The organism is Spirosoma jeollabukense, assembly GCF_054777855.1.
In genome coordinates this window covers 807400-865070 of the sequence record NZ_BAAHAD010000002.1, presented here as the reverse complement: position 1 = coordinate 865070, position 57671 = coordinate 807400, and the positions used below count along the sequence as shown (strand labels likewise).

Genomic DNA, 57671 nt, shown 5'->3' with positions numbered 1-57671 from the left:
GATGAATGGCCTTCTCAACACACGCTGGCCTACATGCATTATCCGTTTGCTGAAGCGACGACTCCGCCCTCCATAGATCCTGGGTACTACGTTCCGCTGAAAGACATCAAGCTACCAGCAGCAACGCGGTTTGTGGCGGGATTTGTGCACGAAAAGCGTAGTGAAGCCGAGAATATAACTATTCTGAACAGTATCGAATCGGCCCGTGGTCAGCTTGTTGATGTGGCCAGTTCATGTGGGCTTGGGCGTCGATCACCCGAGACCGCCAGTTATTTACTGGATCTAACGGCCAGATTAGCCGATCTATAAATCAAAAAGCCCGACTACGTGAGTAGTCGGGCTTTTTGATTTATAATTTCAGACTAAGCTGTTTCCAGCACGTCAGCTGATTTAACAGTTTTGATAATTACAGCCGCTACTTTGTAAGGATCAGCCGCCGAGTTCGGGCGACGATCTTCTAACCAGCCTTTCCAGCCGCGTTCTACGGTAGCAATGGGGATACGGATCGAAGCACCCCGGTCAGAAATACCGTACGAGAACTGGTCGATTGACTGGGTTTCGTGTTTGCCGGTCAACCGCATTTCGTTATCAGCGCCGTACACCGCGATGTGGGCTTTGATAACATCAGCTGGCGAGAAAGACTGACAGATTTTATCATATACTTCTTTGCTGCCCGATGTACGTAGTGCCGTATTCGAGAAGTTAGCGTGCATACCCGAGCCATTCCAGTCGGTGGCGCCCAGCGGTTTGCAATGCCAGTTGATCGAGATACCGTATTTTTCACCGATACGTTCCAGCAGGTAACGAGCGACCCAGATCTGGTCACCAGCGGCTTTGGCCCCTTTAGCGAAAATCTGGAATTCCCATTGACCCGTTGCTACTTCGGCGTTGATCCCCTCTACGTTCAGACCAGCATCGAGGCAAACGTCAAGGTGTTCTTCAATGATATAACGGCCATAGGCGTTTTGCGCGCCAACCGAACAATAATAGGGTCCTTGTGGACGCGTTGGAAAACCTTCGGCGGGGAAACCAAGTGGCTTATCAATTTTCATATCCCACAGGAAGTACTCCTGCTCGAAGCCAAACCAGAAATCATTGTCGTCGTCTTCAATCGTAGCACGGCCGTTCGATGGGTGAGCAGTACCGTCAGCGTTTAATACTTCACACATGACGAGGAACGCATTCTTACGCTGTGGATCAGGACAGATAAAAACCGGCTTTAGCAAGCAGTCCGATGAACCGCCTTCAGCCTGCTCCGTCGAAGAACCATCGAAAGACCACATAGCGCAATCTTCGAGTGCACCCGAAAAATCTTCTTCAATTTTGGTTTTAGAACGCAGGCTTTGCGTGGGCTTATAGCCATCGAGCCAAATGTACTCTAACTTCGACTTTGCCATGATTACAGTGGAATTGAATTGAATAGGGGTTTTGTAACAATACTTTCAGCAAATATAGTACGGGTTTACAATAAAATATAAAGACCAATGGGCATTCGGACCGTATTTCTTATCGTTTTTACGGAATTATTATATTTTAAATTCGTTAGGTACCGCAAAATACAATATTTAGTAGGGTTTTTTACCACTTTATAATCTAAGCCAGGTAGAATAACAAAATTGAATTCGCCCCTTTTATAGCGCCCAAAATCACATCAATATTTTAAAATTCTGTTGTTTTTTCCCTAAAATACCTTTGGGAAGAAGTTGTACTCAAAAACCAATCTACACGTACTGGTTTCTATATTTGACCCAAGTCCAATACCATTAATGTTAAAAATCAGCGATCAGATTGGTCTTGAAAAGCTTAATGGCAATGGCCAGCAGAATGATGCCGAAAATTTTACGAAGCACCTCCAGGCCACCCGAGCCAAGCTTTGTTTCGAGCCAGCCCGACGACTTTAAGACCGCATAGATCAGCCCCAGATTAAGAATAATCCCTACGATAATATTTACGGTCTGGTATTCGGCCCGGAGCGAAATAATCGTCGTTAACGTACCGGCACCGGCAATCAGCGGAAATGCAATGGGAACGATGTGTGTGGCACCGCCCGTGTTGATTTCTGATTTGAAAATTGTCCGACCCAGAATCATTTCCAGACCAATCAGAAAAATAATCAATGCCCCTGCCACGGCAAACGACGCGACATCAACCCCGAATAGTTTTAGAATCCGTTCGCCAACAAATAAAAATGAGATCATCAGGACGCCCGACGCGAACGTAGCACGACCGGACTCAATCTTACCGGATTTCTGCCGTAAATCAATAATGACCGGCAGTGAACCCACTACGTCAATAACCGAGAATAGAATGAGGGTAACGGAAACAATTTCTTTGAGGCTGAACATGCTATTTTTTGTTACGCTGGAACCGCAACGGCGGACCGTGCCAGCCCGGTGACGAAGGAAGCATCTCCGGCTAAGCAGGCACTTTTTTATTACCAAAGATGCTTCCTTCGTCACACGACAAAATGCGACCTACTATGACCGTAAGAACTCCTTTAAGGTTCCAATCTCCTCATCCGTAATAGCCGGGAAGTTAGCGATTCGGAACGTAGTATTTTTCCAGTCGCCATACCCGTTGCCCAGGGTAATACCAGCCTGTTGCGCAGCCGTCTTAATGGCCTTAATGTCTGCTTCTGAGCCTTCTACGGCAATGACTGTATCCGAGCGGATGGCCGCGTCTGCAATGAGTATACGGAAGGGGGAATTCCGCATCTCCTGTTCAAAAAAAGCATACCAGTCGGCGGCCCGTTTTTTAGTGATCGCATCTACTTCGGCAATAGGCGGCACCTGTTGCAGCACACGCATCAGCAGGTAAATCCCTAATCCGTTTGGCGTGTAGGGGGTCTGGAATTTCGAGAAATTTTCGTGGATAAATAGCAGACTATTGTAATGCGCACTCTCCCCGATTTCTTCGGCCCGTTTGAGCGCGGCAGGCGAATAAATCAGGACGGCCAGACCGGCAGGCAGGCCAAAGCATTTCTGCACCGACGCAAACCAGACATCGGCGAGCGTCCAATCGAAAGCAATCCCTGCCATCGACGAAACCGCGTCGACGGCTATCAACGCCGAAAATTCCCGCCGAAACTTCACCAGCGTTTCCATACTGACCTGCGTACCATTCGAGGTTTCGTTCTGAACGATACATAATACATCAGCATCGCTCAGGCTGGTTGGTTGCTTAATTTTATACGCATATTCCGCCCATTTTTTACCGAAAGCGCCATTATGGGGGTGCAGACTCGCTTCGGCGGTCAGCGACTGCGCCACAATTTCCCAACACTCCGTCGCCGATGAAACCAGCGCAACATGATAATCGGCCGGAATGTCGAGTTTTTCGTGAAGCAGCCGAACGGTCTCTTTCACTACGTCCATAAAGCCCGCGCTACGGTGATTCAGGCTCACAATCCCCGAACGCACCGCTTCGGCCGCATAGTCGGCAACTTGTGGATATACTTTGGATGGGCCGGGGTAGAAGGTTATCATGAATGATGAATGATGAATGATGAATGATGAATGATGAATGATGAATGATGAATGATTATATTAAAAAATTAATCGCTCTGACAACCCGGCCATCATTTCTCATTCATCATTAAATACCTCACGGCTAACTCATATCCAGCCAGGCCCAACCCTACAATAACGCCTTTGCATTTGGCCGAGAGGTAGCTGTGATGCCGGAACGACTCGCGGGCGTGTACGTTGGAAATGTGTACCTCCACAGCCGGGGCTGTCACCGCCGACAGGGCGTCGGCAATGGCGATGGATGTGTGCGTATAGGCCCCGGCATTAATGACAATGCCATCCACATCAAAACCCAGCTCGTGAATTTTATCAATCAGTTCGCCTTCGTGATTCGACTGAAAATAGCGTAGTTGCACCTCGGGAAACAGTTCTTCGATGGTTTTCAGGTAATCGACGAACGAACGGTTTCCGTAAATGGTCGGTTCACGCTTGCCTAATAGATTCAGATTCGGGCCGTTAATGATTAGGATTTGTTTCATTTTTTTGTCATGCTGGAACGCCAGCCCGGTGACGAAGGAAGCATCTTCGGGAAAAGCAAATAATTTCATGCTATCTGCTAGCGAAGATGCTTCCTTCGTCAGCATGACAAAAATGATTGCTAAGCCATGTGGCAAAGTTATATAAACGCCTTTAAGAACTACCTCAAACTGGAACGCTCGCTGGCCGAAAATTCGGTGGAGGCTTATTTGCACGATGCCGAAAAACTCTACCAGTTCATCCTCCTGACCGAACCGGACGTAACGCCGATGCAGGTGACGGATCGGAATTTAGTAAATTTTCTGATGTATCTGGGCGAGTTAGGTCTGTCGGCACATAGTCAGGCGCGTATACTCTCGGGGCTGAAATCATTTTTTAAGTACCTGATTCTGGAAAACCTGATCCAGAACGATCCAACCCAATTACTGGAAGCGCCCAAGTTAGGTCGAAAGCTCCCCGATACCCTTAGTTTTCCCGAAATCGAAGACATGCTGGCCATTGTTGACCTCTCCACGCCCGGCGGCACCCGCGATCGGGCCATGCTCGAAGTACTCTACAGCTCGGGACTACGGGTGTCTGAATTACTCAACCTGCGGCTAACCAATTGCTACTTTACTGAGGGATTTGTGCGGGTGCTGGGCAAAGGGGATAAAGTTCGGCTCGTGCCGATTGGCGAAGATGCAATGCACTACACCCGAATATATGTCGATCATGTACGTAGTCAACTAAACGTGCAAAAGGGCGATGAAGACACTATTTTTCTGAATCTGCGCGGCAAGCAACTCTCGCGCATTTCGGTGTTCACGACCATAAAAAAATTGGCTTCCGAAGCAGGTATTCGCAAAACGATCAGTCCACATACGTTTCGGCACTCATTTGCTACGCATCTCATCGAAGGCGGGGCTGATTTGCGGGCGGTGCAACAAATGCTTGGTCATGAGTCCATAACCACTACCGAAATTTACACCCACCTTGACCGCGATTATTTACAGCAAACCTTACGGGAATATCACCCAAGGGCAAATAGCAAATGGCAGAGGGCGCGGGGCCAGGGGTAAAACTCTATCCGCTGATTTCCAGCCTTCCTGCTCTATGCCCCTACTCCTTTGCCCAAACTTCTTACATTATGCTTACGTCTCAACAAGACCAGTTTAGCCTTCCCGAAGGCATCCATTACCTCAATTGTGCCACCCGTGCGCCGTTCAGCAAGGCGGTTGAGCAGGTTGGCCACGAAGTTCTTACCAAACAGGCCAACCCGTTTGGACTTCGACCCGATGATTTTTTTACAGGAGCTATCCGTGTGCGGACCTTATTTTCCGAGCTTATAAACAACCAAAATGCCGGCATTACCGCGCCCGAACGTATTGCGGTCGTTCCATCTGTCTCCTATGGCATGGCCGTTATAGCCCGAAACTTAGCCCGTAAAACGGGTATTCAGCGAGGGCAACGTATCGTACTGATCGGCGATGAGTTTCCGAGTGATGTCTACGCCTGGGATCGCGTTTGTACTGAGCTGGGCCTCACCATTACGACAGTCAGCATGCCGCCCGATTTTCCCAAAGGAGTCAGGTGGAACGAGCGGTTACTCGACGCCATCGGACCCGACACGGCGTTAGTCGTAGTGCCGCCGGTGCACTGGATGTATGGCATTCGGTTTGATCTGGAAGCCATTGGGCAACGAGTTCGCGACGTGGGGGCGTGGTTTGCTATCGACGGGACGCAGGCAATTGGTGCGTTGCCGTTCGATCTGGAGCGAGTACAACCCGACGCTGTCGTTTGTGCAGGATACAAATGGCTGATGGGGCCTTATTCGCTCGGCTTGGCCTACTACGGTCCAGCTTTTGACGAGGGGGTTCCGCTCGAAGAAGGCTGGATGAATCGGTTGGACAGCAATCAATTTCATCGCCTGATGGATTACCAGCCCGAATACCGCCCCGGTGCTTACCGCTACAACGTTGGCGAGCATACCCATTTCCTGCAAATGCCCATGCTCGAAACGTCACTCCAGCAGCTCGTGGACTGGCAACCCACCCGTATTCAGGAATACACAAAAAACCTGATGGCAGATGCCTGGTCGACGCTGGAATCCCTTGGCTGCTACGTTGAACCCGAAAACGGGAGCCTGGGCCGATGCCACCACCTTGTCGGATTGTGGTTACCCGATCATGCCGATCCGATGGTCATTCAACAGGCCCTGCAAGCCGAAAACGTATCGGTATCGGCCAGAGCGCGCGTACTACGTATCGCCCCACATGTGTATAACACACCCGCTGATGTTGATGCGCTGGTTAACGTACTGACGAAGGTGCTTTAAAGGCGTGGAGCCTGGAGCAGGGTGTCTAGCGTAAAACCATGCTCCTTGCGCCGAGCTCCCTGCTCTAAACCTCATACAACTCCAGCGGCAGATCGTCGGGGTCGGCGAAGAAAGTAAAGCGTTTACCAGTTAGATCGTCCACGCGAATAGGCTCGGTCGCGATATTATGCTCAGCCAGATGCGCTACGGCAGCGTCCAGATCAGTAACGGCAAACGCCAGATGACGCAAACCTAGCGCTTCGGGCCGGGATGGACGTTTGGGTGGGTTCGGAAACGAAAACAGTTCGATTATATACTGCCCATTCAGGGCCAGATCCAGTTTGTAAGACTGCCGTTCCGCCCGGTTTACTTCGCTTAAAATCGTTAAGCCCAGTATGTCTGTGTAGAATCGCTTCGACTTTTCGTAATCCTGACAAATAATGGCAATGTGGTGAACAGCCGATAGATTCAGCATAAAAATAAATTTCAGGGGTTTAGTAATGTATCAGTAGCCATTGTATCGACAGCCGTTCCATCTCTTACCGTCGGTAAAGCCCGTTCAACTTCCCGACGTCGGTTCCAGGGAGCGGTCGTCCGTCGGCCCATATCAATGGCCAGTAAGGCTACGATTGTCGTGAAGACAATAAAAACGATGATGAAAATGCGACGGTTGCGGTTCACTTTTTATCTAATGATGAATGATGAATCATAAAAGATGAATTACAGAAATGGCTACTACCACATTCATCATCGCTCCGGCGACCCGGTTATAATTCATCATTTTTGGAAAGTTGTTTCGGTGCAATTTGAAAGGTTATACTACCTGTTCGCCCGGAAATTTCGGCCCAGGTCACGTCTTCGAACGTAATACCTACAACAGCACCTTTGCTCATTGAGTTGATCCGTTGATGCGTTAAAAATTCAGCCAGATACGTTACGTCGGGGTTATGGCCTACAATCATGGCTGTTTGACTGGCTACAGGAACGGCGTTTATGGCTGCCAGATAAGCTTTCGGCCCCCCTTCGAATAGCTTTTCGTCAAACTGAATCTGAGCTACTTCATAGCCAAGTTGTTCAGCCACAATGTTCGCCGTTTCTTTAGCGCGTGGCGCAGGACTGCTGACGATAATGTCAGGCTGAATGCCTTTTTCGTGCAGATAACGACCCATTCGGGCAGCCGCCATGACGCCTTCGGACGTTAGCTTACGGTCAAAGTCAGCCATAAAGATGGCCCGGTCTTCGGCTTTGGCATGGCGAACGATGTAGAGTATTATTGACATACAGGTAGGATTGATACGTAGGTTTAGTCATGCAAAAATAGACGGTCAATCGGTATGTCACTACACTTACGGATGGTATGGATTAAAATTGTCTGTGGGCGATTCAACCGACAATCCGTACTTTTGCGGGCACAACCACTATCTGGTCGCCGTTTCAGTATGAGTTATCAACCTATTAAGCAATTGTTAAAAAACGCTCCCGGCGTGGATTCGCCAGTCGGCACCACCGTGACCGTTAAAGGCTGGGTACGTACCAAGCGCGAAAGCAAAAATGCCGTTTTCATAGCCCTCAACGATGGCTCAACCATCAATAATATTCAGGTCGTCGCCGAAGCCGGTCAACTTCCGGACGAAACGCTGAAGCTCATCACTACCGGAGCGTGTCTGTCCGTTACGGGCCAACTTGTTGAATCACAGGGAGCCGGGCAAGCCGTTGAAGTTAAAATTTCGGACGTCCACATTTACGGCACCGCCGATCCTGAAAAATATCCGCTGCAACCCAAACGGCACTCGCTGGAGTTTCTGCGTGAGATCGCCCACCTGCGTCCTCGCACGAACACGTTCAGCGCGATCTTGCGCATTCGGCACGCGCTGGCGTTCGCCGTCCATAAATACTTTAACGACAACGGTTTCTTTTATCTCAATACGCCCATCATTACCGCTTCCGATGCCGAAGGTGCGGGGGAGATGTTCCGTGTCACAACGCTCGACGCCACCAAACCGCCGTTAACGGAAGAGGGCAAAGTGGACTACAGCCAGGATTTTTTCGGTAAAGAAACCAACCTGACCGTATCCGGCCAGTTGGAGGGCGAACTGGGGGCTATGGCGCTGGGCAAGATTTACACGTTTGGCCCGACGTTCCGGGCTGAAAATTCTAACACGACGCGCCACCTCGCCGAATTCTGGATGATTGAGCCCGAGATGGCTTTCTATGAACTGGAAGACAACATGAATCTGGCCGAAGATTTCGTCAAAACCGTGATCCGCTACGCGCTACAGCATTGCGCCGACGATCTGGCATTCCTGGATGGCCGACTAAAAGAGGAAGAGAAAACCAAAAAGAAAGAGGAACAAAGCGAACTGGGCTTACTTGAAAAACTTCAGTTTGTGATCAGCAATGAATTTGTTCGGCTGACCTACACTGAAGCGGTTGACATTCTGATTAACTCAAAACCTGCCAAGAAAGGCCAGTTTCAGTACGAAGTTAGCTGGGGTGTCGATCTGCAATCAGAACATGAGCGATATCTGGTCGAGAAGCATTTTAAGAAACCCGTTATCCTGACCAACTACCCGCGTGAAATCAAGGCGTTCTACATGAAGCAGGACCCCGATGGCAAAACCGTTCGCGCGATGGACGTACTGTTTCCCGGCATTGGCGAAATCATTGGTGGCTCGCAACGCGAAGATGATCTGGATAAACTCACCGCCCGCATGCACGAAGTGGGTATCGAGCCCGAAGCGCTGTGGTGGTATCTCGATACGCGTCGGTTTGGATCGGCCCCGCACGCTGGCTTCGGCCTCGGTTTCGAGCGGCTGGTTCTGTTCGTAACCGGCATGGGCAACATCCGCGACGTAATTCCATTCCCCCGCGCTCCGAAAACCGCCGAGTTTTAGTAGTGACCGGTGCGGCATATTTGCGTTTCCTGTGCGTCAGCAATTTGCGTCATCAAAAAGCCTTTATTCAGCGTCTAAAGTTGAATAAAGGCTTTTTCTGTTAATACATTTTAATAGTGGCCCGTTAGGGCCTCAACAGCGTAGCGTCGGTAGAAAATATTGGTTGTATTGAGACCAATGTGCCGTTAGGTACCTAACGGCACATTGAATAACCGACAAAACTTTCTCTACCGACGCTACGCTATTGAGGCCCTAGCGGGCCAAATTGAATCGTCTATGACTAATTCTAATCTCTAGTTGACATAACGACATAGATCAAAATTTCCCACTTCACTAGTAAACACACCCTGTTTTGCTGCTTTACCTAATGAAGCTTATTTCCTAAATAGACTCCTCTCCTATTTCTTTGACCTTATTTCACAATGAACAAACGCTTTCTTTTCTCCCGTTCACCTCTTCGAATACTAGTCAGCAGTCTTATTTTACTGCTGATCGCGCCGGTCACTACGTATCCATCAAAACCAACGGCTACTCGCAAGGCCGATGTGATCATTTATGGCGGTACCTGCGCAGCCATTACAGCGGCTGTGCAGGTCAAAAAAATGGGCAAATCCGTTATCATTGTCTCGCCCGATAAACACCTGGGTGGCTTGTCGTCGGGTGGGCTGGGTTTTACGGATACGGGCAACAAAGAAGTGATTGGCGGCCTATCGCGCGAGTTTTACCAACGGCTTTATCAGCATTACCAGCAGGATTCGGCCTGGAAATGGCAGAAGCGCGAGGAATATGGGAACAAAGGTCAGGGGACGCCCGCCATCGACGGCAACTCCCGCACGATGTGGATTTTTGAACCCCACGCGGCCGAAAAGGTATTTGAAGATTTCGCCAGGGAGAATGCGCTTACAATTTATCGCAACGAATGGCTCGACCGTTCTGCGAAGGGCGTAACCAAAAAAGCGGGTGCCATTCAATCGTTTCGCACCCTGAGCGGCCAGGTTTACGAAGGAAAAATGTTTATCGACGTAACGTACGAAGGTGACCTGATGGCGGCTGCGGGCGTTCGCTACCACGTAGGCCGGGAAGCCAACAGCGTGTATGGAGAAACCTGGAACGGCGTACAGCCGAACGTATTTCAGCATGGGCATTATTTCAAAGCCAACATCAGTCCCTATAAAGTGCCAGGCGATCCCAAAAGTGGGTTGCTTCCCGAAATTGCCACCAATGGACCGGGTGAAAAAGGCGTCGGTGATCACAAAATTCAGGCGTATTGCTTTCGGATGTGTTTCAGCAACAATCCCGACAATCGGGTTCCGTTTCCAAAACCGGAAGGGTATAACCCAGCCCGGTATGAATTGCTGGGGCGAGTTTTCGACAGCGGCTGGCGCGAAACCTTCGACAAGTTCGACCCGATCCCGAACCGCAAAACCGACACCAACAACCACGGCCCGTTTAGTTCCGATTACATCGGCAAAAACTACGATTACCCCGACGCTACGTATGAGCGCCGGAAAGCGATTATCCGGGATCACCAGTTGTACCAGCAGGGGCTTCTGTATTTCCTTTCCAACGACCCCCGCGTTCCCGAAGACGTACGGAAAGACATGAGTCAATGGGGACTGGCAAAAGACGAATTCACGGACAACAACAACTGGCCGCATCAAATCTACGTCCGGGAAGCCCGGCGTATGCTCGGCACCTACGTCATGAAAGAAGCCGATGCACTCGGAGAAACCACCGTACCAAATCCGATTGGCATGGGCTCGTACTCACTTGATGCGCACAATGCCCAGCGCTACGTCCGGCCGGATGGCTTCGTACAGAACGAGGGCGATATTGGTGTTCACCCGAAACAACCGTACTCAATTGCCTACGGGTCTATTTTACCAAAAGAGAATGAGTGTAAAAACCTGCTGGTGCCGGTTTGCCTGTCAAGTTCGCACATCGCCTACGGGTCGATCCGGATGGAACCCGTGTTCATGATTCTGGGTCAGTCGGCAGCAACGGCGGCTGTGCTTTCGATCGACAATAACGTATCACCCCAGCAATTACCGTACGCTAAACTGAAGGAAGTCCTGCTGAAAGACCGCCAGCGGCTGACGCTGTAACCTATCCGTTTGTACCTTTACGGGCGTTTGAGGAATTCAGGTCCAGGAATCTGAGTTCGTCAAACGCCTTATTTATATGCTGGCACTCCCCATTTTTCTCGCTCTTGCATCCGGCTTTGTGGTGGTCGGCGTTTATACCGAACGAAAGGTTTCAGCCTTCATGCAGGATCGGCTTGGCCCCATGGAAACGGGCAAATGGGGCCTTCTTCAGCTCTTCGCCGACCTGCTGAAACTGCTTCAAAAAGAAGATATTGTGCCCACCGCAGCCGACAGAAAGCTGTTTCTGCTGGCTCCGGCTGTCATTTTTGCCTCGGTTTTTGCGGGCTTTGCCGTATTGCCACTCACGCCCGATTTGCAGGGATCACGCGCGAATGTCGGCGTATTTTACCTGATGGCGATTGTCTCGTTCGACGTAGTAGGTATCCTGATGGCAGGCTGGGGATCGAACAACAAATATTCGTTATTTGGCGCCATGCGGTCGGTTGCGCAGATTGTCTCCTACGAGATTCCGCTGGGACTAACCATTCTGTGTGTCGTGATGATTGGCCAATCGCTTAATTTGCAGACACTTAGCTTTCAGCAAGGTATCTACACCCACGAAACGAATTATCTGTTCGGACTACAGGCGCTGGGTGTCAACGTAACGGATTGGGGGGGTATCTTCTCCTGGAACATCCTGCGAAATCCATTTCTGCTGATTGCTTACGTCATCTTTTTCATCTGCACACTGGCCGAATCTAACCGTGCCCCGTTCGATCTACCCGAAGGTGAATCTGAAATCGTGGCAGGCTTTCACACGGAATATTCGGGGATGCGTTTCGCGCTGATTTACCTGTCGGAGTACGCAATGATGCTGCTAGTGTCCTTTCTGGGCGCGGTCCTGTTTCTGGGAAGCTGGAACACGCCCCTCCCCAACATCGGTCCGGTTCGCCTGGCCGACTGGACGAGTGGCGCACCAGGAACTATCTGGGGTAACATCACCGGCGGCTTCTGGCTCCTCTCGAAAGTGTTTTTCGCTGTGCTGGTCCAAATGTGGGTCCGCTGGACATTCCCCCGGATTCGCGTTGATCAGATGATGTATCTGTGCTGGAAAGTCCTGACCCCTGTGGGCTTGTTGCTGCTTCTGATTTCCGGAATCTGGCGGCTGCTGATGATATAATTTGAACCGAAATACTCTCTATCTTTACTACTATGAGCATCGAAATAAGGCTGGGAGTAGGGGATGGAGTTGCCTGCATTGCAAAGACGCGCATACCTATTTGGCTGCTGGAAAGTTTTTATTTGCAGGGAGCTAACGATGTCGATTTATTAAACGCTTACCCTTCTCTCCGAGCCGAAGACCTAGCTGATGCCAGAGCCTATGCCCGTGTTCATATGGATGAGATAGCTCAGCAAATTGCAGAGAACTACTAACTTTTTTAATGGAAAAGAAGTACCAAGTATTCGTCAGTTCTACGTATAAAGATTTGTTAGAAGAGCGCCGGGAAGTCATGCAGGCTCTTCTTGAGTTGGATTGCATTCCTGTCGGGATGGAATTATTTCCAGCCGCTGATGATGATCAATGGACGCTTATTAAACGGCTCATTGATGATTGCGACTATTACATATTAATCGTCGGTGGACGTTATGGTTCCTTATCAATCGAAGGCATTAGCTATACTCAGATGGAATATGAGTATGCTCTTTCACAAGAGATTCCAATTATTGCGTTCCTCCCTAAAAACCCTGATAATATTCCCATAGGAAAAAGCGATGGAGAGCCCGAAAAATCAAAAAAACTGTTAATATTTAAAGAATTAGCTCAAAAAAATTATGTAGGTATTGGGAAACACCCTCCGAGTTAGGGTCACAAGTAAGCCGTAGTTTGGTGAGACTTATCAAAGATAAACCGAGACCAGGCTGGGTGAAGGCTAATCAACTAATGAGCGAAGATGCCACAAAAGAAATTTTGGATTTGCGTAAGCAAATAGATTCTTACAAAGCGGAAATAGACAGTATAAAATCTGATGCGCCTGCTGATACTTCTTCTTTAAGTCAAGGGAGTGATATATACGCATTAGAATACACAGTCAGAGCAGAATATGAATATATCAATAGCCCATTTGATCTTGATTTTGACCATCCTGCACGGCATTTTCGCCAAACAGCAGATTTCGCTTGGAATGATATTTTTTACGCCATAAGTCCGTTGCTAATTGACGAAGCCGCGGAAAAAGATATTAGTGATAAGTTAGATTCATTTATCTGGCATTCAAGAAAAGACGATATAGATTCTCTAGTGGAGGGGGTAAATTATTCCATTTCTTCTGTTTCAATCGTTGATACTTATTTTCAAACTATAAAAATTCAGTTAAGGGCTTTAGGGTTGATAATTCAAAGCGTTAAGAAAAGAAGCATCCATTCAAAAGACAGCTATTGGACCCTAACCCCATATGGCGATACTGTTATGACAAGATTGAGAGCTATAAAAAAATAATTACTTCCCAATTACAAATCAAGTGTGCCTATCAACGAATGGCACGCGGATGACGTGGATCAAGCGGATTTACGCCGATAAAATCAGCATAAATCGGCTCAATCCGTGTCATCGGCGTGCCATTCCCTTTATACAATTCCCATTTGAGTAAACAAGACCCTTTCGCGGCTTTACTCTATTATGCGCCCGCAATCTTGCTTTCCCCATACTCTTTATAAAACCTATCCAATTTATGTTGAACCAATTTATACCCCGCCGGGAGGCTTTGCAACGGTTGGCTTTACTGGTCGGCAGTACGCTGTCGCTTCCGGTGCAGGCGGCACTACGTGGCGAAACCAGTAACGATGTGCCTCTCGTTTTTTCCGCCGGACAACAGAAGCTCATCGCGGAATTGGTGGATGTAATCATACCCACCACCGATACACCCGGTGCCAAAGCCGCCGGGGTCGATCAGTTTATTGGACACGTTATTGGGCACTGCACGGCGTCGGCTCAACAGGAAACGTTTCAAAAAGGCTTACAACAAACCGACGTATTTAGCCAGGCCACTTTTGGAAAATCCTTTCCTGAACTCGACAATTCGCAGCAGATAGAGATTGTCAATCAGCTAACCCAACGCGAAAAGCCATTTTTCATGAGCCTGCGTGAGCTAACTATCGTCGGCTACTTTACCTCAGAACTCGGAGCCACCAAAGCGCTGGAGTACCTCCCCGTTCCCGGTCGGTTTCAGGGGGACATTCCCTTAAAAGCAGACCAAAAAGCCTGGGCCATTTAAAAAAGGTATAAGTCGTAAGTTGGTAAGGCGTAAGTAGAGTTTGCCTCAGCCACTTACGCCTTACCAACTTACGACCATACACCATGAACCTCAATATCGATGCAGTAAAAGATATGACCTACGACGCCATTGTCGTTGGGTCGGGTGTTAGCGGAGGGTGGGCCGCTAAAGAATTGACAGAAAAGGGCTTGCGGGTCCTTATGTTGGAACGGGGACGCCCACTGGAACACGTAACGGGCTACGAGACAGAGCAAAAAGCGCCCTGGGAACTGTCGGAAGTGAGCCGCCTAGGAGAACTGTCCGCGAAATATCCCCAGACACCCGAGGACGTAGCGAAAAGTGTCTCGCCTTACTGGATGCCCGGCATGGATACGTCCTACCGGCAGGACAAACCGTTCCGCTGGCTACGACCCAATATCGTAGGCGGAAAATCCATCATGTGGGGGCGGCAGTCGTACCGCTTTAGTGATATTGATTTTGAGGCCAACGCCAAAGAAGGCATCGGCGTTGACTGGCCTATCCGGTATAAAGACATTGCTCCCTGGTATTCGTACGTAGAAAAATTCGCGGGCGTTTCCGGCGAAAAGCTGGGACTTCCTCAACTCCCCGACAGCGAATTCTTGCCCCCAATGGATATGTTTCTGGTCGAAAAAGAAGTACGAAAACGGATTGAGAAATCGTTTCCGGGACGTATCATGACCATCGGCCGAACGGCGAATTTGTCCGAAGCGCAAAAAGTACACGTAGACAATGGTCGGGCACCTTGCCAATATCGGAATCAATGCATTCGGGGCTGTCCATACGGCGCCTATTTCAGCACGCAATCCTGCACGCTCCCACCCGCCGTCAAAACGGGCCGCCTGACACTACGTCCCAATTCGGTGGTGACGGAAGTGATTTATGACGCCAAAAAACAGCGGGCTTCGGGTGTACGGGTGAAAGATTCCATGACCCTGGAAAGTCAGGAGTATTTTGCCAAAGTCATCTTTGTCTGTGCGAGTGCGATGGCTTCCACGGCCCTGCTCATGAACTCGGTATCGGATCGTTTTCCCAACGGTATGGGCAATGATTCGGACCAGTTGGGGCACAATCTAATGGATCATCACTTCCGGCTTGGCGCAAATGGGCAGTGGGAGGGCGGGCAGGACCGGTACTTCTACGGCCGCAGGGCCAATGGTATTTATATCCCCCGGTACCGCAATATCGGAACAGATAAGCGCGACTACCTGCGCGGCTTCGGCTATCAGGGGGGCGGTGGTCGGCAGGGGTGGCAGCATCACGTAGCCGAACTGGATTTCGGTACGTCGCTGAAGGAAAATCTGACCCGGCCGGGATTGTGGACTATGGGTTTAATTGGCTTCGGGGAGCAATTGCCCGAATACAAGAATCGAATGTATCTGGATAAAACCAACCTGGACAAATGGGGACTGCCTACGTTAGCGTTTGACGCGGAAATTGGCGAAAACGAGCGAAAAATGCGGGTCGACATGCTCAATGATGCGCAGGAAATGCTCGAAGCGGCTGGTTTAGTTAACGTGAAAACTTACGATCAGGGGTCGGTGGTTGGGGGAGCCGTTCACGAAATGGGCACCGCCCGCATGGGCCGCGATCCCAAAACGTCGGTACTCAATGGTCACAATCAGATCCATGCCGTCAAAAATGTATTCGTGACTGACGGTGCCTGTATGACCTCGTCGGCCTGCGTCAATCCGTCCCTTACCTACATGGCCCTGTCGGCCCGCGCTGCCGATTTCGCCGTGCAGGAACTGAAAGCGCAACGGATTTGATCCAGGTTTATTGATTCGTTCGAGCTTACCGGATATTACTAGAAGCTGGTTTTTATGACTGCTATAAACTATTTGAAAATTATTTCTTGCTTAGTCTGAAAACCGACCCGTCGGACCGCCCCTAAATCCCCTGAAGGGGACTTTGTTCGAGCGTAAGAAAAGTCCCCTTCAGGGGATTTAGGGGCGGTCCGACGGGTCGGTTTTCAGACAGCTTCTTAGGATTATTTATGATCCAGCTTATTTCCCAAAATCCTACGTAATCTTAATTGTCATAAAAATCAGCGTTTAATGGATTAATGTAGCTTATCAATATCGGGAGATGTTGGACTTTAGTAGATTGGGCGTTTAAACGCTCAACCATATGAACTCCCAATGGCAACGATTTCGGCACCGCCTACACGAAATCGTCTTCGAAGCTGACACCTGGGCCGGGCGCGCCTTCGACGTTACGTTGCTTTTTCTGATTGTCCTGAGCGTGCTGGCCGTCATTCTGGAAAGCATTCCCTCCCTGCAAAAGCCATATGGACTTCTCTTTGATCGAATCGAATGGGTGTTTACCATCCTGTTCACGCTTGAATACGTAGTGCGCATTATCAGTATCCGGCAACCACTACGTTATATAACCAGCTTTTTTGGCCTTGTTGATCTACTGGCCATTTTGCCCAGCTATCTCGGTTTATTCTTGTTTGGGGCGCACGAACTGGCGGCCGTACGAATTCTACGTCTGCTACGTATCTTCCGAATCCTGAAACTAGGCGAATATACGGCGGCAGCTTCCCTCCTCGCCTATTCGTTGCGTGAAAGCCGAGCTAAAATCACCGTCTTTTTCGTGGCAATTTTTACATTAGTCATCACGCTTGGCTCCATGATGTACGTAGTGGAAGGACATTCCAATGGATTTGAAAGCATTCCCTTAAGCATCTACTGGGCAGTCATTACGATTACTACTGTTGGTTACGGCGATATTGTTCCCAGCACACCAATGGGCAAATTCATCGCTACGCTCATTATGTTACTGGGCTATGTAATCATTGCCGTACCAACCGGCATTGTGGCCGTTAGCCTGACAGCCGCCAGCAAAAAGCAGGAAATTTCGACGCAGGCTTGCCCAAATTGTAGCCGTCAGGGACACGATCCCGACGCCGTATATTGTAAGTACTGCGGAGCTAAGCTGTAAATCCAAGGACCTAAAACGAGCGGATTTTACGTCTGTGTTTTAGTCTTTCGTAACTTTGCGGCCTTTTATATTATTTTTATGTCAATTCTTTCTCCGAATCCGGTCAATGATTTAATCTGGAGTGAAGCCTGGCGCTCTTCCGTCTTTCGTACCAAATTTGCGATTGGCGTGGTCGGTGTTATCGCCATATTAACTACGTTCCCCTACTTTTTTCAGACGATCGAGCAGCACACGGGTCCTGTTCTGAACGACTGGCTGCTCAATCAACTCCCGCCCTACGACGTATCATTAGTTATTTTCCTGGTCATATGGGCGGCTGGCTTGCTGATACTCATTCGTTCCCGCCGTAGCCCGACTATTTTTTTGATGTTTATATACAGCTATATCATCATAACCTTGTCACGGATGATCAGTATCAACCTGTTTCCGCTCAATCCACCCGTTGGCCTGATTCCCATGGTTGATCCGCTGACCAATGCCTTCTACGGTAAGGTCTATATCACCAAAGACTTATTTTATTCAGGTCATACGTCCACCATTTTTCTGATATTTCTGTGCCTGCGCCGACGCATGGATCGACTGGTAACGTTTATCGGTACGCTGGTCGTTGCCAGTTTGCTGCTCGTGCAGCATGTGCATTACACCATCGACGTACTCGGGGCTTTTGTCTTCACCTACCCACTCTACTGGATCGGCAAGAAGATCGCCCTCAGTGGCTGGAATACCGCCGAGAAGAAAGTAAATCAGAACGCTTCGCCCAACTGAAAATACAGACCATTCGATACGCTCTGGCCTATTCCCCAGCCATAATCAACCCGAAGATTTAAGCGCTCTTTTCGGTTCAGGGACAGTCGTAGTCCTCCGCCGAAAGAGTATTTGAGTTCATCAAAATTCAGGTCGCTTACGTGGCTACCAACGTTTCCAATACCGGCAAAACCAACGGCACCCAGCCGCCAGAAGAGAGGAATCCGGTATTCGGCCTGCACCACCACCTGATTTTTACTGCGATAGCGCCCGTCATAAAAACCGCGCATGCTATTGGAACCGCCAAAACTGGCAAAACTACGTAGCGGCACTGCGCCGGAGTTAAAATACGTGTACGCCTGGATCGCCAGCACCTGTTCCCGATAGATCCGAATAAACCGGCGAAAATCGGCTACGTAGTTCGTATAGCGAAAATCGGAGCCAAAGGCAGGCGAAAAGTGATTGAAATACACCTGTAAAAAACCACCCCGGTCGGGCGCAAACGCATTATTTCGTGAGTCATAGGTTAAGCTCAGTCCCGCTCCGGAAATATGATAAGGCAGGCGCCCCCGCACATTAAACTGATCGAAAAGACCACCCGGCTTATACGCTACATTCAGTAAGCGCTGGTATTCGTAGAGCAGACCGACAAAGATGTTTTTCTGGAGTTTTCGTTGAAAATGCAGGTATACGTAGTACTGCTGGAAGGTATAGGCTTCTTCATTTTTGTCGGGCGCTTCTTTACCTAATCCCCAGAATTTATCGGGAAAATTGCTGTACGATAATTGATGGCTCAGAATATAACGTTCACCCGGAAAATAAATAGTACCGTTTACGGCCGCAATAAATTGTTGGCGAAGGGAGTATAAAGCCAGCGCTTGTGTGTTAGACGTACGAGTGACGGTATCGGCACGGTTGAATCGGAAGGTGAAAGAGCCAGCTACGCCAAAAGACCAGTCTGTTTCGATAGACCGGGCTATTAATGGTAAGATTAAGGTATTTCGCGCCACATTTACTGTGTTTACCTCTGCCTTACGGGGAAGTGGGATGCTGTCTGGCTGAGCCAGTAAAGTCCTAAAAGAACCCAGTAAACTGCTGATTAACAAGAATATCAGCCGTTGATCATATAAATTGGACACAGGAACTCAAATAACCGTTAATTAAACTAAGATTAATTAAATCAAATTAAAGTAATCCCAAAATTGTAAATTTCGTAGATTTGGGGCATTAAGAAACCATTATGATTGCATCCATCCAATTGAATGCGGTCAACGGTTGGCACTGAACACGGAACCTCCGAACTGTAAACCACCGATATGAGCAAATTAAACTTGCCGCCCTTCTCATTGGGCGAAACCATTACCCCCGAACAACGCCAGTTTTTCAACAAAAATGGCGTCATCGTTTTTCGGAATTTTATTAATCCAGAAACGGTCAAACTTTTCATTAGCGAAGTTGATCGTATTGAAAAAGAATGGCTTGCTGAGGGACGCGACAAAGTTAACGGTATCCCTCTGAAATTCGGTCAGGATGAGGCCGGCAACCCAATGATTCAGCGGATGTGCTTTCTGTCACAATACAGTACAGCACTTCATGAATTCTTGCAGGACCCACGCCTTCAGGCCGTTGTAGATTTACTTCAACCCTACGAAGGGCGTATTGCTGAAATCGAAAAAGACGGGCTTATTCTCAATCACTACGTTCGCACACCTAACAGTAAGTTTTCGCAAATGGGTTGGCATACCGACAGCCCGCGCGACATTTTTCTGGGTCAGCGCATCATGCCGATGCTCAATGTTGGTATTCACCTGAATCCAACTCCCTACGAAAACGGTGGACTCCGCGTCATTCCCGGCACCCATAAGCAGGGTATCTTCAAAATGTTGTTCCGCAAAAAGTATTTCGTTGATAACGAGCCGGATAAACACGAAATTGGCTTCGATATCAACGCAGGTGATCTGTCGGTTCACGATGGTCGGCTTTGGCACCGGGCGCAACAATCGCCCTACGTTGGCGAGGCCAGCCGTCGTCGCGTCATGTACGTACCGGTCGTAACGGGCAAGTACATGCCGAAGCACGAAAACAGCAAGACGCCGTTCTACCACCGGTTCATTTCGAAAGTTAATATTTAAGAGTCATAAAGGTATAAAGTCATAAAGTTGTAAAGTTGTGTGCATCCTCAGAGAGCCAGACTTTACAACTTTATGACTTTATACCTTTACAACTGCATACTTTTTATGGCCTACGCCCTCGTTACAGGTGCCAGCAAAGGAATTGGATTAGCCATTGCCGAGCAATTCGCCCGTCGAAAAATGGATCTGGTGTTGGCTGCCCGCTCAGAAGGACAGCTACAGGAAGCCGCTACCCGAATTGCCAGCCAGTACGGTGTTAAAGCCAGCTACTACGTAGTAGACTTAGCGAAACCAGGTGCCGCGCAGCAATTATTCGATCATTGTCAGGCGAAAAAATACGATGTTAATACGTTAGTGAATAATGCAGGCTATGGCCTCAGTGGACCCTTTGAGAAGCATTCACTCGCCGAGCACACCAGCATGATGGCCGTCAACATGACAGCTCTTGTTGAATTAACGTATCTCTTTCTGCCACAACTACGCCAGCAGCCCAAAGCCTACATCCTAAATATTGGTAGTTCGGCAGCTTATCAGGCTGTGCCGGGTTTAAGTTTGTACGCAGCCTCCAAATCGTTTGTGCTCCAGTTCAGTCGGGGTCTTCATCAGGAGCTACGTCGCTCGTCTGTTTCCGTTACCTGCGTTTGTCCCGGCTCGACTGATACAGATTTCGCAAACCGCGCCCAGATTGGCGAGAAAGGCCGAAAAGCAGCCGAAAAAGTAAACATGACACCCGAAGACGTAGCCCAACAGGCGGTTGATGCAACGCTGGCCGGTCAGACGGAACTCGTCACGGGCCTGCTCAATAAAGCGGGCAAACTGATGGCGTGGCTGCTGCCCAAAGGGCTAGTTGAAAAGACGGCCGGCAGTATTTATGATTAGGCTACCTCAGCCCAATTCTTCTCAATCCCTTGGTTCGGTTCGACTTCCCTGATTCACCGGGTTAAAACCCGGCGCAGGTTCATGGATTGAATTTGTATTGCGCCGGGTTTTAATCCAGTGAATCTCTAAAAACGCTTCCCGAATCAGGCGCCCAAATCGCACTCTTCCCATAAATGGCACTTTATTAGCCATCCTGGAGTTGTATACCTAAATAACTTCAATTTAGACGTTGGCGTTGGAGACCCGACCGTTGGTGTAGAAAGTCTTGCCTACCGTTAAGTATCCGGCATTCGACGTCCAGCCAACACATGCAATTTACCGATTTATCATTAATTGACCCGATCCTGAAGGCCCTCGCCGAAGAAGGATATACCACTCCCACCCCCATTCAGCAACAAGCCATACCCATTTTGTTGGAACGCCGTGATTTGCTGGGCTGCGCCCAGACCGGCACGGGCAAAACAGCGGCTTTCGCCATTCCGATCCTCCAGTTGCTCAACGCCGAACGTAGCAAGAATCCCACGGCTCCCCGACGGATTAAAACACTGGTTATGACGCCAACCCGCGAACTGGCGATCCAGATTGCAGAAAGCTTTGCGGCTTACGGCCGACACCTGAACCTTCGCCATACCGTCATTTTTGGGGGTGTTTCGCAGCATGCGCAGGTAAACTCGCTAAAAGCAGGCGTCGATATTCTGATTGCCACCCCTGGTCGGTTGCTCGACCTGATGAACCAGGGCTGGGTATCACTCCGCGACGTGCAGTTTTTTGTACTCGACGAAGCCGACCGAATGCTCGATATGGGCTTTATTCACGACGTCAAGAAAGTCATCACGAAGTTACCCGAGCGTCGTCAGTCGCTGTTTTTCTCAGCAACCATGCCGCCCGACGTAGCAAAACTCGCCGATACGATTTTACGGAATCCGGCTAAAGTAGAAGTGACGCCCGTTTCGTCAACCGCCGATACGATTCAGCAAGCCATGTATTTTGTGGGGAAAGACGACAAGCGTAAACTGTTGGTTCACATACTGAACGACCAGAAAATCAAGTCGGCACTGGTTTTCGCCCGTACCAAACACGGAGCGGATAAAGTAGTAAAAGACCTACTGAAGGCAGGTATTGGCGCCGAAGCCATTCACGGCAACAAATCGCAGAATGCGCGTCAGCGAGCCCTCTCGAACTTCAAAAGCCGGGAAACACGCGTGCTGGTGGCTACTGATATTGCCGCACGCGGCATTGACGTGGATGAACTCTCGCACGTAATAAACTACGAACTACCCAACATTCCCGAAACCTACGTTCACCGCATCGGTCGGACGGGCCGGGCGGGCCACGATGGTATCGCGCTTTCGTTCTGCGATGCCGAAGAAACCGATTTTCTGAAAGACATTCATAAACTTATCGGCAAACGCGTGCCGGTCATTGAAGATCATCCATACGTTCTCGACGTAGCGACGGCAGTTATGATGCCCGCTCCAGCTCAACAGCGGGGTCGGAACGGCAATGGCCGATCGGGCAACCGAAATGGTAGCCAACAACGTACCGGTAGTGGTCGCTCAAACGAGAGTCGCCCATCGGGTTCATCGAACAACGGTGGGCAAGGCCGCAGCAACAACAGCCGACCCGAAGGGCAAGGCAGTGGGTCGTCATTCCGATCATCGGGAAATACGGGATCAAGTCGGCCGGGTGGTGACACACCCCGCCCGAGTCGAGGCACGGGCAACAGCCGCTTCAGTAACTCAGGCTCTGACCGAAACTACTAACAAAAAATCCCCGGATGACACATCCGGGGATTTTTTGTTTTTCCACTGCTTGAAACCCCAGGCGTATTTTTTCGGCTCTATTTAGGTAGACTGGTATTTAATCCATTAAGGAAGAGACCTTTTTCTTAGGGATTATTTTGTTAAGCCCAACGACAAACTAACCTATTTTGAGTTTACTACTTTAGGTAAGCTTACTCGTTCCGCTCTACTGTTTGCATTAGCACGTATTACTCTATGAATTTTGACTTTAATACCATTTTTGTAAAAGATCTAGACTGGAATTTTGCGGCTGAGATTGTTTTGAGAACCCTGATTATGTTTATAGTCATTCTGGTTTTCTTACGTTTATCTGGCAAAAAGGGAATAAGACAATTATCAATCTTCGAAGTAGCCATTATTATTGGGTTAGGTTCAGCCGCTGGCGACCCTATGTCCAATTCGGAAAATGCGATACTCCCAGCCCTGGTCGTCTTTACGACAATCCTTCTTTTTTACCGGTTCATCACCTGGATGGCGACTAAAAGTGAACGATTTGAGAGTATTCTGGAAGGCGATCCAATTTATGTCATTGAAGATGGCATGTTTGTGATGGTAGAAAGCAGTGAGCAGACCTATGCTAAAGATGAGTTCTTCTCCGAAATGAGACAGCAAAACATCGAACATCTCGGACAAGTGCAAACGGCGTTGCTGGAAACCAATGGCAATCTTAGTTTTTTTTATTTTGAGGATAGCCAGGTAAAATTGGGACTTCCTGTTTTGCCGAAGGTGTATTCGACAAAGAGTACGTCTATCAACGAGCCAGGCCAATATGCCTGTACTACCTGTGGCCATGTAGAGGACATAAGGGCCAGCACCCATGCCTGTAGCCGGTGCCAGGAAACCGAATGGGTTAAAGCCATTAAAACAGTGCGGAGAACATAAGCAGGCTGGACTTTAGTACTTCGTCAGTTCGGAGTCTTCAAACCGCAGTCCCGTGTTTTTCGTTAGGTAGTGACCCATTTCTATTTTTTCGCATGGCTACTTATCAAACTCTTCACGACTGGAACGTATCACCCGCCCAGGCCGTCGCGTTACAAAATCAACTACGTTCGCAAATCCGTATTGAGCCGCTACAAAGTGTACCCCAAACCATTGCGGGTTGCGACATTTCGTTCAACAAGTTTGAAGAGACGGTCTACGCCGGAATTGTCGTTTTGCGGCTTGATACGTTGGAAACCATCGAAGAAGCGGGAGTGATCAGTACGGCACCCTTTCCCTACATTCCGGGCCTATTGTCGTTCCGCGAAATTCCGTCCCTGCTGGAAGCGTGGCAGAAACTAAAAATCGAACCCGACGTCGTGATGTTCGATGGTCATGGCACGGCGCATCCCCGCCGAATTGGTATTGCTTCCCATGCCGGTCTGTTCCTGAATCGGCCAACGTTCGGTTGTGGCAAGTCGGTGCTGGTTGGCAAATACGACGAACCGGGGCCAGAACGCGGGGCCTGGTCGCCCATGCGACACTATGGCGACATCATCGGCGCGGCACTACGTACTAAAAATAAAGTCAACCCGGTCTACGTCTCACCTGGTCATTTGATCGATCTCGAAACCGCTATATCACTAACACTTCAGTGTGATGGTGGCCGCCGTGGAGTCGGATACCGCCTTCCGGAACCCACGCGCCGGGCGCATAATCTGGTGAATGCCTTACGAAGAGGAGAACGGGCAGCTTCTGTTTAATACATAAACCACAAGGGGCCGCACTACATTAGCAGCACGACCCCTTGCGAATATCCTTTGCAATCGGTTTTGCCTTCGGTCCGGCTAAGGCTCCAGGCACAAGTTGAATGTGGAAATGAGTGAATAGATGCAGAGCCGCGATTGGATACGTTATGTTTATTGGCAAATTTCTACATATGATTACCCGAATGCCATCAGGGCTGGGTGAATGGCGGGCTTTTCTGGGTGAGTAACCTGTTTTTTAGGGTAGATGGTAAATACACTTACCAACATATCCCACTAGGCAGGTACAGTCTACTACATCATCTTGCCGTTAGCGCTTCGGGATGTTCTATATAAATTGGCAAAACAATAACCCAAAAAAAACTACCATTCACCCTATGATTACGACAACTGGCGGACATGGGGTTGTGAAAGCCGACTTTATGGTATATGTTGGCCGCATTTATTCCTGCCCATGCCCTACCGGTTTGCTACGTATCTGACCCTGCTTTACTGCTTTCCCTTTTTGGGGATGGCCCAGCGGGTAGAAACTGTGCATGTAAAACAGTTGCCGGGGCCGTATCTGCGCTTCGATCAGGTAACTGTCAATAATGAAGCGTTTAAGCAAGCCTACGACAAAAGCCTTCAACTTCAGGATAGCCAGGGTTATTTGTGGTTTGTCAGTACGCCTAATGCCACGGAAGAACTGATTCGTTACGATGGCAATCATTATAAATCGTTTGGTTCACAGGGCTGGAGCGTTCATGAATCCGATAATTCACGAAGTGTCAAGGAAAACGAGGGGCATGAAATATGGGCGGCCAACAAGAATGGCCTATCCCTGTTCGACCCGATTACCGAAACCTTTCGTTCCTTCCGTAACCCGTTTGTAAACCAGCAAAACATTCAGTTCTGGGTCATGGGTAAAAAAGGGCTGAATTGGTTTATATCCAATGATCCTCTCGAAAAATTACCTATCAAACCCTTTTTCGAGTTTAATACCCGCACCCACAAATTCCGCCAGATTATTCCGTCTTCCCTCATAAACGGGTATACAAAAAAAACGGAAATCTATACCCCGGCAACCTTTTTCCCGAAAGCCGTCGATGCGCAGGGCCGCCTTTGGGGTAGCGTCAATTGCCTTATCAATACGGCACTTACGGTTAACCTGGGGTATTACGACACAGCCACCAATGCGCTGGTCTGGTATCCAATTAGCCGATTTATGGCCCCTCAATTTGAAAAAACGGAGGTTGGCCAGCATTTTGATGCTATCACCGATGTAATACCCGATGGCCGATACGTTTGGTTCGGGAGCTGGACACGACTGGGTATTTTGCGGTTAGATACACAAACCGGTCAGTGGAAACAGTTCTATTTTCCACAGGCCGACTACAATCAGGTTTTTCAGATAATACCACGTAATGACCAGCAGTTCTGGCTCAGATGCCCCAACTCGCTAGCCCTGTTTGATAAAATTACCGAAACACTTTATACGTATCCGCACCAGCCGGATAATGCCTTTACGCCCACGCGTGGAACCTATTCCTATACGCTCGGCAACAACAGGACACTCTGGATGGGCCTGTTCGCCACCAACAATGATGCCACGCTCAGTGTACTCAATGAATCGAAGCAATATTTTAAATTTAAAGGCAATACACCCGAAACCTTTCGGGTGATCTATAAAAAAGGGCGAAAACTGTATTGTTCTTACCAGGCTGATGGTCAGCTCATTTTTGCGGAGCAGGATGAGGTGAGTCGTACTCAAACCCGGCTCTATAGCTTGCCGCTCAACGGCTTTACCGAGCAGGAATTCTACGTAGCCTTTCCAGACAGCCTCAATCAGGCCGTATGGATAATTGGAAAGACATCCGTAGGTGCGCTGTTTCGGCTTGATGCCATTACGCGAAAAGTTGAGCCCGTAAAAGCGATGATCCAGGGACTGCCGCCGGGCGAAAACCAGACCACCGATTATAATGTATTCCTGACCATCGTGCAGGATCGGCAGGGCAATGTCTGGTTTCCCTCCTTTGGGCTGCATCCAGGCAACCTGCTCAAATTCGACAGCCGTACAAAACAGTTCGTTGGCTTTCGGGCTGGAACACACGGTCTTTTGAGGGGTTCGATCCGGTCGGCCGTAGCGGACCGAAATGGGCGGATCTGGTTAGGCCATCGGGTGGGTGGCAGTGTACAGCAGTTCGATACCCGAACGAATCAGGCGACCACCGTTATGGAAGATGCCCATCGCCTGGGCACTGACCTCATGGAAATGGTCGAGGATACCGCCAGGCGCCTGATTTGGCTGGCTCGATACGATGATGGTCTCTGGAAATATGATCAGCAAAAAAAGGCCTTTCAGCAAGTTCTCCGCGAACCGGTACTACGTGTGCATCTGACGAAAAACAGGATGCTCTGGCTCAAAACGCTTACAGCTCTCGTGCGCTACAATCCCGAAACCGGACAAGTATCCCGATTTGGTTCGGAGTATGATCTGCATAACTTCAGTTGGTTTCCGTTTGTAGGCACCGCCGATGGGGAGTTTTTTTTCGATAAGTTTCGCTTCCGTGATCAGGATATCAAACCCGATACGACAAAACCCACTGTCGTTCTCAGTTTCGTGAACGTATTTGACAAGCCACTCCCACTGGCGCACAGCCTGAATTATACCGCTACCGAGAAGCGGCCAGCCCTTGAATTACAGTACGATCAGAACTTTTTCTCCATTGGCTTTTCGGCCCTCACCTATTTTCAAGCCGATCACAATCAGTATGCCTATCTACTAGACAATTTCAACAAAAACTGGGTAAATGTTGGGAACAAACCGGTAGCCACATTTACCAACGTACCGCCCGGCACTTACCGGCTACGGATCAGGGGCAGCAACAGCGACGGTCTTTGGAGTAATGTCCGTACGCTGAAGATCATCATTCACCCCCCTTACTGGCAAACATGGTGGTTTCGCACACTGATGGCGCTTATATGTATGGGCCTTCTCTATTCAGTGTATCGTTTTCAGCTAGAGCGTCGAACGTTAAAAGCCCGTTTAGAAGCCGAAGAGGCCAAACGCAAACAAAAAGAGGCTGAATTGAGCGAGAAAGAAGCGGGCTTTAAGCTCAAAATTTCGGAAACGGAAATGGCGGCCCTTCGTTCGCAAATGAATCCTCACTTCATTTTCAACTGCCTCAATTCCATTCAGTTTTTTACCGCCCAGAACGACGCGGAGAAAGCTTCCGAATACCTTACCAAGTTCTCCCGGCTGATTCGGCTCGTACTGGAAAACTCCAAATCCGATAAAGTTACCCTCGCCAATGAACTCGAAACCCTACAACTCTACATCGACATGGAATCCATGCGTTTCCAGCAGAAAGTCCACTACGCCATTAAGGTAGATGATGAGATCGATACGTATGCCGTGCAAATTCCGCCCCTGCTGTTGCAGCCCTTTGTTGAAAATGCGATCTGGCATGGGCTGATGCACAAAGACGAAGGAGGCACCGTATGGGTAGAGGTGGCGCAAACGCACGAAGACCTACTGCATATCGAGATCACCGACGATGGTGTAGGCAGGGAAAAAGCCGCGGAATATAAGAGCAAATCCGCCACGAAAAACAAGTCATTTGGCTTGAAACTTACCGCCGAGCGCATTGAGCTAATTAATCAGTTGTATCATACGCAGACGCAGATCGAGGTGGTCGATTTAGTGGATACGCAGGGGCTGGCGAGTGGAACCAGGGTAATTGTTGACATCCCGATTTAAACCGGATAATTCATCTATTTAGATGGTAAACGAAACAAACGACTATTCATCAGACTGCCGATCCAATCGCAGATCTTTACCAGTAATTCCATGCTAAGCGCCGTTCTTATTGATGATGAACCCAATGCCGTTGGCTTATTAGAACTTCGGCTTTCCCAACACTGCCCAACCATAGATGTGGTCGCTTCCTGCACGAGCAGCCACAAAGGGTTGCAGGCGATTTTCGATCACCGGCCAGACGTCGTATTTCTAGATATCGAGATGCCGCAAATGAATGGCTTTCAGCTACTGGAAGCGGTTGGCGGTATCTCGTTCTCGCTGGTGTTTGTTACGGCATATGACAAATTTGCCCTGAAAGCTTTCCGGTATAGCGCAGTCGATTACTTACTGAAACCCATTGACACACAGGAGTTGATCCAAGCGGTTAGCCGGGTTGAAAAACAACAGAAGACTACATCGGAACAGGTAGCTCATCTCAAACAACAGTTGAGTGCAACTACGAAAGTGCTACCCGATAAAATAGCCCTGCCCTATCAGAATGGTGTTACGTTCGTGGACATTAAAGACGTGATCTACTGTGAATCGGATGATAATTACACCAAATTTCATTTGACCGATGGGCACAATTATCTGGTAACCAAATCACTACGTGAGGTTCAGGAATTATTCGAAGAGCGGGATTTTCTGCGGGTACACCGGCAGTATCTGATCAACCTCAATCACATTAAAAAATTCGTTAGAGGGGAAGGCAACTACCTGGTGATGGCGAATCAACAAACTATTCCCGTATCGAGGGCCCAGAAAGACCGGCTCCTCGAACGATTTGGCTGGTTGTAAAAACAAATTCACCGGACGGTCGGCCACAGCCGTTAAAAACCGGCGCAAAACATTTGATCGGATGCATTGCATCGGGTTTTAACGGCTGCGGCCGACCGTCCGGTGAATCAAGAGGACTCTATTTCCCCGCCATCAGCACCTGTTGCATCTGGTCGGCGACAAGCTGGTTACCGGCGTCGTTTAGGTGAACGCGGTCGGTGGTCAGGATGCCTTTCTCTTTATTCTCAGGATTGTTTTTGAGGTTATAGTCCAAAAACGCCTTGCGTAAATCAACCAGAGGCAGGTTATTGCGCTGGGCCAGCTCGCGGATAAACCGACTATACTGATTGAGGTCGCCGTCCTGCTGGTTGGACATATCCGTTCGCTCACCGATAGTCGCTGGCGTGCACAGGATAACCCGAATATTGGCCGCTTTCAGTTTTTTCACGACCGCTTCATAGAACTTCACGAACTTGTCCGGATCAGTGCCCGTACCCGATGAAGCCTTATGCCAGACATCATTAACGCCTACCCAGATCACCACGACGTCGGGTTGCTTGGCCAGTACGTCGTCATCCATCCGCAGGAACAGATCGTAGATTTTATTACCACCGATACCGGCCCCAATGAGTTCGAACTGATCGGCAGGCATCACTTTTTTCAGGCGGTCGATATAGCCGCCGGGATTAACGCCCGCCTGGGTGATGGAATCACCGAAGAAGACAACACGCGTCGGCTTGACCGTCGTCATAGCCAGCAACCCGGCCACCAATAGAATTAACAGAGATTTTGAGATTGTAGTCATATTTCCTAAAGTCACAAGCAAATTCCCGTTACTCATTTTTACGCCCACTTCTTTTCCCAAAGAAGTGATGTACGGTACAATTTTACCCTAGTCATAAAGTGAATAGCCCGGCACCCCTCACACCACCAAATTCAGCGCCAGTACGCCTAGTAGCCCAACGATGGATACAATGGTTTCCATTAATGACCACGTGCGGATGGTTTGCGGTATGGTCAGATTGAAATACTCTTTGAAGAGCCAGAATCCGCCGTCGTTGATGTGCGAAAACATCAGACTTCCCGACCCAATCGCCAGCACCATCAATTCGGGTTTTATGGCCTGCGACTGAACCAGGGGTAGAATAATGCCCACCGTCGTTAAACCGGCCACCGTTGCCGACCCAACGCATACGCGAATAAAAGCCGCAATGCCCCAGGCCAGGATTAACGGCGGAATGGACGCATTGGCCAGCAAGCTACCAATGTATTTACTTGTGCCGCTGTCGCTGAAAACCTGTTTCAACGCACCCGCGCCCGCAATGACCAGCAGAATTGGCGCAACAGCTTTAACCGCTTCCTCCATGTCTTTGGTGATAGCCTTCATCGTCTGCCCCTGCCGGATGCCCAGCGCATACATCGCCGTTAACACCGACACCAACATGCCGATATAGGGTTCGGCCAGTAACGTAACAATGGTTTTCAGAGGAGAATCAGCAGGCAGTGCATTTTTGAGCGGACCAAAAATCGTCAGCAGCAATACGGGTAGCATTGCCACAAAAAAACTGATCCCTGCACCGGGCAAATTGGTATCGGGTACTTCCCGCAAATCGAACAGGGCACGATTGGGCGTTGCTTTAACATGCAGGAGTGTTTTGCCGAAAATAGGACCAGCGACGATAATAGCCGGAATCGCTACGATGATTCCGTAGATGAGCGTCTGCCCAATATCGGCCTTGAGTTGGCCTGCCACGGCCGAAGGCGACGGGTGCGGAGGCAAATACCCATGTGCTACCGACAAAGCCGCCAGCATGGGAACCGCCACCGACATGAGCGGCAAGCCCGACGAAGCCGCGATGGTAAACACAAGCGGAACAACAATGATAAAGGCGGCATTATAGAACAGTGGTATGCCGATGACAAACCCCGCCAGGGCCAGCCCCCAACGGATGTTTTTGATGCCAAACCAGCTAATCAGTACGTTCGTAATACGTCGGGCAGCCCCACTTTCGGCCACGATTCGCCCCAGCATAGCGCCAAAACCAATGATCAGCACCAGGTCGCCGAGAGTGCCGCCGATACCCGTCTGGATGGATTTTCCCGCGGCTACTACGTCCATACCCGATGCCAAACCAATACCGAGCGAGACAAGAACGAAGGCGATAAATGTATCTAAACGTACCCAGGCAACTAAGAGAACAAGCGTCAGAATGCCAATTAAAGTTAGAATAAGGGGCATGAATGGAGGGTCGGGTTACGGTGTTAAATATAAAAAAGCGGGCTATTGCCGAAACGACAAAGCGTATGCAGCGAGTTTTTCTACTTCATTGGCCAGCGGATTGGCTACATCAAAAGGTACTACGTGTAACCGAGTGGTGGCATCATAGCCAAACACGGCTAGTGGCTGACGGAACGTTTCATTAGCCGGATAAATCAAAAATAAGTCATCGGCCGCGTATTTCTTGCCATAAGCATAAAGCTGATACATGTCGGCCTGTTCAATGCCATAGTTGCCATTCGCGGTTGATTCCTGCCCATTTATCTGTTTCCATTTTGTATCAAGCACGAATGTCTGACTGGCATGCCGGATGACAATATCGGGCCGAAGTTTGAACTTAGGCGTGCCAATGTGCTCATCGACCAGATGGGCGGAGGATTCCTGAATGTGCAGTTCGTCGGCATTAGGCCAATGCCGACGAACACCGTGCGCTACGTATTCCTCAAAGACCCGTTCCATCGGAAAGAGCAGCGACAGACTCGTCGTTCGACCCGCTTTGACACCGTATCCCTGATTACCAAACAAAGCTTCGGCCCAACGCAAGGCAGATTCATAGCGCGTAAACAGGCGATTGGCCCGGCGGAAAGCCCGGATATCATCAGCCATACAATCCGTGACGGGGATGTCGTCCGTGGCGCCTAGCAACTGTTGGATTCGGCGTTTGTTGGCCAGACTTAATGTTTGCCGATTTAAGAGGACCAGGGATGTTTTCAGGATGCGATTGGGGGGTACGTCGGCTGTTAGTAGGTCATACATAACCGCTAGTCGATCAGCGTGTTGCGCATTTTCCCGCTGCTGACGTACGGCCTGAAACTTTCCTCGCAAGAAACGTTCATTACGTTCAACGGATACGTAAGCCCGTTGAATTCCCTGCCGCACTAATGGCTCCAGCGTATCCAGAAAGGCCGTGATAAATAGTTCCCACAAGGGCAGATTCGTAGCCATTGTGTGTGCCGACGTGAGTGTTCGAAATGGGCTGTGGCGCAGGTACCGAAGCATCGTAAGCAGCAACGCGCGAGCGTTTGTAGTGCCCGCAATCTTTGGCAAAATTTCGAATTGCGTTCCATCCGACAATGTCAGCAGACCAACGTAGTTGCGGAACCGGATGTATTCCCGGCCTTTCTGTACGGTGAATATCAGAAGCCCGTCGGCCGTTTCATCCTCAAATGCAAACCGACGTAGTGCCTGAAAAACAGCATCCGGCACCAGTAACTCACCCGACCTTGGCTCAAGAGTCTGCTGAGCGTTGCCAACCAGGCCATTTTCAGAAATGGAGTAGGTCATAACCTTACTTTATTAAACACAGAGACACAAAGAACACAGAGCTGCAAATTGTTTATTTTAAGTCATTTTGACTTTGTGTCCTTCGTGTCTCTATGTTTAATCCAATCATTTTACTAGTTGGTAAGCGCGAACTGGCTGCTGGTTTATACCGAACAGCAACGTATTACCAACGGTCAATACACTACGTACATCGCCCGTTAGCTGAAATCCGGCTTTTGGCTGCGGAACCGGCGAAAAGTTACCTTTGCCGTCGCCCTTCAATAATACGCCATAGTTCGCATCGGATCGACCAAAGCGTAAGCGCGTTTGCGCGGTATTCCCACAAAGCAAAAGATCTTTTCGGCCATCGTGATCGTAATCTAAAGTCGTTGCCGTAAAAACGGGCGCCACCTGGGCGACTAGCGGCAAGGCCATCTCGATTAGTTTCCCGGACGACGTACTAGCAAAATACGTTGTTCTCAGCTGATTAGCGGTTAGCTTCTGCGTATCCTGCAATTGCTCTTCCGTAAACACATCCGTCAGAGTGGCATTGGCATAAAGGTCATAATTGGTGAAGCGATGACGTAGCATCCCGAGTTGATCGAGCAGCTCGTCGCGGGTGGCGTGGGGATAGCTTTTGCCCTGTATGTATAAACACAGAATCGGATCAATCTTGCCGTTTTTGTCAAAGTCTTTGTAGATCAATTCGGCGGGTTCGCGATCACTGGCCCGACATTGGGTATTTACGCCCTGATTCCCCACGACCAGATCGGGCCGGCCGTCGCCGTTGAAATCATCGACCAGTAATTTATTCCACCAGCCCCGGTTCTCTTTCTCGAAATACGTTTTCGTCTGATCGATAAGCTTATTATCAACCAAACTAAGCACGGTTACGGGCATCCACTCGCCGACCACAACCAGTTCGGGTTTCTTATCAGCGTTAAGATCGACCCAGGCCGCATCGGTTACCATACCAATGCGCGACAGACTTGGGGCTAAACGGCTGGTCTGATCGGTAAACTTGCCCTTTCCATCGTTTATGAGCAGATAACTTTGGGGCGTTTCGGGATAACGCCCCGGCACCACCCGCCCCCCAACAAACAAATCCAGTTTGCCATCTCCATTAACATCGGCCGCTCGAACGCAACTTTTACTGGCGTTCATCGCGGGCAACGCATCAGCACTTTTGGTAAAATTCCCCTTGCCATCGTTCAGGTAAAGTCGATCCTGCAAACGGGCGTCGTCGGGTTGAAAATCGCCGTACCCACCACTGACAATGTAAAGATCCGGAAAACCATCACTATTCGCATCGAAGAAAATCGCATCGGCGTCATTGCTTACTTTGTCGGCGTCAAAGGCGGCCTGTGGCTTACGACTGAACTGCCCGTTTGGCTGCTGGATAAACAGGGCTCCGGCCTGACCGCTGCCACCACCAGCATAGACATCCTCAAGCCCATCCCCGTTTACATCGGCTTTGGTCAAACATGGTCCGCCAAACGACTGTGCATTCACCAACAACGACTGCCGCTTAAAATCATTCGTTTTGTTAATCGGATCTGTATAAGCCAATGGCGTTTTTATTTCCCGAAAAAATGCGGGCGCTGGTTTAGGTTCACGATAGGTCGACGTAGCGTCTTTTTCCTGGAGTGTCAGGAGTTGATCCGCTTTCACATTTGTTAGTAGCTGTTGCTTTCCCGCTGGCCAGACGATACGTAGTGAATCAATGACCGGGTCGGTTCCCAGACCAAAATGCAACCGGGGCGACACACTCGACTGATACCCGCGCGTGGGTGCCTGCTCAACGTACTGCTGCTTTCCAGCGCGATAGATCGTTACGCTGGCCCCAATGCCCTGCGTATTGGCTCCACTGCCAATCAACTTTATCGACAGATAATGATTTTTACGCTCTTTATTGGTTTCATTCTGAAAAATAAAGGCCGGTTGATTCGTGTTATTGACGATCAGATCCAGATCACCGTCATTGTCCAGGTCAGCGTAGGCAGCGCCAGTGCTGTTGGAGGTTTGGGTTAGTCCCCAGGCCGACGCAACGTTGTCAAACGTCACCATACCTGATTGATTACCACCCAGGTTGCGAAACATATAATTCGCTACGTTCGCCGATGGGGTCTTACGAACCAAGTCCAGCACGTCTTCCCGCCGAACGTTCGACGGATGGCTTTGCATGAAATCGGTCATGTACTTCAGGAAATCCATATTGGTGAAATCCCGAACGATGCCATTCGTAATGTACAGATCTTTCCAGCCGTCATTGTCGTAATCGGCCAGCAACGGCGACCAGCTCCAGTCCGTATTCGACACGCCAGCCAACTGCCCAACTTCACTGAAAAAGGGCAAATGGGCATGAGCCCTGGGCGAAGGGTTATTCTTTTGCTTTGTCTCCTGCCGTGACGACGGACCGCCCAAACCCTCTGCCATTAACCCTTCATTTAGTTGCAGCATGTTCCGCATGTGCTGATGATGAAACCCTGACGCTACGGCCAGATTATACTTGTCATAATTGTCAGGAGCCATCAACAGTTTCTGCCGCCGGTTGTCTTCGGGCAACATGTCGAGCGTCATAATATCGGGTCGCGCATCGTTGTTCACATCGGCTACGTCGTTCCCCATTGAGAATTGCGATGTGTGACCGATGCTGGTTTTCAGATGGTCGGTAAACGTACCATTCTGGTTATTCAGGTAGAGGTAATCGGGTACGCCATAATCATTCGACAGGTATAGATCAGGCCAGCCGTCGGCGTTAATATCCGACACGCCAACTCCCAAGCCATACGTCAGTACCGAACTGCTGAAACCCGCTTTTTCGGTTACGTCGTCAAAGTGATTTCCCGTGTTTTTGAGCAGGCGAACGCCAATTTCAGGATTGGGCTGCGCCATCAACGAGGCCGTCGCGCCAGGGTCCAGAATGGGCAACAGGCGTGGATTATGATTGAGCAGAAACATATCCAGATCCCCATCACGATCGTAGTCAAAAAACGTGGCCTGCGTCGTCTGGCCAGGTTTATCTAATCCCCACTGTACCGTTTGATCGGAGAAATGAGGAACGCCCTGGGCATCGGGTCCGTCGTTAATAAAGAGTTGAGGTATTCGTTTTTGAGGAGGTAAACTTCCCGAATAACAAACGAACAGATCGAGCCGACCATCCCCATTGACATCCGCCATCGAGACGCCCGTTCGCCAGGGTCCTTCGCGTCCGGCCACGCCCGCGGCTGCCGTTACGTCAGCAAATTTAAAGCTTCCCTTGTTCAGGTATAACTGATTGGGAACCATGTTGCCGCTGAAGTATATATCCTCCAGACCGTCATTATTCAGATCACCAACGGCCACGCCCCCACCGTTATAGAAATATTCATACATCAATACGTTCGTATTGAGTCCTTCGGTAAGATTATTGGCAAACGTAATACCCGTCTGTTCAGGGCTTAGTGATGTGAAAAGTGGCGGACCACCGGCATCAGTATGTTTGTCGGTCGAGGTCGAATCGGTACAGCCAGTCAGGAAGACAACACCACTTAAAAAAAGTAAACGAATAATCGTTTTCACGTACGGCAGGCTTTTATTTTGGAGTAATGCGGTCTGCCACATTACAAAATCATATAAAAATAAACCAAAAAATGCCAGCACCCGTGAGCACTGGCATTTTTTGGTAAGGAAGGTACTAAATCGCTACTAGTAACCTGGGTTCTGCACTAGTTTACTATTCCGGTTTATCTCATCCCGGCTGATTGGCATGAAATAGACGTTGTCATTCCATTTCCGGTTTTCTTTACCGGTTCCTAAATCCTGTACGCTATAGGAATACGTGTAGTTATCCTTATTGTACTTGTAGGTCGTGACCGACTTGCCCGGCTTCAATTTTCCCGTGACCACCATGATCTGAGCCTGTTTGTTCAGCACGGTTGGCGCAATCATCCAGCGCCGAACATCGTAGAAGCGCTGTTCTTCAAACAGCATCTCGATATTCCGTTCGTTCTGATAACGCGCTACGAGGGCCGCGCCTGTTTCGGTGATGGCGGGCATACCCACGCGAAACCGGATTTTATTGAGCCAGGTTTTCGCTTCGGCATCCTGACCCAATGCCATACAGGCTTCAGCGTAGTTGAAAACCACTTCCGTAAACCGGATCTGAATCGACGGTACTTCCTGACGGATGCTCATATCGATCAGCGTTGGGTCTGGATCCATAAATTTCCGGATACCGTAGCCCGTCCAGGTGCCGTTCCAGTTCTCGATCGTACTGTTACGTGTGTCTAACCCGTTATAAGGCGTCGTTGTACCTCCACCGGTTCCAACTTCATACTGACCCATCTGGATCTGGCCAGCCGGATCGATACCCGCTCCATCGGCGGTACGTGGTTTCCACTGAGCACCGTCATACAGAATGGATGCGTAGAAACGAGGATCACGATTTTCGTAAGGAGCAGCCGCCTGAGTTGGGTTACTCCAGCTAAATTTCGTGCCGTCCATCATCTCATAGCTATCAACCAGTTGCTGAGTCGGTTCACTCGATGTCCAGCCATGATAACCGTTTGGCATATTGTTACGCGGATACCAGGAGCCACCGTCATCGAACGAAGCTCGGATATAGTATTTCAGGAAAATACCGTCGGCCTCACCTCCATTGCGGGACAGGAAAAGATTGATGTAGTTCTGCTGTCCTTCTGCTGCCGTAACGGGCGCTGTCAGATTCAACTTATAGCCATACTGGTTCAAATCCATAACGGCTTTAGCCGCATCTTTTGCTTTCTGCCAGCGGGCTGTCCGATCGCCACTGATGTAGCCCAGCAATTCAGGCTTTGTAGCGGAAGCGATCACTGTCGACTTGGTTTTAGCCGTCGGGATGTCATGCAGATCACTGGCGGCATAGGTCAGTACGCGGGCTTTCAGCGCCATAGCGGCTCCCATGGTAGCACGGCCACTGGCTAACGTCTTTCCTTTCAGCAGGATAGCCGCCGAATCCAGATCGCTTACAATGGCATTTACGCATTCTTCATACGTATTGCGGCCCACTGTAAAGTCGGCTTCATTCAACGTGTAGGGCGACTTAATGATCGGAATTCCACCGTAATAACGAAGCAGTTGATTATGATAATAACCCCGCAGGAAATACATTTCGCCTTTCAGCCGATCAGCAATTCCATTGGTATTGTCAAATTTAGGTTTGGCCAGATTTGCCAACGCAATATTTGCCGCCCGAATACGGGCATAAACGGCGCTCCATTCAACAGTAGCCGGAATATCCCCTAAATTGGAAGGGCTTACGCCACCTTCGTTAACAACCTGCTTGCCAAAGCTGTAGAGGGCATTATCGGTCTGGCAATCGAAGTTCATCTGTGCCAGAATCCCATCGCGCAGACCATTGTACACATCTGTTACAAAAGCCTCCGACAGGGATGCGTCAGACCAAACAGCGTCGGCCGGCACTTTATCGATGGGCTTCGTATTCAGAAAGTCGGTATTACACGCTACCATCGTCACCCCTAAAACCAGGCAGAACGACAGGCACTTTAGTATATAGTTCATAATGTGCTGATTAATCGTTTAGAAACTAAGTGATACCCCCGTGTTGATAACCCGCGACTGGGGATAATACTGCGCGCTGCCACTGGTCGACTCAGGATCGAACAGGCCTTTCATAGCGGGTGCATAGGTGGCCAGATTCAGGCCGTTCACATAAACCCGCAGGCTGCTCAGACCAATCTTCTTGCCAATCGTACCAGGAATTGTGTAACCCAGCTCAACGTTCTTCAACCGGGCGTAATCCGTGCTTTTCAGCCAGTAGCTGGTTCCGTTGGAGAAATACTGGTTACTGCGGTCAACGATACGTGGGTCAACCGTGCTTGGGTTATCAACCGTCCAGCGGTGATCATAACTGTATTTCAGGAAGTTACCAATCGTTCCTGATTCGGTTTGCAGGTAGATCTGACCACCAGTCGATGCCTGAATCAGCATGCTGAAATCGAAATTCCGCCACCGTACGCTGGCATTGAAACCGCCCTGGAAGCGGGGCTGATTGTTTCGATCGGCCCGTACCCGGTCGTTGGCATCGATTTTACCATTGCCATCGATATCCTTAAGTTTCATGTCACCCGGACGTAGTACACTAGCTCCCAGCGGACCGTAATCCAGCTTATTCGCGTCAATATCAGCCTGAGTTGAGAAAATACCATCATACTGATACAGGAGTGTGCCGTTGATCTGGTTAGGATCATTGACGTTGCTTGGCATCGACTTACCCGTCGAACGCTGCCACTCCGGTGCACCGGGGGTTTCATCCCAGAACGTAATGGTGTTCTTGGCGTAACCACCATTGACACTTACATTGTATTTGAACTCGCCCGCCTGACCATTGTAACCAACCCGGAATTCATAGCCTTTATTGGTTATTTTACCGATGTTCGTAGCAGGCAACGTAGCACCGGTTGTTTGCGGAATGGAGGCACTCTTGCGCCACAGGATGTTCGACCGCTTGTTCATGAAGACGTCGAACTCGAAGAAAACCTTCCCGTTCAGCACCGACCCTTCCAGACCAATGTCAGAATTGTTGGCCACTTCCCAGGTCAAACTAGTGTTTGGCACACCGTTTTCATATAGCGTCTGCGATACCTGCCCGTTTGTCACGTAGCCCCAGTTTGCGTTTATGGCATCACCATAGGCATAAGTCGGTAAGTAGTCGTATTCACGCAGCGCGTTATTGAAATACACCTGATCGTTACCCAACTGACCCCATGAAGCACGAAGTTTCAGTGAACTCACAGCCGGTAACGCTTTCTTGAAGAAATTTTCTTCTGAGATGCGCCAGCCCGCCGTTACGCCAGGGAAGAAGCCCCACCGGCTGGATGCCGGAAACATGTACGAACCATCGTTCCGCCACAGGAATTCAGCAATGTATTTTTCTTTGTAATTGTAGGCTACACGGCCAAAATAGCTCATTCGGGCACGTTGATAAAGCGGAGTAGCAGGATCAGTTGTACTATTACCCGAATTTTTCTCGGCACTACCACCAGCAAATAGCTGATCAATAGCTGTCGAGGCAAAGTATTTGCGATAAGCGAAGAACCCATTCGAGTTAGACTGCTCCTTCGTGATACCCGCCAGGAAGGTTACAGCATGATCGCCCGCAAACACATGGTCGTACGACAGAATACCTGACAACAGCGAGTTAAACTGATCGTTCGTGTACTGGTTAAGCGTTGCCTGATCTGGGCCTTTCTTTACACGTTGTAAGATGGGTTGCTTATTCGCATCGTAGGACGTATAATCCCAGCTATACACGTACCAGGGCGTTTGCCAGTTTTTCCCTTGCTGGATGTATTTGTCTAACGCGACGCTACCGGTCAGCTTCAGGCCTGGAACCCAGGGGTTTGTGATGTTAACACTGGCATTGCTTTGCAGATAATAGCGCGTATCTCTGTTATAGCCCGTCGCATCCGTTGTAATCAGGACCGGCTGCTGACCATTTTCAATATCAGGCGCAGGCTGTCCACTCGGCCAGTAAGCTGGCTTATTAGGATAGCCCCGCATCAACATCCGGAAAATATCATTGGCTCCTACCGTCGGGTTAACCCGATTTTCCTGACGACCTACTACGCCAATAACCGTATTGATATACTTGCTTACCTTGGCATCCAGATTCATGCGGAAGTCATACTGCTTATACCCCGTAGCGGAGTTTTTGTAGTAGCCGTCCTGATTCTGGTAGTTAAGCGACGTTAGGTATTTTACATTCTCATTACCGCCAATTAATTGCAGCGTGTGTCTCGACTGCGGAGACCAGGTTTTCATAGTCGCGCCAAACCAGTCGGTGTTTGGGTGCGCCCAGGGGTCCGAACCATCCTGAAACTTCTTGATATCGTCAGGCGTAAAAGCCGCTTTGGCGATAGCTCCGTTATCTGGCCGGGTATAGCTACCTGTAGCATTGAAAGCAGCATTGGCATCTTTCCAATACGCGGCAGGTAAGTTATACAGGTTGATTTCATTATTCAACTGAGCATATTCCGCAGCCGTTGCCATTTTAGGGATAATCGTTGGCTGGGCGAAACCCTGGTTGAAGCTATAGGATATTTCGGGCTTGCCGGTTTTCCCCCGCTTGGTGGTTACCAGAATAACGCCATTGGCTGCCCGCGAACCATAAATAGCAGCCGAGGCATCTTTCAGGACAGACATGCTTTCAATGTCAGCGGGGTTCAGGCGGTCGATACCCCCGGCCCGGGCAGGCACGCCGTCAATTACGATCAGGGCATCATTGTTTCCCAACGTATTGGAACCCCGAATCCGAATGGTCGACCCATCACTTCCCGGCTGTCCACTTGAATTGGTTGCCACAACGCCTGGCATCCGCCCGGCAATGGAGTTACTCAGGTTCATGGCGGGCGACTTAACCAGATCGGTTCCTTTTACCGTAGCAACAGCACCCGTTACGGTTTCTTTCTTTTGCTCACCATACCCAACGACAACGACTTCATTCAACATTTTGTCGTCCGACGCCAGGGTGATATTGATCTCATTACGATTGTTAACGGGCACTTCCTGGCTGGTATACCCAATGTACGAGAAGACAAGCGTAGATGTTCTGCTAGGTACGTTCAGTGCGTAATCACCCTGCACCGCAGACACGGTACCGGTCGTTGTTCCTTTCACTACAATGCTCACACCTGGCAGCGCGAGCCCCTGCGCATCAAGTACTTTCCCCGTAACCTTAATCTGAGCGAAAGCGCCAGCGGAGGAAAGAAGACCAAGCACAAACAGGAGACAGAATGTGTTTCGGCAAACCCGATTCGCATCCATCAGGAAGGTATCCTCTCGTATGTTGTGGACCTTCTGAGTAAATTGTTTTTGCATAAGCTTTAGATTAGATTTAGTAACCGCTACTAAACCATAAAGCCCATTACTCAAAGGTATATACTTATCTATTATTACTCAAAACCAACTTTTTTTTAACAATACTTACATTAAAACCTTCTATATTTCTATTACTATATAGTCAGAAGAGATACATACAGGCTACGAGTTAACTAATACGTCCCCAGTTATTTTCCGTCTGTTTGAGCCCATCAACGTGGTTGCGGATGGGGGCATGCCGGGGCAATATAAGCTCAGGATCTTCGGTAAGAATCGCCTGCGCTGACTCACGGGCCGCTTGTAGAATAGCCCCGTCTTTGGCCAGATCAGCGATCATCAAATCCATAACGCCACTCTGCTGCGTTCCCGTCAGATCGCCGGGACCACGCAACTGTAGATCGACGTCAGCAATCTCAAAACCGTTGTTGGTACGTACCATCGTTTCGAGCCGGGTGCGGGTGTCGCTGCTGAGTTTATACCCCGTCATCATCACGCAATAGGACTGGTCGGCTCCACGCCCGACGCGTCCCCGTAACTGATGCAGCTGCGACAAGCCAAATCGCTCCGCGCTTTCAATCACCATCACACTGGCATTCGGTACGTTAACACCTACCTCAATAACGGTTGTCGCCACCATTATCTGGGTTTCCTGCTTCAGAAACCGCTTCATCTCGTCATCTTTTTCGTAAGGCAACATTTTCCCGTGTAACATACCAATTTCATACTTGGGTCGTGGGAAAGCCCGCTGCATACTTTCAAATCCGTCCATCAGGTCCTTATAATCCAGCTTCTCCGATTCTTCGATGAGCGGATACACCACATACACCTGGCGGCCTAACTCAATTTGCTGCCGAATAAAGCCAAACACTTCTGACCGGTGTTTGTCGTATTTATGTACCGTTTTGATGGGTTTTCGTCCCTTTGGTAGTTCGTCAATAACCGATACGTCGAGGTTTCCGTAGAGGGTCATGGCCAGCGTGCGCGGGATGGGGGTGGCCGTCATGACCAGAATATGGGGGGGCACCGTTTCATTTTTACGCCAGAGTTTAGCCCGCTGCGCCACCCCGAAGCGGTGCTGTTCGTCAATGATGCACAAGCCAAGATTTTTGTATTGCACTGCATCTTCCAGCAAGGCATGCGTGCCAACCAGGATGTGCATTTTCCCCGATTGAAGCTCCTCATGCAACACAACCCGTCGTTTCTTATTCGTCGAACCCGTCAGAATACCCAGATTCAGCCCCATCGCGTCGGCAAAAGGTTTGAGTCCGTTGTAATGCTGATCGGCCAGAATTTCAGTCGGTGCCATCAGGCAGGCTTGCGCTCCGTTGCCAATCGCCATCAGGCAGGCAATGAACGCCACAATGGTTTTGCCGCTCCCTACGTCCCCCTGTAGGAGTCGATTCATCTGCTTACCCGTCAGGAAATCAGCATAAATTTCCTTAATAACGCGCTGCTGGGCACCCGTTAGCTCAAATGGCAACAGTTCGTTATAGAAATGCTTCATCAGGGACGTATCACGGAAAATCTGTCCCGGAAATTCCTCTTTCTGAATAAGCTTGTTCTTGATCAGTCGGAGCTGATTGTAAAATAACTCCTCAAATTTCAACCGTCGCTGGGCCTGTTTCAACCAGCCCTGATTCTGCGGCAGGTGGATATTCCACATGGCCTCGCGCTTGCCAATAAGCCGAAACTGCTCGATGAGCGAGGTTGGTAATGTTTCACGAATATGTGGCCATGACTGCTCCAGGAGTATCCGCATCACTTTCCCGATCGCCTTGCTATCGAGATGACGCTTACGAAGTTTTTCGGTAAGGTTGTAGACCGGGAAAAAACCGGGTTCGTTTTCTGAGGCTGTAGTCGTGTTGTCCAGTTCCGGGTGAATGATACTGAACTGCCCATTGAAGGATTGTGGCTTACCGTAGGCAACGTATTCGCCGTCGCGACGAAGAATTTTCTCAATGTAGGTAATGCCCTGAAACCAGACCAGATTCATGGAACCAGTGCTATCGGAGAACGTAGCGACCAGGCGTTTTTTAGGTCCTTCGCCTTCCATATACCAGTCGCGGAGCCGTCCGCGCACCTGCGCCGACGGCATTGAATCCATCAACTCACTGATGGTGTAAAAACGAGATCGGTCGTCGTAGCGAAAGGGGTAATACTGAATCAGGTCGCCGTAGGTGAACAGATTCAACTCTTTGTTGAGCAGTTCTGTCCGCTGCGGCCCCAACCCTTTCAGGTAAAGAAGCGATGTATCGAAAAAGGTGGTTCGTTCGGTCATAATGGACCCGGTCTGGACGGACCGTCAAATCCGGTTTATGGGCGGTTTTCAACCAAAAATACGGATTTCTGTTTAATGTACCGCTGCCCGGCCTAATGAGTCCTGAAACACGCTGGATGGCTAATCTTCCTCAACCTTGCCAATCCCAAAGGCAACACCCGCGTAAATATCCAGGCCACGTGGATGGATACCGTTGGACGAATTGCCCAGCAAACCCAGCAAATTATCCGTACCAAGCCAACCCGGTCCCACCCGAACCGATGCCCCTGCCGTTACCCCGTGATTCAGGTAAGCAATGGGCAGAGCCAGACTTAGCCAGCGCGCATCATAGCGGGGAACGACAGCCAGCATCGACGGCTGGTGAATAGCCAGCGCCTGTACCGCTCGCACATCCTGAAAGTACGTTACGTTCACACCAAAACCCGTTGGCAGTTGATAATCGAAGGTCAGGTTAAGCGAGGTAGGAAGCCCAGCTCTAAAACTGGTTTTGTCAGGGCTTCGTCCGACATTAATTTTATCCCGAATACTTTGAAGCACATCAAGGCTACCCGTAATGCGGTTGAAGTCGTTGTTAGTAAATTGAACAGGGTTTTGTCCGATATCCGCGTAGTTGAACTGCTCACCTTTGTAGGTCAGACCGCCCACGTCGGTTACGGCCACACCCAGTCGTAGGGCCGGACTGTCAGCATCGTACTGTTTTACGTACGTCATGCCAATGTCAAACCCAAAACCCCGACCCGGCGAATCGGTACTAAAGAGCGTCCGGGGTGTGATCGATCGGTTTTCCAGGAAAGTCGTGTAGCCTAACGTAGCGTCCAGCTGATTTAACTCCAGAACAGCATTGTTGGGATTAGATGGATCAGCTACAATCCGATAGTTGGCGCCCCGGTTGATGATATGCTGCGCATTATACCCGATCAACATTTTTCCGGTTACCCCCAGCAATAATTTCTGTCCTTCTTCCTGCCACAGCGTTCCGGCATAGGTAAGTCCCAGTTCAGCATAGGTATTTGAGTTCAGGCTAAACTTATTATTGTCCGTTGGTATGCTGTAGAGTGCTTTATCGCCCAAGCCCGCCCGCAACGCTGAGAGCAGTGATTCTGATGCCCCCACCACCTGCCCAACGGCCCGAAACCGCGTGGTTACGGCAATGGCCGAGAAATCTCCTGTCTTTACTAAGATAGCCGGGCCGCGCACTTCGCCCGCCAGTGTGCCGTTTTTGGCCGCCCCATCCAGGTTTTCGCGGGTATAGTTGACATCAAAATGAACCGATCCATCAGGATTTTTATACTGATTCGATACGTTACCCGTGATGAATTTCAGCAGCGAGAAGGGAGCCTGATACCGAAAATAATTGTTATTCGCCGTTAAATTAGCCGTAGCGGCATTAAGATACAGCTTACTGGGTGAGTCGGCTGCCAGCGATGGATTGATATAAAGTCGATTGGTGCCGCCATAGCGGCTGGTGGAAATACCCAGCAGATTCTGCGCTAAACTGATTGTAGAAATAAATAAAAATCCTCCCAGTGTGAGCCAGTATTTCATGTAGTGAATAAGTGAATGGAGATGTGTTCTCTTATAGAAACGCAAATCCGTCACCGGGGTTGGCCAATGACGGATTTATTTTTACGAAAGGACGTTGTGCCTGGGGCAATGGGCAGACGGATAACCCAAGAATTTTTCTCTGCCCATTGCCCCAGGCCCCTTGCTCTTATACCCCTTCGGCTTCTACTAATTTTACCTCTGGCACCAAGCGGGTCAGTAAGTTTTCAATACCTTGCTTAAGCGTTAGTGTCGATGAAGGGCAACCACTGCACGACCCCTGCAAAAGTACTTTTACCGTACCACTGGGCTCATCGAACGAGTAAAAACTAATCGCTCCTCCGTCCGATTCCACAGCTGGCTTGATATACTGCTCCAGCACTGCTTTTATTTTCTGGACAGTTTCGGAATCCATGTCCAGCTTTGTGGTGTTGGCATCCATTGTCCGTTGCAAAAAAACGGGTTTCTGCTCACCAAAATAGTCTTTCAGAAATAATTTGATCTCAAATAATACGTCGTCCCAGTCTGTTTCGTCGTCTTTCGTAAGCGTCACGAAATTGCCCGAAATAAACACCCGACGTACAAATTCAAAGCCAAACAAGGCTACGGCCAAGGGAGACGCTTTTCCTTCAATGAGCGCATCGCCCGGGGTGGCATAGTCGAACGAAAGGCCGTCTGGTACAAGATCAAAATTAACAACGAACTTCATTGAGTTCGGATTGGGGCTTCCTTCCGTAAAAATGGATACGGGACGGCTCAGCGTAGGATTCATGTAATTTCGATTTATGGTTATAGCCCTAACAGCCTCATCGTTTTTTTAGTTTTTAGGAAGGCGATTTTAGCGCTACTTATACACCGAACCTGTTTGACCGTTTTTGTTCTATGTATTTCTTTGTCCTGCTGAGGAACGAAGCATCTTCGGTGAGCAAATGTTATTGCAATTACCGAAGATGCTTCGTTCCTCAGCAGGACAAAAAACGGTCATTCTAACCTGCTTTAAAAATAGGAACAGGTTTATCACGAAAAACCCGTCCAACGTAGTTAGACGGGTTTTTCGCTCAATTATTTTTCCTTAAGCTTCTGCAGGCGCTGCAGCTATCGGGGTTGCTTCAACAGCCGATGGACCAGCAGGAAGAATATCTACATAAGACCGGCTATCGCGGCCTGGACGGAACTTCACAGTGCCATCAACCAGGGCGAACAGTGTATAATCTTTGCCCAAACCAACATTTTTGCCGGGATGGTGCTTTGTGCCGCGCTGGCGGACAATAATGTTGCCGGCAATGGCCGACTGACCGCCGAACAATTTCACGCCCAGGCGTTTGCTGTGCGAATCGCGGCCGTTTTTGGAACTACCTACACCTTTCTTGTGTGCCATTTTGTTAAAAGTCGTAAGTCGTAAGTCATAAGCCGTAAGCATTTTACAATACTATCGACCATCGACCATTGACTGATTACTAAATAGTGATGTCTTCGATCATAACCTTCGTCAGATACTGACGATGGCCGTTTTTCTTTTTATATCCTTTCCGGCGTTTCTTCTTGAAGATAATTACCTTCTCCCCTTTCAGGTGTTCGACGATTTTAGCCGACACCGTCGCTCCAGCGACGGTCGGGGCACCGATGTTGATGCTCCCTTCGTTGTCAACAAGGAGAACTTTCACCTTGTCGGAGGCAAGTGCAGCGTCCACTTCGCCCTCTAACCGGTGGGTATAGATAAAGCGACCTTTCTGGATCTTGAATTGCTGCCCTGCGATCTCTACGATTGCGTACATGTGATCTGTATGAAATTGAAAATTAGGGTGCAAAGGTAAAAAAAAATGTATGATATATAATATAGGATGTACGATTTAATAATTATGCTAATGATACATCCTATATCATACATACCTCACCCTCTTCCTTTCATGAAATCGCCAGCGGCTGATTTCAGCAAACCGGCAAACGAATTCAGGCAGAACAAAACACCCCGATCAATCAGGGCTTTGGCCTGGTCGCCCGTAGCGGCCGTGGTACCTGCAATCAGGCCCGCTTTTTTGATTTTATCGACAACACCGGCAATCGTTCGTTTCACTTCGTCGTGGCCGGGGCCGTCGAAGTAACCCATACTCATGGCCAGATCGCGCGGTCCGATGACAAACCCGTCGATGCCCTCAACCGTTAACAGATCGTCCAGATTGGCAATGGCTTCTTTATCTTCAATCTGCGGCAAAACAAGCGTTTGTTCATTGGCAAACTCCACATATTCACCCTGATTCATCGTACCCAGTAAGTAATCGCAGGCACGCATGGGCGCAAATCCACGTAGGCCCAACGGTGGATATTTGACGGCCTGAACCAGCGCCTGCGCGTCTGCTACGGTGCTAACGGCGGGCATCATGATCCCCATGACACCCGCATCCAGAAACTGTAGAATCAATTTCGGATCATTGCTGCGAACACGCGCTAAGGGCGTAATGCCGCTCAGTTCGCAGGCCCGCACAATATCCTGCACTTGGGCCGTGGTGATGGGACTATGCTCCCCGTCGATCATGTAAAAATCCAGCCCCGAAAAACCACAGAGTTCAGCTACGGTTGGGTCGGTGCTATTCGAAAGGATACCCAAAACAGGCTGATTGTTTTTGAGCCGGGTTTTAACAATGTTTTGCTTCATATTGATCACGTAACGCCAATTGAATGGCTGTCGATAAGCAAAGTAAATGACTTTTCAGAATGAATGTACGTTACACGTTAGCTTTACCAACTGTTTTAAAAGCAATCACCAATCCCTCAGAAGAAAAGATCGGCCGCTGTTCGGAACGTATTACAGTGGGCTTCAACAATGTCGGTCAGGCGGGGCGAGTAGCCGCCCCCCATCGAGACGGCAATGGGTAAACCGTTTTTAATAGCCTGCTCGAAAACAAATACGTCCCGCTGCCGACAGCCCTCTCGACTGATACTCAACTTGCCCAGGCGGTCTGACGCCAGAATATCGACTCCCGATACGTAGAACAGGAAGTCGGGTTGCTCCCGTTGGATCAGGTTTGGTAACGTATCGTAGAGTGTATTTAGATAGAGCTCATCGGTGGTGCCTGAGGGGAAGTCAATGTCGAGATCAGACTGTTCTTTTTTAAGCGGATAATTGTCTCTGCCGTGCATACTGAATGTAAAGACCCGCGGTTCCTGCTGAAACATGACCGCTGTGCCGTTGCCCTGATGAACGTCCAGATCAATGACCAGAATTTTCTGCGCCTGCCGGGTTTCGAGTAGGTAATGAGACGCAACCCCTACGTCATTCAACATACAGAAACCCTCGCCCCGGTCGGGATAGGCGTGGTGCGTCCCACCCGCAATGTTCATGGCGACACCATCGCGATAGGCAATTTGCGTGCAGTCAATCGTTCCCTGGGTAATGATCCATTCGCGTTCAATCAGTTCCGGGGTGAGTGGAAAGCCAATTCGGCGCATCATTTTAGCGTCGACAGATCCCGTTTTTAGCGCTTGAACGTAGCTGGCGGTATGAACGCCCAACACCCAATGGTCATCAACCGGAGCGGGCGCGAAAAAATTAGCGTCCGTACACGTACCTTCGTAGAGTAACTGCTCGTGAATTAATTCATATTTGAGCATCGGGAAGCGGTGCCCTTCGGGTAATCGGAGCCGGTACACCGGCGAAAATGCAATTTGAAGCATAGGGTAAGCCATTCATTCTCTTAACGGGTCATCATCCGATTGTGTTACCAAACCGGGTTGATTAGAAATTTCCGTAAAATGCCTTTATCAGGAAATGAAGCCCTTCACGCTACGTTGGAGCGGACGCGAAATCCGTTTTACCTGCCTCATCCGATCAACTTTTTTCTCTATGAAATTCCCCGTATTCATCTCACTTAGCCTGTTATTACTCAGTATTAGTATGCCTTCTTCCCACGCAAATTCACCCATACCCGCGCCGAAAGTGGGTATTGAGAAAACAGTGTTCGGTACATTTCCCGATGGACGGACGGCAGATCTGTTTACGCTTAGAAATGCGGCAGGCATGACCGTACAGATTACAAATTACGGCGGGTATATTGTTTCGTGTACCGCTCCAAACAAAGCAGGAAAGCAGGAAGAGGTTACGCTGGGCATGACAACCTTTGCTGAATACCTGAAGGGAACCCCCAATTTCGGACCGATCGTTGGTCGTTACGGAAATCGCATTGCAAAAGGAAAATTTACGCTCGATGGCCAGGAATATACCCTGGCGACCAACAACCGCAAAAACCATATTCATGGCGGCCCAAAAGGATTCGATAAACAGCTCTGGAATGCTAAGGCTATTGATGGGAATGAGCCTGCGGTGGTGCTGACCTACCTCTCGAAAGATGGCGAAGAAGGGTATCCGGGCAATTTATCCGTAGACGTTAAATATACCCTCCAGAAAGACAACGCTTTACGGATTGATTACCACGCAACGACCGATAAAGCAACGGTTATCAATTTAACGAACCATGCCTACTTTAATTTAAGCGGCATGAAGAACGATATCCTGAATAATGAGGTAATGATTCGGGCGTCGAACTACCTGCCAACGAACGACGAACAAATTCCAACGGGTGAATTGAAGCCCGTGGCCGGAACGGTTTTTGACTTCAACAAACCAACAGTTATTGGCGCACATATCAACGACACCACCGATGTACAAATTCGCTACGGCAGCGGGTATGATCACTGCTTTGTTTTTACGGATACCTCATCGGCATTAAAACTTGGCGCTACGGTCTATGAACCAACCAGCGGGCGTTTTATGGAAGTGTATACCACCGAACCAGCCGTGCAGTTGTATACCGGAAATCATCTATCGAATAACCTGGTTGGCAAGAATGGCGTCCAGTTTCGGCGTCGCTTTGGTCTTTGTCTGGAAACGCAGCATTTCCCCGATTCACCCAACCATCCTAACTTTCCCAGTACGGTGCTACGTCCCGGTAAAGCCTATCAAACGACGACCATTTATAAGTTCTCCGTTAAGTAATTTAGCCATCAGGGGCAACGATAAACCAGCAAACGAATTTGCGCAATGACGATAGGAAAGTGGGCTCAGGTGCTTTTTTGGATAGCCTGTATGATGGCGATCTGCTACGTAGTAACGACCTATCGGGATGATCCGACAAGTCATTATTTTGGCCTTTTTGTGAACGTCATGCTCTTTATGGCCTGCGTCATGATGGTTCGCAGGTTATTTGCCAAACAATAAAGCACGGGCTACAGTCACCTTTGAATCTTATTGACAAATACCGGACTGGGTGCTACGTAGCATCTTTATGCGATCCACGAGCCGTTGCAAAGCGGGCCGCAGCCATAGTATCTTTGGGTAATGAGTTTTGTCCCCAAATCCCGGAGATGGCAACGGCGGCTAGCAGCAATCGCGATCTGGCTGCTACCAGCGGTCAGCCCGCTGGCGCAGTTGCCCACGCCCTCGTTTGAGCACTTCACGACCGACCAGGGGTTGCCCAGCGACTACGTAACGGCCATTCTTAAAGATCGGCGCGGGTTTTTATGGGTTGGCACGACGAATGGCCTGAGCCGCTTTGATGGGTTGACGTTTAAAACCTATCGACGGCAGAACGGACCGGGCGGCATGCTGGGCAGCTATATTGTTGACAGTGGACTGACCGAAGACAAGGAAGGTTTTCTGTGGGTTGCTACCAACCGGGGCCTCTACCAGTTCGACCCCATTCGGGAGCGGTTCCAGCTTGTTCCCGTACCCACCCAACGCGACGGACAGGCCGACAATGACTATACGTCTCCCCTACGTTTCGACAAGCAGGGTTTTGGCTGGTTTTCGTCGAAATATAAACTCTACCGTCTTGAGCCAAACACGCTCCGGCTAACGGCTTTCCCGTTGCCTGCTGTGATTGACAATGCCTACGCCGAGCCATATTTCGACTACGCTGGCCGCTTCTGGGTCAATCAGGCCGGTCATCTATACCGTTTCGAATCGACAACTGGCCGTTATAGGCCCGCGCTGGCAGCCAGTAAAGGACGTAGCGACTCGCTTGTGCAGCTTCGTGCCTTGTACGAAGACGACAAGGGCCTGTTACTGATAACTACCGATCGTGGTGTATTTCGTTTCGACGCTCAGTTAGACCAGTTTGCGCCCTATACGCTCCTGCCCCAGACATCAATTCATACCCTACAACCCGACAATTTGCCTGACGGTCAGCCATTCTGGTGGATGGGAGGTGGACCAACGGGGCTGGCTGCCTACGTACCAGCCACAAAGCAACAGGTAAATTTCAGTCACTTTCCCAACGATCGGTTTAGCTACAACGGCGGGACTGCGATCTGTTTTTACCGGGATTCGCAAACGGGTATTTTATGGATTGGTACCAATCGTGGCCTGGAAAAGGTAGATCCTTATGCGATCAAATTCGGTCGTAAACTTTTAGCGACGGACAATACCCAGAAAACATTCGTGACGGTCGTGCGACAGGATTGGCGCGATGACAACCGCTACTGGCTCGCCGTGCGCGGAGCTGGTCTGTTTAGCTGGAATCGACAGACGAGTGAGCTTCAGCCGATTCCAATGAATCGGGCTTCACGCGGTGCTGCCTACGACGCCCTCAACGTTGTGCAGGATACCGGCGGGCGTGTTTGGGTTGGCATGCCGCAGGGAGTCGGGCGGTACGATCCTGCCACAGGCCAAACTCAATTCATTCACCATTTCCTGCCCAACCGCGAGCGACAGGCTATATCGGTTACGTATGCCGACCATCACGGGCGTATCTGGCTTGGTTCTGAGCACGATGGGCTGTTCTATTATGACCCAACCGCGGATCAAATTCGAGCCTGGCCGCTGCCCGTTCCAGCTGGGCTTGGCTTCGTGCGACGCATTCAGGAAGACAGTCGGGGTCGCATCTGGGTATTAACGGGCCTGGGGTTGTATTGTCTCGATCCAACCCGTGGGCAAACCCGTCATATTGTGTTGCATGGGTCACCGATACAGCCTACTGACCGCATACACAGCACATTTTCTATTGACCGCACCGATCATGTATGGATGTCAGGAATCGGATTTGTCGCTCGTGCCGACACAACGGGGCGTATCGATCAAACCTATACGCTGTCCAATGGCCTGCAGGCGGATCATGTCTTTAGTATCACGGAGGACAACAGGGGGCATATCTGGATGGCGACGGATGACCGCCTGCATGAGTTAAACCCCAAAACCGGCCAGTTTACGTACTACGACAAGGGAAGTGGCCTGATCGAAAAAATGGTATTTGTTCCGGGTGAAATTACTCTGAACCGCCAAGGTGAGCTATTTATCGGCTATCCGGGTGGATTCAACTACGTACAACCCAATGATCTCCATCGAAACCTCGTCCCACCACCGGTAGTTATTACGGGGCTAAAAGTGAATAACATAGCGCGTTCAATAGGCGAACCCCTGAATCTCCAGCCAGGCGAAACTACCCTGACCATTGAGTTTGCTGCCCTTAATTTCAGCCAGCCAGAAAAGAACCGCTACGCTTATCAGTTGGTCGGTTTTGACAACGACTGGGTATCGTCCGACAGCCGTATTGCTACGTATACGAACCTTGAACCGGGCCATTATACCTTTCGGGTGAAAGCGGCTAACAACGATGGCGTCTGGAACCAGAGGGGCGCTACCCTGGGCTTTCGCGTCGTACCGGCTTACTGGCAGACCGGCTGGTTTCGGGTGTTGTGCGTCGCACTGGTGGTGGCTGTTTTATATGCCATTTATAGGTACCGCGAAGGGCAACGTCGACGACTTGAACGGATTCGTGATCGTATCGCAGCCGACCTGCATGATGATATGGGCTCAACACTTAGTAGCATTCGTATCTTCAGCGACGTAGTACAGCAGCAGATTGCGCCCGTTCGACCCGAGGCCGTGCCGGTGCTACAACGTATCAGTACGAGCGCCACGACCCTATCGGAATCCATGCAGGATATTATCTGGACGATTCAGACGAAGAATGACAGCCTGGCGGACGTAGTGACCCGAATGCGCGAGTTTGGCTTGAAGATGGCCGAAGCGAAAAATATTCAGTTTCAGATGCAGGTATCCGACTCGTTCGACAGCCTGCGCCTGAATGTTGAGCAGCGTCGGAATCTGTACCTGATTTTCAAGGAAAGTCTGAACAATGCCGTCAAATACGCCGAAGCATCGCGCATCGACGTATCGCTAAACGTAACAGCCAAGCAGCTTCGTTTGGTGATTCAGGACAACGGCCGTGGTTTTGAGGCAGCCACCGTGCGAACGGGTAATGGCCTGCCTAATCTGCAAAAACGGGCGGATGAAATCAAAGGGCAGCTAACCCTGACGTCAGCCCCGGAACAGGGCACTAAAATTGAATTAACCATGAAGGTTTGAGCGCAACACAATGACGGACACCATTAAAATCATTTATTACGAAGACAACCGCGATCTGCGCGAAGGCATTACGTACCTATTTCAGGCGACACCGGGGCTGGAATTGCTTGGTGCATTTGGCGACTGTAGCCACATTCGCCACGAACTACAAACGCTACGTCCCGACGTGGTGCTGATGGATATTGACCTGCCCGGCCTGAGTGGTATCGACGCCGTGCCCATCGTAAAAGCGACCTCACCCCAAACGCAGGTGCTGATGCTGACGGTGTTTGACAATGACGAGAAGATTTTTCAGGCGATCCGTAACGGCGCAAGCGGCTACCTGCTCAAACACACGCCCCCGTCGGAGATAGTGGCGGCTATTTTCGATATCCACCGGGGCGGTTCGCCCATGACGGCCAACATTGCCCGGAAAGTGCTGCAATTCTTTCAGTTACAACAAAAAGCCGCCCCACAACCCGACCGCGAAGATTATAAACTATCGGGCCGCGAACTGGATATCATCAAGGGGTTGGTAGCGGGATATAGCTACAAACTGATCGCCGACGATCTGCACATTAGCATCGATACCGTCCGCTCCCACATCCGTCATATCTACGACAAATTGCAGGTCAACTCCAAAACCGAAGCCATCCTGAAAGCCATGCGCGAAGGGTTGGTATAGTGCATCGAAAAAAAAGAGATGAGCCGTGGCAATTCAATCAATTGCTTGCTCAGTCTGGGTCGATTTTATGGCAATTAAGGCAAAAGGTTATTTTGCAAACGGGCTCTCTGGCAGAGATTTGTTGAAATAAACTGACTAATTCCTTCTTTTGCCGTGAACACATTCTTCCTATATTACATAGACGTTACCGTCTTAGGCCTTTGCTTCGTCTTCACCCTCATCAATACCATCCGAATGGTCCGCAAGGCAAAGGCGCCCTTACGGAAACTACCTGCCTTTTTCGCAGTATTCGGGGCTACGTCCATCGCTACGTTCATGGGCGCGGGTCATCTGCTTGAAATTAGTTACCACGCCCTGGAACGGCTCATCGATAAAACCTTCGTGTACGATTTTCGCTTCTACTCGCTTATCCTGATGGGCGTTGTTCTGCTATCACTGGGGGTATACATGATCGGGCAGATTGGCGCGTGGTTTCGGGGGGTTTCGGGTAGTCGGCGCCGGATAATTGGAGTTGCCCTGGTCATTGTGGCGGTCAGTTTGCCGACGGTTATTTTTAGCCCTATTGGATACATGCCTTCCATTGCCTGTGCCATTACGTTGCTGGCTATGCCATTCGTGATGAAACGACATAGGGTCTCACAGGCTGCTGGCAACATAGTCGACTCCAGTGTTTCTCACCCATAAGAAATTCCCCATAAACTGGCTGCGGCCAGGTCGTTCCTGGGACGACACAATCGACCGTCAACAGCACTGCCTCTCTCTATCCACTTTCACGGAAAAGTTCTTCGCAGAAAATTTGCGTAGCCAAATAACTACACATATATTTGTAGTCAAATGACTACGCAATGAACTTAAGACGAGACGTATTTCAAGCCATAGCCGATCCGACAAGACGGGCGATCCTTCTGCTGGTAGCCTCACAAGCCATGACAGCCGGTGCCATAGCCGCCAACTTCGACAGCGCCCGGCCAACTGTTTCCAAACACCTGCAGATACTCACCGAGTGCGAATTGCTCGAACAGGAGCAGAATGGCCGGGAAATTTATTATCACATCAGCGCCAAGAAAATGAAAGAAGTGGCCGACTTCATCGAACCATTCCGACAAATGTGGGATGATCGATTCAACAAACTGGAAACCCTAATGAAAAACCACCAGGCAGCGAAGTAGAATACTATGGGACAAAAAACAAAAATCAAGGCCGAAGATGGTAAACAGGAATTAGTGATTACGAGGGAATTTGATTTGCCCCTGGAATTACTGTTCAAAGCGCATGCAGAGCCCAACCTTGTTGCGCAATGGATGGGCACGAACGTACTGAAACTCGACAGTAAAAAGCATGGTAGCTGGCAGTATGAAACAACAGATGCTACCGGGAACGTAGTGTTTCGGGCCAATGGGGTAATCCATGAGTTTGTGCCGAATCAGAAAATCACCCGGACATTTGAAATGGAAAATACGCCCGGTTCGCCGGTCCAATTTGCCGTTCAGCTTGAGTTCCTGGAATTTGAAAAACTAACTGACGACACCAGCCAACTCAGGATGCAAATCGTGTACAAATCCGTCGCACTCAGGGATCAGATGCTGCGGTTACCCTTCGCGCAGGGCATGAATATGGCCCATAACCGGTTGCAGGACATCGTAAGCAAACTGACATAATTTCCTATGACAAAACGAAATAAAATCATCTACTGGATTGCCACTCTCTGGCTTTCCCTGGGCATGTTATCAACCGGAATAGTACAGTTGGCCAAAGTAAAAACAGAAGTAGACAACATCACCCAATTAGGCTATCCTGTCTATTTTCTGACCCTACTGGGTATCTGGAAAATTCTGGGTGTGGTAGCGGTGCTTATTCCGAAATTTCCTTTAGTAAAAGAATGGGCTTACGCAGGCTTTTTCTTTGCCATGTCGGGCGCGACATTCTCACGTATCGCATCGGGTGATCTTATGCAGGAGCTAGCTCCTTCGCTGTTACTTCTAACCCTCACGTTGGTATCATGGTATTTCAGGCCCGCCGACAGAAAAATCATTGTTGACGAACAGTTCAGTAAAGCCACTATAAACGCATGAACAACATGAATAGCCCGAAAAAAGAGGTATCGCCAGAACAACGTGAAGCATTACTCAGCGTGTTAAAAGCCCGTTTTGAGAAAAACATGAACCGCCATAAAGGGCTTGACTGGGCTCAAGTGCAGGCAAAGCTGGACGCCAATACCGGCAAACTGTGGGCGCTCAACGAAATGGAAACAACCGGTGGTGAGCCGGATGTTGTCGGTTATGATGAAAAGACAGGTGACTACATTTTTTATGATTGCTCAGCGGAAAGCCCAAAAGGCCGCCGAAGTGTTTGCTATGACCGGGCCGCGCTGGAGGCAAGGAAAGAAAATAAACCGGCAAATACCGCTATGGATATGGCGGCTGCTATGGGCATTGAGCTTTTGACGGAAGAGCACTATCGGGCGCTGCAGAAGCTTGGAAATTTCGACGCGAAAACGTCGAGCTGGCTCCTAACCCCGGCTGCTATCAGACAACTCGGCGGTGCTCTCTATGGTGATTTCCGCTACGGTACTGTTTTTGTGTATCACAACGGTGCCGACTCCTACTATGCAGCCAGGGGCTTCCGGGGCTCGCTACGGGTCTAAAGAGTACACGAAAGCCCCGGCCGCATAATTTATTCGCTTTTCAGACTCTTGACCGGGTTCAACAAAGCGGCTTTTACCGCCTGATAACTTATTGTCAATAAGGTGATTACCAGAGCAACAATGAGCACTATCAAAAATACGCCAGCCCCAATACTTATTTTGTACGTATAGCTTTCCAGCCATTTATTCATGGCGTACCAGGCAACAGGCGAAGCGACTAAACAGGAGATAATGACGAGTTGCACGAAATCTTTTGAGAGTAATGCCCACACATTGGCGACGCTGGCACCTAGTACTTTGCGGATGCCAATTTCTTTGGTCCGTTGTTCGGCCATGAACGAAGCTAGACCAAACAAGCCCAGACACGAGATGAAAATGGCCAGCAAAGAAACAATGGCCGAAAGATTACCAATGAGTTCTTCGTAATTGAATTTTTTGTCGTACTCCATGTCCGCAAATTTGTAATCGAACGGAAA

At 49.6% G+C, this 57671-nt stretch carries 52 protein-coding genes (2 of these 52 only partly in view); 29 read left to right on the top strand and 23 right to left on the bottom strand.

All coding sequences use genetic code 11. From position 1 onward, the window contains the following. A protein-coding gene (locus ACYVEA_RS11955) for a hypothetical protein (RefSeq protein ID WP_461113653.1) crosses the window boundary here: on the top strand, positions 1-309 show its 3' end. Its footprint begins 807 nt before the window's first position; the window shows 309 of its 1116 coding nt (coding positions 808-1116); its start codon lies off the left edge, out of view; it ends in the stop codon at positions 307-309. 53 nt (positions 310-362) lie between these two features. On the opposite strand, the gene ACYVEA_RS11950 is transcribed toward ACYVEA_RS11955, so the two are convergent. The 4 genes from ACYVEA_RS11950 to aroQ form a co-directional block, all read right to left on the bottom strand. Beyond that, entirely contained in the window at positions 363-1397 is a 1035-nt protein-coding gene (locus ACYVEA_RS11950) for a glutamine synthetase beta-grasp domain-containing protein (RefSeq protein ID WP_461113652.1), read from the bottom strand. A 372-nt stretch (positions 1398-1769) separates the two neighbouring features. Then, positions 1770-2345, bottom strand: coding sequence for a MarC family protein (locus tag ACYVEA_RS11945; RefSeq protein ID WP_461113651.1), 576 nt, complete (start codon positions 2343-2345; stop codon positions 1770-1772). Between the two features lie 132 nt (positions 2346-2477). Continuing rightward, positions 2478-3485 carry an aminotransferase class V-fold PLP-dependent enzyme gene (locus ACYVEA_RS11940; RefSeq protein ID WP_461113650.1) on the bottom strand — a complete coding sequence of 336 codons (1008 nt, stop codon included), beginning with the start codon at positions 3483-3485 and terminating at the stop codon, positions 2478-2480. A 92-nt stretch (positions 3486-3577) separates the two neighbouring features. Then, positions 3578-4006: a type II 3-dehydroquinate dehydratase gene (gene aroQ / locus ACYVEA_RS11935; RefSeq protein WP_461114077.1), complete on the bottom strand. Its 429-nt coding sequence runs from the start codon at positions 4004-4006 to the stop codon at positions 3578-3580. 126 nt (positions 4007-4132) lie between these two features. Here aroQ and xerD point away from each other — a divergent pair, with 126 nt between their 5' ends. Continuing rightward, complete coding sequence (xerD, locus tag ACYVEA_RS11930) at positions 4133-5062, top strand: site-specific tyrosine recombinase XerD (RefSeq protein ID WP_461113649.1); 930 nt, start codon at positions 4133-4135, stop codon at positions 5060-5062. Between the two features lie 68 nt (positions 5063-5130). After that, positions 5131-6318, top strand: coding sequence for an aminotransferase class V-fold PLP-dependent enzyme (locus ACYVEA_RS11925; protein WP_461113648.1), 1188 nt, complete (start codon positions 5131-5133; stop codon positions 6316-6318). Between the two features lie 64 nt (positions 6319-6382). Here the strand turns inward: ACYVEA_RS11925 and ACYVEA_RS11920 are convergent, their stop codons facing one another. The 3 genes from ACYVEA_RS11920 to ACYVEA_RS11910 all read right to left on the bottom strand — a co-directional run bounded on the left by ACYVEA_RS11920 (position 6383) and on the right by ACYVEA_RS11910 (position 7577). Continuing rightward, entirely contained in the window at positions 6383-6772 is a 390-nt protein-coding gene (locus ACYVEA_RS11920; protein WP_461113647.1) for a VOC family protein, read from the bottom strand. 11 nt (positions 6773-6783) lie between these two features. After that, positions 6784-6978 (bottom strand): hypothetical protein, encoded by a 195-nt coding sequence (locus ACYVEA_RS11915; RefSeq protein WP_461113646.1) that lies wholly within the window; start codon positions 6976-6978, stop codon positions 6784-6786. A gap of 86 nt (positions 6979-7064) precedes the next feature. Further along, on the bottom strand, positions 7065-7577 hold the full coding sequence (locus ACYVEA_RS11910) for a SixA phosphatase family protein (protein WP_461113645.1): 513 nt from the start codon (positions 7575-7577) through the stop codon (positions 7065-7067). Positions 7578-7736: 159 nt separating this feature from the next. Here ACYVEA_RS11910 and asnS point away from each other — a divergent pair, with 159 nt between their 5' ends. The 10 genes from asnS to ACYVEA_RS11860 all read left to right on the top strand — a co-directional run bounded on the left by asnS (position 7737) and on the right by ACYVEA_RS11860 (position 18276). After that, a complete protein-coding gene (gene asnS / locus ACYVEA_RS11905) occupies positions 7737-9191 on the top strand; it encodes an asparagine--tRNA ligase (protein WP_461113644.1) in 1455 nt (484 codons plus the stop codon). 422 nt (positions 9192-9613) lie between these two features. Continuing rightward, positions 9614-11296, top strand: a complete 1683-nt coding sequence (locus tag ACYVEA_RS11900) for an FAD-dependent oxidoreductase (RefSeq protein WP_461113643.1) — start codon at positions 9614-9616, stop codon at positions 11294-11296. Positions 11297-11330: 34 nt separating this feature from the next. After that, entirely contained in the window at positions 11331-12455 is a 1125-nt protein-coding gene (nuoH, locus tag ACYVEA_RS11895) for an NADH-quinone oxidoreductase subunit NuoH (protein WP_461114076.1), read from the top strand. 32 nt (positions 12456-12487) lie between these two features. Further along, positions 12488-12709 carry a DUF433 domain-containing protein gene (locus tag ACYVEA_RS11890; RefSeq protein WP_461113642.1) on the top strand — a complete coding sequence of 74 codons (222 nt, stop codon included), beginning with the start codon at positions 12488-12490 and terminating at the stop codon, positions 12707-12709. An 8-nt stretch (positions 12710-12717) separates the two neighbouring features. Continuing rightward, positions 12718-13140: a DUF4062 domain-containing protein gene (locus ACYVEA_RS11885; protein ID WP_461113641.1), complete on the top strand. Its 423-nt coding sequence runs from the start codon at positions 12718-12720 to the stop codon at positions 13138-13140. Between the two features lie 77 nt (positions 13141-13217). Then, complete coding sequence (locus tag ACYVEA_RS11880) at positions 13218-13772, top strand: hypothetical protein (protein WP_461113640.1); 555 nt, start codon at positions 13218-13220, stop codon at positions 13770-13772. A 232-nt stretch (positions 13773-14004) separates the two neighbouring features. Beyond that, positions 14005-14547, top strand: coding sequence for a gluconate 2-dehydrogenase subunit 3 family protein (locus ACYVEA_RS11875; protein WP_461113639.1), 543 nt, complete (start codon positions 14005-14007; stop codon positions 14545-14547). Positions 14548-14630: 83 nt separating this feature from the next. Next, entirely contained in the window at positions 14631-16334 is a 1704-nt protein-coding gene (locus ACYVEA_RS11870) for a GMC oxidoreductase (RefSeq protein WP_461113638.1), read from the top strand. Between the two features lie 361 nt (positions 16335-16695). After that, the gene (locus ACYVEA_RS11865) at positions 16696-17511 is read left to right on the top strand and encodes an ion transporter (RefSeq protein WP_461113637.1); all 816 of its coding nucleotides are present in this window, start codon (positions 16696-16698) and stop codon (positions 17509-17511) included. 78 nt (positions 17512-17589) lie between these two features. Further along, positions 17590-18276, top strand: a complete 687-nt coding sequence (locus ACYVEA_RS11860; protein WP_461113636.1) for a phosphatase PAP2-related protein — start codon at positions 17590-17592, stop codon at positions 18274-18276. Here the strand turns inward: ACYVEA_RS11860 and ACYVEA_RS11855 are convergent. Then, positions 18255-19265: a BamA/TamA family outer membrane protein gene (locus tag ACYVEA_RS11855; RefSeq protein ID WP_461113635.1), complete on the bottom strand. Its 1011-nt coding sequence runs from the start codon at positions 19263-19265 to the stop codon at positions 18255-18257. The two genes, ACYVEA_RS11860 and ACYVEA_RS11855, sit on opposite strands and share 22 nt — an antisense overlap. Before the next feature lie 306 nt (positions 19266-19571). Here ACYVEA_RS11855 and ACYVEA_RS11850 point away from each other — a divergent pair, with 306 nt between their 5' ends. Then, entirely contained in the window at positions 19572-20387 is an 816-nt protein-coding gene (locus ACYVEA_RS11850; RefSeq protein WP_461113634.1) for a phytanoyl-CoA dioxygenase family protein, read from the top strand. Positions 20388-20492: 105 nt separating this feature from the next. Further along, on the top strand, positions 20493-21266 hold the full coding sequence (locus ACYVEA_RS11845) for an SDR family NAD(P)-dependent oxidoreductase (protein WP_461113633.1): 774 nt from the start codon (positions 20493-20495) through the stop codon (positions 21264-21266). 21 nt (positions 21267-21287) lie between these two features. On the opposite strand, the gene ACYVEA_RS11840 is transcribed toward ACYVEA_RS11845, so the two are convergent. After that, positions 21288-21437 carry a hypothetical protein gene (locus ACYVEA_RS11840; RefSeq protein ID WP_461113632.1) on the bottom strand — a complete coding sequence of 50 codons (150 nt, stop codon included), beginning with the start codon at positions 21435-21437 and terminating at the stop codon, positions 21288-21290. A gap of 137 nt (positions 21438-21574) precedes the next feature. Between ACYVEA_RS11840 and ACYVEA_RS11835 the strand changes: the two genes are divergently transcribed. From ACYVEA_RS11835 to ACYVEA_RS11815, 5 genes are all read left to right on the top strand, one after another. Beyond that, positions 21575-23029, top strand: coding sequence for a DEAD/DEAH box helicase (locus ACYVEA_RS11835; RefSeq protein ID WP_461113631.1), 1455 nt, complete (start codon positions 21575-21577; stop codon positions 23027-23029). Between the two features lie 234 nt (positions 23030-23263). Further along, a complete protein-coding gene (locus ACYVEA_RS11830; RefSeq protein ID WP_461113630.1) occupies positions 23264-23950 on the top strand; it encodes a DUF421 domain-containing protein in 687 nt (228 codons plus the stop codon). 92 nt (positions 23951-24042) lie between these two features. Continuing rightward, positions 24043-24750 (top strand): deoxyribonuclease V, encoded by a 708-nt coding sequence (gene nfi, locus ACYVEA_RS11825; protein ID WP_461113629.1) that lies wholly within the window; start codon positions 24043-24045, stop codon positions 24748-24750. A 457-nt stretch (positions 24751-25207) separates the two neighbouring features. After that, a complete protein-coding gene (locus ACYVEA_RS11820) occupies positions 25208-28492 on the top strand; it encodes a sensor histidine kinase (RefSeq protein WP_461113628.1) in 3285 nt (1094 codons plus the stop codon). Positions 28493-28582: 90 nt separating this feature from the next. Further along, on the top strand, positions 28583-29329 hold the full coding sequence (locus ACYVEA_RS11815; RefSeq protein WP_461113627.1) for a LytR/AlgR family response regulator transcription factor: 747 nt from the start codon (positions 28583-28585) through the stop codon (positions 29327-29329). A 118-nt stretch (positions 29330-29447) separates the two neighbouring features. Here the strand turns inward: ACYVEA_RS11815 and ACYVEA_RS11810 are convergent, their stop codons facing one another. From ACYVEA_RS11810 to ACYVEA_RS11750, 13 genes are all read right to left on the bottom strand, one after another. Continuing rightward, positions 29448-30113: an SGNH/GDSL hydrolase family protein gene (locus ACYVEA_RS11810; RefSeq protein ID WP_461113626.1), complete on the bottom strand. Its 666-nt coding sequence runs from the start codon at positions 30111-30113 to the stop codon at positions 29448-29450. A 117-nt stretch (positions 30114-30230) separates the two neighbouring features. Then, positions 30231-31547 (bottom strand): gluconate:H+ symporter, encoded by a 1317-nt coding sequence (locus ACYVEA_RS11805; protein ID WP_461113625.1) that lies wholly within the window; start codon positions 31545-31547, stop codon positions 30231-30233. A 42-nt stretch (positions 31548-31589) separates the two neighbouring features. Then, positions 31590-32870 carry an McrC family protein gene (locus tag ACYVEA_RS11800; RefSeq protein WP_461113624.1) on the bottom strand — a complete coding sequence of 427 codons (1281 nt, stop codon included), beginning with the start codon at positions 32868-32870 and terminating at the stop codon, positions 31590-31592. Positions 32871-32975: 105 nt separating this feature from the next. Continuing rightward, complete coding sequence (locus tag ACYVEA_RS11795) at positions 32976-36410, bottom strand: VCBS repeat-containing protein (protein ID WP_461113623.1); 3435 nt, start codon at positions 36408-36410, stop codon at positions 32976-32978. Positions 36411-36536: 126 nt separating this feature from the next. Next, on the bottom strand, positions 36537-38390 hold the full coding sequence (locus tag ACYVEA_RS11790) for a RagB/SusD family nutrient uptake outer membrane protein (protein ID WP_461113622.1): 1854 nt from the start codon (positions 38388-38390) through the stop codon (positions 36537-36539). Between the two features lie 18 nt (positions 38391-38408). Further along, complete coding sequence (locus ACYVEA_RS11785) at positions 38409-41708, bottom strand: SusC/RagA family TonB-linked outer membrane protein (RefSeq protein ID WP_461113621.1); 3300 nt, start codon at positions 41706-41708, stop codon at positions 38409-38411. A 169-nt stretch (positions 41709-41877) separates the two neighbouring features. Next, the gene (gene recG / locus ACYVEA_RS11780; protein WP_461113620.1) at positions 41878-43986 is read right to left on the bottom strand and encodes an ATP-dependent DNA helicase RecG; all 2109 of its coding nucleotides are present in this window, start codon (positions 43984-43986) and stop codon (positions 41878-41880) included. Positions 43987-44106: 120 nt separating this feature from the next. Then, complete coding sequence (locus ACYVEA_RS11775) at positions 44107-45531, bottom strand: DUF5723 family protein (RefSeq protein WP_461113619.1); 1425 nt, start codon at positions 45529-45531, stop codon at positions 44107-44109. 166 nt (positions 45532-45697) lie between these two features. Beyond that, positions 45698-46300 (bottom strand): NifU family protein, encoded by a 603-nt coding sequence (locus tag ACYVEA_RS11770; protein ID WP_461113618.1) that lies wholly within the window; start codon positions 46298-46300, stop codon positions 45698-45700. A 300-nt stretch (positions 46301-46600) separates the two neighbouring features. Further along, positions 46601-46906, bottom strand: coding sequence for a 50S ribosomal protein L27 (rpmA, locus tag ACYVEA_RS11765; RefSeq protein ID WP_461113617.1), 306 nt, complete (start codon positions 46904-46906; stop codon positions 46601-46603). A 79-nt stretch (positions 46907-46985) separates the two neighbouring features. Continuing rightward, positions 46986-47303 carry a 50S ribosomal protein L21 gene (gene rplU / locus ACYVEA_RS11760; RefSeq protein WP_093824458.1) on the bottom strand — a complete coding sequence of 106 codons (318 nt, stop codon included), beginning with the start codon at positions 47301-47303 and terminating at the stop codon, positions 46986-46988. A gap of 116 nt (positions 47304-47419) precedes the next feature. Next, a complete protein-coding gene (locus ACYVEA_RS11755; RefSeq protein ID WP_461113616.1) occupies positions 47420-48181 on the bottom strand; it encodes an HpcH/HpaI aldolase family protein in 762 nt (253 codons plus the stop codon). A 116-nt stretch (positions 48182-48297) separates the two neighbouring features. Continuing rightward, a complete protein-coding gene (locus ACYVEA_RS11750; protein WP_461113615.1) occupies positions 48298-49200 on the bottom strand; it encodes a histone deacetylase family protein in 903 nt (300 codons plus the stop codon). A gap of 169 nt (positions 49201-49369) precedes the next feature. Here ACYVEA_RS11750 and ACYVEA_RS11745 point away from each other — a divergent pair, with 169 nt between their 5' ends. From ACYVEA_RS11745 to ACYVEA_RS11705, 9 genes are all read left to right on the top strand, one after another. Beyond that, a complete protein-coding gene (locus ACYVEA_RS11745; protein ID WP_461113614.1) occupies positions 49370-50518 on the top strand; it encodes an aldose epimerase family protein in 1149 nt (382 codons plus the stop codon). Positions 50519-50563: 45 nt separating this feature from the next. Continuing rightward, positions 50564-50740 (top strand): hypothetical protein, encoded by a 177-nt coding sequence (locus ACYVEA_RS11740; protein WP_461113613.1) that lies wholly within the window; start codon positions 50564-50566, stop codon positions 50738-50740. Between the two features lie 120 nt (positions 50741-50860). Beyond that, positions 50861-53887 carry a ligand-binding sensor domain-containing protein gene (locus ACYVEA_RS11735; RefSeq protein ID WP_461113612.1) on the top strand — a complete coding sequence of 1009 codons (3027 nt, stop codon included), beginning with the start codon at positions 50861-50863 and terminating at the stop codon, positions 53885-53887. 10 nt (positions 53888-53897) lie between these two features. After that, the gene (locus ACYVEA_RS11730; RefSeq protein ID WP_461113611.1) at positions 53898-54551 is read left to right on the top strand and encodes a response regulator; all 654 of its coding nucleotides are present in this window, start codon (positions 53898-53900) and stop codon (positions 54549-54551) included. 153 nt (positions 54552-54704) lie between these two features. Further along, entirely contained in the window at positions 54705-55235 is a 531-nt protein-coding gene (locus ACYVEA_RS11725; protein WP_461113610.1) for a hypothetical protein, read from the top strand. Between the two features lie 161 nt (positions 55236-55396). Further along, a complete protein-coding gene (locus ACYVEA_RS11720; protein ID WP_461113609.1) occupies positions 55397-55720 on the top strand; it encodes an ArsR/SmtB family transcription factor in 324 nt (107 codons plus the stop codon). Positions 55721-55726: 6 nt separating this feature from the next. Further along, positions 55727-56209: an SRPBCC domain-containing protein gene (locus ACYVEA_RS11715; protein ID WP_461113608.1), complete on the top strand. Its 483-nt coding sequence runs from the start codon at positions 55727-55729 to the stop codon at positions 56207-56209. A 6-nt stretch (positions 56210-56215) separates the two neighbouring features. Then, positions 56216-56623, top strand: coding sequence for a DoxX family protein (locus ACYVEA_RS11710; RefSeq protein ID WP_461113607.1), 408 nt, complete (start codon positions 56216-56218; stop codon positions 56621-56623). A gap of 5 nt (positions 56624-56628) precedes the next feature. Next, positions 56629-57195, top strand: a complete 567-nt coding sequence (locus tag ACYVEA_RS11705) for a DUF4256 domain-containing protein (RefSeq protein ID WP_461114075.1) — start codon at positions 56629-56631, stop codon at positions 57193-57195. Positions 57196-57224: 29 nt separating this feature from the next. Here the strand turns inward: ACYVEA_RS11705 and ACYVEA_RS11700 are convergent, their stop codons facing one another. Then, positions 57225-57671 carry the 3' portion of an ABC transporter permease gene (locus ACYVEA_RS11700; RefSeq protein ID WP_461113606.1) on the bottom strand. 2229 nt of this gene lie beyond the right edge of the window, so only the last 447 of its 2676 coding nucleotides appear in the window; its start codon lies beyond the right edge, outside the window — the gene reads right to left on this strand; its stop codon occupies positions 57225-57227.

Excerpts from the sequence above, each read along its gene's own strand:
- ACYVEA_RS11950 (WP_461113652.1), bottom strand. The coding sequence starts at position 1,397 with ATGGCAAAGTCGAAGTTAGAGTACATTTGGCTCGATGGCTATAAGCCC.
- ACYVEA_RS11945 (WP_461113651.1), bottom strand. The coding sequence starts at position 2,345 with ATGTTCAGCCTCAAAGAAATTGTTTCCGTTACCCTCATTCTATTCTCG.
- ACYVEA_RS11940 (WP_461113650.1), bottom strand. The coding sequence starts at position 3,485 with ATGATAACCTTCTACCCCGGCCCATCCAAAGTATATCCACAAGTTGCC.
- aroQ (WP_461114077.1), bottom strand. The coding sequence starts at position 4,006 with ATGAAACAAATCCTAATCATTAACGGCCCGAATCTGAATCTATTAGGC.
- xerD (WP_461113649.1), top strand. The coding sequence starts at position 4,133 with ATGTGGCAAAGTTATATAAACGCCTTTAAGAACTACCTCAAACTGGAA.
- ACYVEA_RS11925 (WP_461113648.1), top strand. The coding sequence starts at position 5,131 with ATGCTTACGTCTCAACAAGACCAGTTTAGCCTTCCCGAAGGCATCCAT.
- ACYVEA_RS11920 (WP_461113647.1), bottom strand. The coding sequence starts at position 6,772 with ATGCTGAATCTATCGGCTGTTCACCACATTGCCATTATTTGTCAGGAT.
- ACYVEA_RS11910 (WP_461113645.1), bottom strand. The coding sequence starts at position 7,577 with ATGTCAATAATACTCTACATCGTTCGCCATGCCAAAGCCGAAGACCGG.
- asnS (WP_461113644.1), top strand. The coding sequence starts at position 7,737 with ATGAGTTATCAACCTATTAAGCAATTGTTAAAAAACGCTCCCGGCGTG.
- ACYVEA_RS11900 (WP_461113643.1), top strand. The coding sequence starts at position 9,614 with ATGAACAAACGCTTTCTTTTCTCCCGTTCACCTCTTCGAATACTAGTC.
- ACYVEA_RS11890 (WP_461113642.1), top strand. The coding sequence starts at position 12,488 with ATGAGCATCGAAATAAGGCTGGGAGTAGGGGATGGAGTTGCCTGCATT.
- ACYVEA_RS11885 (WP_461113641.1), top strand. The coding sequence starts at position 12,718 with ATGGAAAAGAAGTACCAAGTATTCGTCAGTTCTACGTATAAAGATTTG.
- ACYVEA_RS11880 (WP_461113640.1), top strand. The coding sequence starts at position 13,218 with ATGAGCGAAGATGCCACAAAAGAAATTTTGGATTTGCGTAAGCAAATA.
- ACYVEA_RS11875 (WP_461113639.1), top strand. The coding sequence starts at position 14,005 with ATGTTGAACCAATTTATACCCCGCCGGGAGGCTTTGCAACGGTTGGCT.
- ACYVEA_RS11870 (WP_461113638.1), top strand. The coding sequence starts at position 14,631 with ATGAACCTCAATATCGATGCAGTAAAAGATATGACCTACGACGCCATT.
- ACYVEA_RS11865 (WP_461113637.1), top strand. The coding sequence starts at position 16,696 with ATGAACTCCCAATGGCAACGATTTCGGCACCGCCTACACGAAATCGTC.
- ACYVEA_RS11860 (WP_461113636.1), top strand. The coding sequence starts at position 17,590 with ATGTCAATTCTTTCTCCGAATCCGGTCAATGATTTAATCTGGAGTGAA.
- ACYVEA_RS11850 (WP_461113634.1), top strand. The coding sequence starts at position 19,572 with ATGAGCAAATTAAACTTGCCGCCCTTCTCATTGGGCGAAACCATTACC.
- ACYVEA_RS11845 (WP_461113633.1), top strand. The coding sequence starts at position 20,493 with ATGGCCTACGCCCTCGTTACAGGTGCCAGCAAAGGAATTGGATTAGCC.
- ACYVEA_RS11840 (WP_461113632.1), bottom strand. The coding sequence starts at position 21,437 with ATGGGAAGAGTGCGATTTGGGCGCCTGATTCGGGAAGCGTTTTTAGAG.
- ACYVEA_RS11835 (WP_461113631.1), top strand. The coding sequence starts at position 21,575 with ATGCAATTTACCGATTTATCATTAATTGACCCGATCCTGAAGGCCCTC.
- ACYVEA_RS11830 (WP_461113630.1), top strand. The coding sequence starts at position 23,264 with ATGAATTTTGACTTTAATACCATTTTTGTAAAAGATCTAGACTGGAAT.
- nfi (WP_461113629.1), top strand. The coding sequence starts at position 24,043 with ATGGCTACTTATCAAACTCTTCACGACTGGAACGTATCACCCGCCCAG.
- ACYVEA_RS11820 (WP_461113628.1), top strand. The coding sequence starts at position 25,208 with ATGCCCTACCGGTTTGCTACGTATCTGACCCTGCTTTACTGCTTTCCC.
- ACYVEA_RS11815 (WP_461113627.1), top strand. The coding sequence starts at position 28,583 with ATGCTAAGCGCCGTTCTTATTGATGATGAACCCAATGCCGTTGGCTTA.
- ACYVEA_RS11810 (WP_461113626.1), bottom strand. The coding sequence starts at position 30,113 with ATGACTACAATCTCAAAATCTCTGTTAATTCTATTGGTGGCCGGGTTG.
- ACYVEA_RS11805 (WP_461113625.1), bottom strand. The coding sequence starts at position 31,547 with ATGCCCCTTATTCTAACTTTAATTGGCATTCTGACGCTTGTTCTCTTA.
- ACYVEA_RS11800 (WP_461113624.1), bottom strand. The coding sequence starts at position 32,870 with ATGACCTACTCCATTTCTGAAAATGGCCTGGTTGGCAACGCTCAGCAG.
- ACYVEA_RS11790 (WP_461113622.1), bottom strand. The coding sequence starts at position 38,390 with ATGAACTATATACTAAAGTGCCTGTCGTTCTGCCTGGTTTTAGGGGTG.
- ACYVEA_RS11785 (WP_461113621.1), bottom strand. The coding sequence starts at position 41,708 with ATGCAAAAACAATTTACTCAGAAGGTCCACAACATACGAGAGGATACC.
- recG (WP_461113620.1), bottom strand. The coding sequence starts at position 43,986 with ATGACCGAACGAACCACCTTTTTCGATACATCGCTTCTTTACCTGAAA.
- ACYVEA_RS11775 (WP_461113619.1), bottom strand. The coding sequence starts at position 45,531 with ATGAAATACTGGCTCACACTGGGAGGATTTTTATTTATTTCTACAATC.
- ACYVEA_RS11770 (WP_461113618.1), bottom strand. The coding sequence starts at position 46,300 with ATGAATCCTACGCTGAGCCGTCCCGTATCCATTTTTACGGAAGGAAGC.
- rpmA (WP_461113617.1), bottom strand. The coding sequence starts at position 46,906 with ATGGCACACAAGAAAGGTGTAGGTAGTTCCAAAAACGGCCGCGATTCG.
- rplU (WP_093824458.1), bottom strand. The coding sequence starts at position 47,303 with ATGTACGCAATCGTAGAGATCGCAGGGCAGCAATTCAAGATCCAGAAA.
- ACYVEA_RS11755 (WP_461113616.1), bottom strand. The coding sequence starts at position 48,181 with ATGAAGCAAAACATTGTTAAAACCCGGCTCAAAAACAATCAGCCTGTT.
- ACYVEA_RS11750 (WP_461113615.1), bottom strand. The coding sequence starts at position 49,200 with ATGCTTCAAATTGCATTTTCGCCGGTGTACCGGCTCCGATTACCCGAA.
- ACYVEA_RS11745 (WP_461113614.1), top strand. The coding sequence starts at position 49,370 with ATGAAATTCCCCGTATTCATCTCACTTAGCCTGTTATTACTCAGTATT.
- ACYVEA_RS11740 (WP_461113613.1), top strand. The coding sequence starts at position 50,564 with ATGACGATAGGAAAGTGGGCTCAGGTGCTTTTTTGGATAGCCTGTATG.
- ACYVEA_RS11735 (WP_461113612.1), top strand. The coding sequence starts at position 50,861 with ATGAGTTTTGTCCCCAAATCCCGGAGATGGCAACGGCGGCTAGCAGCA.
- ACYVEA_RS11730 (WP_461113611.1), top strand. The coding sequence starts at position 53,898 with ATGACGGACACCATTAAAATCATTTATTACGAAGACAACCGCGATCTG.
- ACYVEA_RS11720 (WP_461113609.1), top strand. The coding sequence starts at position 55,397 with ATGAACTTAAGACGAGACGTATTTCAAGCCATAGCCGATCCGACAAGA.
- ACYVEA_RS11715 (WP_461113608.1), top strand. The coding sequence starts at position 55,727 with ATGGGACAAAAAACAAAAATCAAGGCCGAAGATGGTAAACAGGAATTA.
- ACYVEA_RS11710 (WP_461113607.1), top strand. The coding sequence starts at position 56,216 with ATGACAAAACGAAATAAAATCATCTACTGGATTGCCACTCTCTGGCTT.
- ACYVEA_RS11705 (WP_461114075.1), top strand. The coding sequence starts at position 56,629 with ATGAATAGCCCGAAAAAAGAGGTATCGCCAGAACAACGTGAAGCATTA.